The sequence below is a fragment of the Cupriavidus sp. BIS7 genome (genome assembly GCF_000292345.1).
GTDB lineage: Bacteria > Pseudomonadota > Gammaproteobacteria > Burkholderiales > Burkholderiaceae > Cupriavidus.
The window spans coordinates 173,015-230,685 of the sequence record NZ_ALOU01000009.1; the positions used below are offsets into that span (position 1 = coordinate 173,015).

Genomic DNA, 57,671 nt, shown 5'->3' on the forward strand with positions numbered 1-57,671 from the left:
CCGCGCCAGTCCTGACCCCGAATGCCAAGAGCACCGAGGCGTACTACTCGCCCGACGCGATTCGCGGCGCTGGCAAGTAGGTTTTCCGCTTGGCGTTGATCGCCACGCCCGGTCATCCGTCGGTAGGCGGCGGACCGGGCTGAAGCGCCGCGCGCAAGACGGACACCCCTCCCCCCAGGGGCAATCCTGGAGCAGAACTCAAACGACATGAAGACAACAATCCAACCAGACTCGCGTAGCGGCTGGGGCATCGTCATTGGCCTGGCTGTGGTGCTATGCATCAGCTTCGGCACCACGCTCAATGTGCTGAGCGTATTCACACCGCCAATCCAGCAGGCGTTTCAGTGCTCGAACGAGGCGGCGGCGCGCGTGGCAACGGTGTTCCTGCTCACCATGACACTTGCCATGCCGGCAGCCGGATGGCTGCTTGACCGCATGTCGCCCCGGCCCGTGATGACCGGCGGCGCCGCCCTGACGGTGCTTGGCTACCTGGCTGCCTCGCAAGCTGGCGACATCACGCAACTGACGGCCATGCTGGGCGTGGCCGGGGTCGGCGTTGGCGCTTCGACCTACGTGCCGGCAATCACGCTGACTTCGCGGTGGATTTCCCCAAGCCGGCAGGGTCTGGCCTTCGGCATTCTGCTTGCCGGCGCTGCACTGGGCGCCATCGTGTTTCCGCTGCCGATCACCTACCTCACACAATGGCTCGGCTGGCGCTATGCCATGCAGGCTATCGCAGCCCTCATTGCGCTCACCTGCGTGCCAATGCTGGCATGGATCGCCCGCCTGCCAGACTCCAGCCTGACGGCGCCGGGCGAGGTGGCGCCGATGCCGCTGCACGGTCATGAAATCGGCGAAGCGCTGCGCATGCCGCGATACTGGTTGTGGATCGTCATGTTGATGCTGATCACGTTGAGCAGCCTCGGGGTGTATATCGCACTGGTGCCATACCTGGTGTCCACTGGCTACTCCGCCGAACGTGCCGCGGCCATCTATATGGCGATCGGGGCTGCCACCCTCGCAGGCAATTTCCTGTTCGGCGCACTCAGCAACCGATGGGGCCCGAAGACAGTCCTGTTGATAGGCACCGCCTTGAGTGCCGTCGGAATCCTGTGCCTGCTGGCAGTACACCATCACGCGCTGGGCATGATTGCGATTGCACTGTTCTCCCTGATCTGGGGCAGCACATTCAATCTTGCGAACCAGCTCTCGCCGCTCCTGCTTGCGGAATCGATGGGCCAGCGCAACTTCGGTGGCCTGCTGGGCATCGGCAACCTGATTTCCGGCGTGGGGTCTGCATTCAGTCCGGAAGCGCTGGGCTATCTTGTGGATGCCACGCATACGTACACGATTGCCCTGGCAATCTGTGCTGCGCTGCTTGTCATTGCGCTTCTGCCAATCTCCTTGCTGCAGCAACATGATCCTGCCTGGGAGACTGCCCGATGATGCCATTCATTCCGTCGGCCAGGCACGCCGACTACGAGACGGGCGCCGTACCCATCGAGCACAGCGGGTGGCGGCCCGAACAGCGCCTGCCGACGTACAAGGTGCTTGGCGAGGACCTCGATACCGACATTGTCGTGATCGGTGCGGGACTGGCGGGCGCGTCGCTCTCGTTGCATCTCGCAGAGCGTGGCGTCAACGTCGTGACACTTGAAGCCCGGCAGCCGGGCAATGGCGCATCCGGACGCAACGCCGGACATGTTCAGACGTTCCTTGATAACCTGGAACCGCTGCGCGCCTGGGGCGATCACGGCAAGCGCTTCACTGAATTCTTCGTGGAGCATCGCAATATCGTGTTCGATCTGTGTGCCAGGCACGGCATCGATGGCGATGCCGTCAAATCGGGCATGGTAGAGGCCGCATTCCGGCCCCATGAGGCGCTCGCGCGAAAGGCCGCGTTGTGGAAGGCTTATGGCTATGACGTCGAAGTCATCACGGAGGCGCCCCTGCGGGAACTGCTCGGCACAGGGAAATACCGCTACGGTGTCCATTGGCGTGAGGGCGGCCGGGTCAATCCATACCTGTTCACGAACGGCATGATCGCTGCGGCCGTGCGGCACGGCGCCCGGGTGTTCGGTGACTCACCAGTCATGAGCTGTCGTCGCGAAGGGCAGAGATGGCGCGTAAGTACACCCCGCGGCAGCGTGCGCGCGCAGCGCATCGTCATTTGCACCAATGGGCACGCGGGCAATCTGTTCTTCCCGGAACTGGCGCGCACGCAATACCCGCTGGTTGCATGCGGGATGGCAAGCAAACCCTTGTCGCCGGCGCTTCTCGAGATCATCAATCCTGCCCGTGTCGCCATGACGCAGTATCCAACCGGGCTCTACCCCATGGTGATTGACGGACGCAATCGCCTGGTCACGGCAACCATTCCCCATCCCCGGCGCGCGCATGAGGCGAAAACATACTTCGCCTACTTCCTGCGCTACCTCCACCGTACCTATCCCCGTACACGCGACTTCAACATCGAACTGGGGGCGTACTGGACTGGCATCACGGCAAACTCATCGTCCGTTTACCACGAGGACTACCCAAAGCTGTACCAGGTTGACGACGGCGTGCTTGCACTGATGAACCTCGGGACATGGGGCAACGTCATGGGGCCGCAGCTTGGCCTGAGCCTCGCGCAGGCGCTCGCGACAGAGCGTCTCGACGACTGCATGCTGCCACTGCAGAAGCCGGAGCCGGTACGTTTCCAAAGACTCTTCGAACTCAAAACCCGCCACCTGATGATCCCTCTCGCGAGGGTCATCGATCGCATGCAACTTGCCTGAAAGGAGACACCCCATGACAACACAACACCTGAACCCGCCCGGTCTGCTCAGCTTTCCACCACTGAGCCAGGTGGTGGTGAGCACCGCCAACAAGCTCGCATTCGTCGCCGGCCAGACCGCGTGCAATGCCCAATTCGAAGTAATCGGAGGCAACGACTACCGCCTTCAAGCGATCCATGCGCTGAAGAATCTTCAGACCGCAGTAGAGGCTGCTGGCGCGACAGTACACAACGTCGTCAGCAGCACCGTCTACTTGCGGGATCTGACGCCTGTGGTGGCAGAGCAATTCATCGCGGCACTCTCGGTGGCGTTGGACGGAGAGCCCTTCCCATCTCATGCGTTCACGATGGTCGGGGTGCAGGCATTGGCCAGCCCGGACGTGCTGGTAGAGATTTCCGCGGTTGTGGCCCTTGACGCGTAAGCACGCCAAAAGCAGGCCCGGTATCCCCTTGCGGTCAGGATAGCGGGCACTGCAGTTCAATTCACAAGGAGGAAGGGACATCCCTTCCTCCTTTTATTGGACTGTTGTCAGAGCTGCCCTTCACTGAGCAGATCAAGCGGATCGCGCATTTCAACCATACCCAGATACCCGCCGTTATCGCGGATGGCGTCGTGCACACCGTAGCCAAGCAGGCGTTGCGCCCGTCTGGACAGCCGTCGCGCCCGTGCCGGCGGCACCGCGAGTACGTTGTTCTCCTCGGTTCGGAGCCAGCCAAGCGTATAGCTCATGTGAAAACCGCGCCGCCACTGGTCCGATGTCGCATTCGCGCCGCCGGCGTGCAAGGTGGAGCCCTGGTAAATGACAGCGGACCCTGCTCGCATCTCGGCAACCGCAATTTCCGATGCCTCCGGCTGACGCTCGCGCGGCCATTGATGGCTGCCGGGGACAACAAGGGTTGCACCATTTTCCCGGGTGAAGTCCACCAGGGCCACGACGGTAGCCAGTTGCACGACCGGGCGCGGACGGTTGAAGTGGATCCACACGTCCTCGTCGCGATGCATTGGCTGGGCATTCGCACCCGGGCCCCGGTCCATCATGTGCCCGAGGTTCAGTTGGTAATCCGCGCAGTTGGGCAGCAGGAAGCGATCACACAGCGCCAGAAGGACCGGATGGCACATCACCTTTTCGGCAAAGACATCGGATTTGCCGGCCAACCCGGTCAGATGACGAACATGCTTGCCAAAGAACGCGGCAACGCCTTCGTTCAGGTGTGCTTGCGCGGGGTTGGAAGCCGAAATCAATGGATCGATATCCCGATCCAGTTCGGCAAGCGTGGAGGAATCAAGCAATCCCTCAACAATGACGGCGCCATGCTGTTCGAGGGCGTTCCCGATAGTCTCAAGGGGTGTGTCCGCTCCATATCGTGCGATCTCTGCCATACGTGTGTCTCCTTTTCCGTTGTCAACAGTCGATGTGGCAACCCGCAAACGCAAATGCCACTAATACATCCTATGATGCATTAGTGGCATTGTTAGCCACGAGGTACGTTGGCGTCAAGCTATGATGCGGCGTGCAACAAAATGACAGAGCGCAAAAGATATGGGTGTCAAGAATGGGCCGGGCCTGATCCGGCCGGGCGGCCGGACGGAGCAGGTTCGCAAGGCTATTGCGGCAACCGTGCTCAACCTCATCGAGGCGGGCCACATCGATTTCGAGTTGCAGGAAGTGGCCAGGCTATCCAATGTTCATCGCACGACCATCCATCGCCGCTGGCCGGATCGCGCCTCACTGATTGCGGAGGCACTGAGCGAGCACACCTCGCGCATCGATGTTCAGTTCACTGGGGACTGGCGCGCCGACATCCGCCGCATGGCATTCACGCTGCGGGACTTCCTCAGTGATCCAGTCGAAATCGCCATGAACACGATCCTGGCATCGACCAACAATGCGGAGTTTCGGCAGATGATTGCATCGCATTGGAGCGGTGTACTGAAAGACTTCCAGACACCAATACTGCAGGCGCAGGCGCGTGGCGAGATAGATGCGCGGCACGACGCCGAGATCCTTGTGTCGATGATGGTCTCGCCCATCGTATCGGCCATCATTTTCCTGAAGCAAACGCCGGATGATCGCTATATCGAACGGCTGGCAGCACAGTTGATCAAGGCTTGCGGCTGAGCGTTCCCGGCTCGCGCGCTGTTATGGCTGGCAAGCTGGCACCACCGCTGTCGTCGCCAGATGTCGGCGCACCACAATGACGAGCAAGGCAATCATCACGGCGGGAAGAATGTTGAGGTACTGGTGAAGGTATGCGGAGAGGAGTGCCTGTGCTGGCGCCACCCACACGGCGGCAAGGACAAGCCATTCCATGCGTCCCAGCGCTGACACCCTGCCGTCGCGCATGAGCAGGACAAGCGGCAAGATGAGCCATGCCAGATCGTAGAACATGATGTAGGGCTGCATCAGCAACGTGGCGATGATGAGCGAGGCCGCCCGCAGTTCAAATCTGGCGCGCTGCGCCCACAGGAAAGCCATCGCAAGGGCCGCTGGTACTGCAACAATGCCGTGTAGCTGGTAAGAGGCATTGACGGACAAGCCGACGCTTCGGCCTAGCGCGAAGGTGGTTGGCATTCCCGGCCACATCATGCTGCCGCCCTGTTCTACCGCCAATTCGCTGAATTGGGGTAGAAACGTCGCAAATGCATGCCAGGCGTCCTGTCCGAGCACCACAACGCTAGCCCCGGCAAAGACGACGGTGCCAAGTGCGGAAACGCCGAAAACCTTCCATTGCCTGCCGCATATGAGTGCCAGGGGAAACAGGACGCCAAATTGCGGCTTGATCGCAAGCATGGCGATAAATACCCCTGCCAGCGCGGCGTCAACTTCGATCATTGCCAGCGCCGCTCCGGCAGCTGCAACCGTGAACAGGGAGTTTTGCCCGAGCCCGATGGCAATGGCGACCCCGGGGAAAGCCAGCAGCGGCGGCAGATATGCACGGTCAATCCCGCGACAGAAGCGGGCCAGCACGGCGTAATAGACCAGCAAGCCAAGGGCTGAGTACAGGAAGAGCGCTACCCCAAAAGGCAGCCGCCCGAATGGCAGGACTGCCAGCAGGAACGTCGGCGGATACGGCCAAGCCGAGTAGTCGCTGAGGCCCAACGCAACTTCCATGGGCAGCATCCACTGCGGCGAGAATACCGAGGCGGCCCCGTGCGCCATGGCCACCTTTGCGGCAGACCAGAATATTGCAAAGTCGATGCCAACCATCGGGGCTGACTGATCTCCCAGGAAGTAGAAGCGGGCAATCCATATTCCGAGGGCCAGGATCTGGACTGCGAGTGCCGCCAGGGCGTAAAACGTCGAGCGGCGCATGGCCGGGCGCTTTTCATGCATTGACGGCATGGGCTCCCTCCTGAATGGCTTTTCGCGGAGTCTACTTCCTCAAATGCCGCGCGGGCATCGCCCAATGAGAGGGGGTGTTTTCCCTGATAGTCCCTCGCCATTGTGAACTGTCGCTTGCGCTATACCGTTGCAAACGGCCGAACAGGGCCGGCAAGCACCATTCTGCAAGCCTGGCAACCGCTCAAAGCGACGCCCCGCCGCACATGACGATCTGCTGGCCAGTGATCGCGCCGCCGTGATCGCCTACCAGGAAGGCAGCCAGCGCGGCGACTTCTTCTGCCGTGACGAAGCGTCCGAGCGGGGGCAGCTTCGGAGGGGTATGCGCGCGCGCCGGATCGCGCAGGAACGGGGTATCGGTCGCGCCGGGGGCAATGACGTTGGCGGTGATGCCACGGGGGGCAAGTTCTGCCGCCCAGGAACGCACCATGCCTACCAGTGCAGCTTTGGTGGCGGCGTACTGGCTGCGATTTGGGGCGCCGTTGGCAGTCCGGCTCCCCACCAGCACGATGCGGCCGCCATCGCGCATCCTGTGCACCAGCTGGTTCGCCAGCACTTCAGCCGCCCTGACATGCACCTGCCACATCGCCGCACCGTCGTCGTGGCTCAGTTCGCCAAGCGGTGCGGTACGCATGAAACCTGCTGCGTGAATGACGGCGTCGACTTCGCCGATCGCCTTGCACACCTCCACCAGGCGCGCCTCGTCAGTGACGTCCGCCAGGACGATGTCGAGCCGCTCGCGGGCCTGCTCTGGCTGGCGGCGGCAGATGCCGGTCACGCGCCAGCCCTCGTCAAGCAGCCGCGCAACGATGGCCTGCCCGATGCCCGACGAAGCGCCCGTCACGACGGCGTGCCGCGCAGTCCTTGCCTTCTGTTCCGTCATGATGGGTGCCCCAGCTTCTCCAGACATCATTTGCCGGCTTCTGCCGCGACACCGGCCGCCTGGCCTTTCGGATCGGCCACCGGCACCGTTTGGACGCTGACCTCGGCGCGCGCCAGAAACGGCGCCAGTTGCTCGGCCGTTGCCGCGTCGTCGGTCAGCAGATGCCATGGCCGCTCCAGCGGCGTCCAGTGTTGCTGGCTGGCGTGTCCGACCTTGTCGGCGGTCACCAGCACGAATACTTCGGCAGCCTGCCGGATCGCGCATTCCTTCAGGTAGGCCTGCTCGGCGGACGCTTCGCACAGGCCATTGCCGGCCACGACACCATCGGCCCCCAGGAATGCCTTGTCGACGCTGATCCGGCTCAGCACCACCTGCGCCAGCGGGCCCAGCGTGCTCATGCTGGACGCGCGCACGTCCCCGCCAATGAGGGTGACCGGCACCTCCGTAGCTGCCAGCGCGCTCACGACAATCAGGTTGTTGGTCACCACATGTACAGCCTTGGCCGGCAACAGTCGCGCCAGCGCGGCCGTGGTGGTGCCGCCATCCAGGAAGATCGTGTCGCCATCGGCAATCCGCGCGAACGCGGCCCGGGCGATGGCATCCTTCTGCTCGCGTGCGCTGACCCGCCGCTCTTCGAGCGTCGCTTCGGGCTCATGCGCACCCACGGCGGCCGCACCGCCATATGTGCGCACGATGCGCCGGGTCGACGCCAGCGCGCGCAGATCCCGCCGCACGGTCGCCTCGGACATGCCGAAGTGCTCGCACAAGGTAGCCACATCGTTCATGCCACCAAGCACCGCCTTGAGCACTGCCTCACGTCGATTGTTCACTTTCATCTCGTGGCCTCATCTTCTGTCCGGGTTCCGTTGGGCATCACACCGGCACGGTATCAGGTCCATCCACCGCCAGCGCCCTACCCACGCACCCACGATTCATCGACAGTCACATACTTGATGCGCTGCCGGAACCAGGTATATGCAATATGCAGGGCGCCATCCGGGCCCTGCGTGATCGACGGGTAAGAATACTCGCGATTGCGCTGCTCGGCCGAATTGTTGGTCATGCAGTACCCGTCGCCGATTTCGAGCGCCCGACGGCGCCGCCAGGTCTTGCCGCCGTCCTCGGAAATCGCCAGCGAAAGCGGCGCTCGTGGCGCACCCCAGAATGCAGTGCCACGTGCGGAGGCGGCCTGGTCGCGAAGGTCGCCACTGTCCTCCGAGTCCTCGATATCGTCGTACAGCGACGCCCGGCGTGCCGTGGCGTGCGACGCATCGCTCTCGTTGAAGACCAGCGCCAGATGCCCGTTGCGCAGCGCCGTGAACTGGATCGATGAGTTGTTGTTCGGCAAGTCGGTGGGCTCCGGCGCACTCCAGGTCCGGCCGTCGCGTGACCGGCTCATGTAGATGTTGTCAGCCCAGCGGCTGCGATACAGCGCCAGCAGCGTGCCGTCGGCCAGCGTCTGCACGTTCATGTGCACGCAACCCACGCTCTGCGGTACCTCGTGCTCCTGCCACGTCAGCCCCGCATCGGTGGACACCATGACCGCGCTGATGTCGTCGTTGCCGACCCAACGCTCGCCCGGTGCGGTGCGGCACAGGAACACCGGGCACGCCCAGGCGCCGTCGGGCAACACTGCAATCGGCTGGCGCACGAACGTGCCCGCGCGGTCGAACAGCGTTTCCACCGGCCCCCAGTGGTGACCGCCGTCATGGGAAATGCGCCGGCGCACGATCGCCGTGTTCTGATGCCCGGACAACTGCGCCGTGTAGATCAGCCAGAGTGCGCCCTCGGGTGTGGTGAACAACACGGGATTCTGTTCGGAGCGCGATGCGTCATCCGACAGTTTCTGGGCGGGCGTCCAGCAATCACCACCGGCCGGCAAGCGCGACAGGTAGATGGAAACATCCGGAATCCCTTCCTGCGTGCCGCCAAACCAGACGCACAACAGATCGCCATTCGGCAGCGCGTGCAGGTTCGCCGCGTGGTTCTGGATGCATGGCGATGGCAGCATGGCCTCGCGGCGCTCCCCGTCGGCGTAGGGGGTGGCAACAGTGGGGTCGAAAACATTGACATCGGACGTCATGACAAAACTCCGGAAATCCTGGATTCAGTGCGCGGCTTTGCGCTGTGCGGCGCTTGCCGCCTGGGTATTGGTGGCGACGGCGGGCGACGGCTCGCTCTGCGCCTGATGCGGAAACAGCAGCTTGTCGATCACCAGCACGATGGCCGGCGTGAGCAGTGCCACGTACATGTTGTCGACACCGAACGGGTTATCGAGCAAATACCAGATGGTGGTGGCAACCGCGGCCGCCGCCAGCCCGATGACAGCACCGCGACGGCTGTCGAAGAACGGCAGGTAGATGCCGATCAGCGCGACCACCGAGACCGAGAGCCGCAGTGCGCGGGTGAAGAAGGAAAGCGCCAGGATCTGCGGCACGAACAACACGAAGATCAGCGGCAGGAAGCCCACCAGCAGCGAAATCCAGCGCGTGGCACGCAACTCCTGTTCAGGCGTCGGCTGATAGCGCGGCACGTAGAAGTCCTTTACCACCAGGGACGCAATGGCCAGCGCCACAGTGCAGACACTCACAAAGATCGAGGCCACCAGCGCTGTCGTCACCACACCGGCCAGCAGCGGTCCCATGTGTTCCAGAAACACCGGCAGCGCGTACAGGCTCTTGATATTTGGGTACAAGTACTTGGCCGCCACACCGATGAAGCCCAGCGCGATCGAGATGGGCACGCACAGCCCCGCGGCCATCAGCGATGCCCGGCGCGCAGCCGCTGGCGACCGGGTCGAGGAGATCGCCTGGATGATGAACTGGGTCGAGAAAATGGCGCCGGCCGAGCCGATGATCCACGCGCCGATCGTGCCGCCGCTGAGCGCGCCCTTCCACGTGAAATAGTGCTCGGGCATGTTGCGCATCATCGGACCGGGACCACCGGAGAGCTTCCACGCAACCGCCACCAGAATGCCGATACCCACCAGCTTGACGCCGCTGTGCAACAGGTTCAGGTAGGCCACGCTCTTGAGTCCGCCCCACGCAAAGTAGATGGTGCTAACGACGGCCGTGATGAGCGCGGCCGTGGGAAGGTCAATGCGCATGACCGTCGAAATGGCGGCCGCGCCGCTGACATAGTTGCCGACGTTCACCAGCAGCAGCGAGTAGATCATGATGGCGGACACCACGAGCTTGGCGGTGTGGCCATACTTCTTGGCGATGAACCCTGAGATCGTGAACTCACCCGAGGCATACAGGCGCTTCGCCATGAACAGCCCGAAGAACAGGAAGCCGATCGCGGCCGAGATGACCGACCAGGACGCCGCGATACCGACACTGAATGCCTCCTGCGATGTGCCGATGGTCGATTTCGCGCCGATGTATTCCGACATCAGCAACACCGCAACCACTACCGCCGGCATGGAGCGGCCCGCCACCATGAACTGCTCGGAGTTGCGACTGCGCAGCCTGACGCTGGCAATGCTGGTCACGACGATGTATACGACCACCATGCCGATGATGATGGCGGTATCCAGGTGTGAGAACGATGTCATCTGTGTCTCCTTTGGCGGCGGGGGTAGCCGCTCTGGCCCCCGGCTTTGTCGCCGGTTCGGGCCTGCGCACGCTGGTGCTTATGTGTAGAAACGATCGTTGCTGATATCTCGGGGGCTTGAACGCGCCGCGCTCAAGCCATCTGTGCCGGCGCCTCTCGCCCTTCAACCGATGTTTCCGCGCCGGCATTGCGGCGCGTAGCAAGCTCGCACGCCTGGCGGAACGCTTCGAGCATGCTGCGCTCATCCGCGATGCCAGTGCCCGCGATATCGAAGGCCGTGCCGTGATCCACCGAGGTGCGAATGACCGGCAAACCCACCGTCACGTTGACGCCAGCCTCCAGCCCCATCACCTTGACCGGGCCATGGCCCTGGTCGTGGTACATGGCCACCACCACATCGAAATCGCCACGGCCGGCGCGGAAGAACAGCGTGTCCGCTGGCAACGGCCCCTCGACGCGCCACCCGCGCGCCTGAACCACGGCGATGGCTGGCATGATCTTCTCTTCTTCCTCGCCATAGCCAAACAGGCCGTTTTCCCCTGCATGCGGATTGATGCCGCAGACGCCGATGCGCGGATTGGCGATGCCGGCGCGCTCCAGCGTGGCGTGCGCGCGTTCGATCGTGCGCTGCACCAGGCCCGGTTCGATGCGCCGGATGGCGTCCAGCAGGCCAATGTGTGTCGTCACGTGGATCACGCGCAGCTTTGGCGCCACCAGCATCATCGACACCTCGTCGACCCCGGTCAGGTGGGCCAGCATCTCGGTATGTCCCGGAAAAATGTGTCCGCCCGCGTGCAGCGCTTCCTTGTTGAGCGGCGCGGTGCAGATCGCGTCAAGTTCGCCGGCCGATGCCAATGCCACGGTGCGGGCGATGTACTGGTAAGCGGCATCGCCCGCGATGGGCGACAGCTTGCCGTACGGCAGGTCTGCGGGAATCAGTCCCAGGTCTATGCAGTCCACCACGCCCGGCTGGAACAAGGCCTGGGCTGGCCCTGCCACGGCGCGAACCTCCAGCGCAACTCCCGCGCGGCGGCCCGCATCGCGCAGGCGCTGCGCGTCCCCGATCACCAACGGACAGCAAGCGTCGTACACGTGCCGGTGCGTCAGTGCTTTCATGATGATTTCGGGTCCAACGCCGGCGGCGTCGCCCATGGTGATACCAATCACTGGCCGGTTGTTCATGGCAGGATTTCCTTGAGAGGTCATTGCACTTGGCAAGGTAGTTGTCAGGCGCCGCCAGGCTGCCACGAGCGCGTCAGGCGCGCCAAACGCGCCGGCTTTCGTGACCACAGGCATTGCGGCGCCTGCCAGATGCTTCGGGTTGGCCATCAGCAGCGGCAACCCCGGTTCCACTTCATCGACGATGCGCAGCGCGTCGACGTCAATCGTTGCCAACAGCGCGCGCGCGGTTTCGCCGCCCGTGGCAATCAACGCGCCCGCCTGCGGCAACGCCACTGCGAGCGCGGTTGCCAGCCCCTGACACAGGGCCGGGCCATCCGCCTGGTGCCGTGTCGACTGGCTCATCGTGACCAGCACGTCGCGGCCATCGCGCAACGCGTTGGCGACGGCATTCGCCACATCGGTCAGTTGTGCCGTATCCACACCCACTTCAACGGCATACAGTGCGGCACCAGCCGCAGCCTTCAAGCGCGCGGCCTGTTCATGGGAAACGCTCGACATGCTGCCGACCACCGCCAGCACGGGGCGACGCCCCGCTACCTGCGCCGGTATGGCGTCCGGTATGGCGCGCACGACGCCGGACATGCCCATCGCCGCGATGACGGCGGGCGCCAGACCCGCGGACCCTGCCCAGAACACCCGTGCCATGGTCGCCGATGCGACAGCAATGTCTCGCAGGTCAGCGTCTGTTTCCGCATCGCACACAACGGCATCGAACCGCTCGCGCTGGCATGCCGCAAGCTGGGCGGCCAGCGCATCGCGGCCAGCGCGAATGTCCGTCAGCGCGATCGACGCAACACGCAGACCAGCGCGGGACAGCATGTCGCACAGATCGGCGCGACCGGCGATGCCCTCGTTGCGCCAGGTTTCCGAAGCTTCCACGGGCTGCCCGTGCAGATACTGGCGGCCTGCGCGCGTCACGCGGCCCTGTGCAGGCAGTGCCGGCGCCACGATGGCCATGCCCGCCAGTGGCACCAGGCTCGCGATCTCGTCCCCGACATTGCCACGCAACGTGGAATCGAGCTTCTTGTAGAGGCGCGTTTCAGCGCCGGCATACGCGCGCCAGGCTGCCGCGTGCCGCACCGCCGCGCTCACGGCGCTGGCACGACGCGAATCCACATCGACGGCCAGCACATCCACCGGATGCAAGCGCGTGGGGGTCCGACCGCCCGGTTGGCCACCGAAGCACACCGCGCTGTGCAAACCCGCACGCGTGCCTGCCACCGCGCAGTCAGCCGCGCCGGACAGGTCGTCGGCGATGACCAGCAATGCGGGATGGCGTGCGTCTGGCGTGTTCACGGCAGCAAGCGACGGTAGATCGCTTTCATGTCATCCAGCGTCAACGGCTTGGGGTTGTTGCCAAGCAGTCGCTTGACCTTGGCAGCGCCCTCGGCCAGCCGGTCGAGATCGGCTTCGGTCACGCCGTAGCGGCGCAGATCCTGCGGGATCTGCAGTTGCCGCGTCCATAGCGACAGACGATCGATCAGTTTCTGGGCAGCTTCAGGCGCGCTCTCGCCCGCCGTGGCCAGATCGAGTGCGCGCGCAACAGTGGCCAGCCGCTCCTCGATGGCATCCTTGTTGAAAGCCATCACGTGCGGCAGCAGCATGGCGTTGGCCACGCCGTGCGTGACGTTGAACATGCCGCCCAGCGGATACGCCAAGGCGTGCACGGCGGCCGTTCCCGCCGCAGTCAGCGCCAGACCACCGTACATCGAGCCCAGCATCATCGCCTCGCGCGCCTTGACCGAATGGCCATTCTCGTACGCTTCGACGATGTTGGCGCCGATCAGCCGCATCGACTCCATTGCAAACATGTCGCTGACCGGATTGGCCTTGGTGGAGATATACGATTCCAGCGAATGGACGAACGCATCGACACCAGTGGCGGCGGTGATCGGGCGCGGCAGGTCCAGCGTCAGCGACGCATCAAGGATCACCACCTGAGGCAGCAGATGGCGGCTGACGATACCCACTTTCAGCGCCTCGTCGGGCAGCGTGACGATGGCATTCGGCGTAACTTCCGAACCGGTACCAGCAGTCGTCGGCACCAGGATCATCGGCGCGCCGGGATGCTTGATCAGGTCGATTCCAAGCCAGTTGCGCAGCGGCTCGTCATTGGTCAACCTCACCGAGAACAGCTTTGCCGCATCCAGCACACTGCCGCCACCAATCGACAGAATCGCATGCGGCGCGAACGGAGCGATCTGCTCGCGGAACACGGTTTCCACGTTCTCGATGCTGGGCTCCGGCTCCACGCCACGCACGATGCGCACCTCCACGTCGCGGGCGGCCAACGCCGCCACCACGCGGGCGATCACACCGTTTTCCTCCATCACCGGTTGCGTGATGAGGGCGATGCGCGAGACGGGGCGGTCCAGCAGCGAGAGTTTGTCAGCAAGCAGGTCAAGACTGCCTGCGCCGTGCACGATGTGCCGGACGGTCTGGAAATGGTAGGTACTGGTCATGACGGATACGGGGGACGATGACAACGCGGGGCCGATATGAAGCGGTCAGGCCGGCCGGTAGATGGACAGGGCCTGCGCAAGCTGTTCGCGGGCCTTGGCATCGAGCGGTCTGGCCGGAGCGCGCGCCGGGCCGGCCGGCATGCCGAGCATTTCGGCAGCAGTTTTCAGCACGACCGGCAAGGTGCCCAGCGCGAACGCATCGCGCAGTGCGCGCAACGATTCCTGCGCAGCGCGGGCGGCCGGGATGTTGCCAGCCTGGAACTGGTTCCAGATCGACATGACCACGGCGGGCACCGCGTTGGTAGTGGCCGCCACGGCGCCGTCGCCGCCAGCGATCAACGTCCACAGGATCATCGAATCCGTTCCCGTGAACACCGCAAAATCGTCGCGGCGCAGGTTGATCAATTGCAGCAGGCGGTCAAAGTCGCCGCCGCTGTCCTTGATGCCCCGAATGTTCGGAATATCGGCCAGCTTGCGCACGGTATCGATGGTCAGTGTGATGCCCGCCTTGGCCGGAATCGTGTAGAGCATCACCGGCAATGCAGTGCTTGCCGCAATCTGCTTGTAGTGGGTGAACAACTCGGCCTGGGTGGCACCGTTGAAGTAGGGCGTGATCACCGATACGGCGTCGACCCCCACGTCCTCCATCTTGCGATTGAGCGCCACCACATCGCGGGTAGCATAGGCGCCCGTCCCGGCGATAACCGGAACACGACCCTTCGCCTGATCCACCGTAATGCGTGCGATGCGCAGTTTTTCCTCTTCCGACAGCGAGATAAATTCGCCGTTGGTACCAAGAACAAACAGGCCATGCACGCCTGCATCGACGAGACGGTCAACCAGGGTACGGAGTCCGGTTTCGTCGACCGACTCATCCTCGGTCATCGGGGTGATCAGGGCGGGAATGATTCCCTTCAGCGATAGGGTCATGCGCGGTGTCTCCGGTTGCGCCACAAGGCGGGGTGCCCGAACCAGTCAGATTTGCTCACTCGGCATCGACCGATTCGATCACTAAATCCACATTTACGATCGTTTCGATCATATTAGGCGCCCGCGGATGGGTGATTCTGTAGATGTTTACCCTTGTTTTGATCGATTCGATCAGTTTGGCGAACCGAAATATGCACAATGAATAACAAAAAGGCCGCGCAAGCGGCGCGGCCTTTCACTTTGGGCTGGCTTGCGCCGCCTTGGCGCCAGCCAGCGATCGGCCCGGTCACTCCGGCTTGACGCCAGACTCGCGGATAACCCGCGCCCACAGCCGCGACTGCCCGTCGATCCACGAAGAGAACTCCTCGGGCGAATTGCCATAAGGTTCCAGCCCCTGCTGCCGCATCTTGGCAATCACATCCGGTTGCCGGAGTGCATCGGCAATCGCCGCATTGAGCTTCTGAACAACATCCCGTGGAGTGCCTGCGGGGGCAAAGACCGCTTGCGCAATCCAGGACTCGAATCCTGGGAAGCCACTCTCCGCGACGGTCGGCACCTGCGGCAATTCAGGCTGGCGTTTGGGCGAGGTCACAGCGATCGGCTTCAGACGCCCCGCCTTGATCAACTGAGCAACCGTCGCATAGCCGGTGAACAGCAGATCCACCTGACCACCTGCCGTATCACTGATTGCGGGACCACTCCCCTTGTACGGCACATGTGTCAGTGGCAGGTGGGTCGCGGACTTCAGCAATTCCGCGGTCAGGTGGGTACTGGTGCCATTGCCACTCGATGCAATCGACAACGGCTCCGGACGGGAGCGCTCCTGGGCCACCAGCTCCGCCAGCGTGTTGGCGCGCAATCGCGCAGGCGCCACCAACACATTGGGAAACTGCGCCAGGCTGATGACCGGCGTCAGGTCTTTGGTCGCGTAGGTAAGCTTCGGATACAGAGCCGGAGCAATGGTCACGACGCTGGCATCGGCAAGAAGCAACACACTGCCGTCCGGCGCCGCCTTGGCGACCATTCCGGCACCAAGTGTGCCACCAGCCCCGGGGCGGTTCTCGATGATGACGGTGCTCTTCAGCGTCTCGGACAGCCTGGGTTGAATCAATCGCGCCAGCACATCTGATCCCCCGCCCGGCCCGAATGGCACGACGATGCGGACGATCCGATCGGCACCACCTTGCGCGTGGGCAACGCCAAGGCCGGGGATCACGGCGGAAATCGCCATGGCAAAGATCGCGCGAGTTGCCTGGCGCCGATACGACGACGGATTAAACATCTGGGTCTCCTCCTTGCTGGTGCCGATCGATGCCATATGACCCATCCGCCGAAGCCATTTCCAGACTTGGGTGGAGATACATTTGATCGAATCAAGCATTTATGAATGATTGCTTCGGTCATTGTAGTCATCGACTACGCCGGAAAGTGCCAGTGGAAACCCGGATGCCAGCGATTGGCTGGCCGTCAGCCCGGCAGAATGCTCGATACGAGCAAAGTGCTTTAAGAGCTACCAGGCCAGCAACACCGCATCGGAGACGGGGAAAAGGACTATTACTGCGCGAGCATCAGGTCCAGGTTCTGAACCGCTGCGCCGGACGCACCTTTGCCAAGGTTATCGAACACCGCCGACAGCAGGACGTGCCCGTGCTCCGCGTTGGAAAACACGCTCAGTTGCATGTCGTTCGTACCGTTCAGCACTTGCGGGTCCAGGTACTTCAGCTCGCTCGACTCATGCAGCGGCGTGACATGTACGTGGGGCGCCCCGGCATAGTGGCGGGCGAGGCATGCGTGTAGCGTGGCGCCATCCACGTTGGGGGCCAGCAGCCGCAACGCCAGCGGCACCGTCAGCACAATGCCCTGGCGGAACGCACCATACGCGGGAACGAAGATGGGACGCTGCGCGAGCCCGGCGTGCTGCTGGATCTCCGGGGGATGCTTGTGCGCGAGTTCCAGGCCATAGACCTGGAATGCCGGCGCGCTGACGGCATCCTGCCCCTCATATTCCTCCACGCCGGCACGGCCGCGTCCGGAATAGCCGGACACCGCATGAATGCTGACCGGGTAGCTGGCCGGGATGAGGCCGGCCTGCACAAGAGGAGCCAGCAAGCCAATCGCACCAGTCGGATAGCAGCCGGGATTGGTGACCCGTCGCGCGTTCGCGATGCGCGCGGCCTGTCCCGGTGCCAATTCCGGAAAGCCATATGTCCAGTCCGGATGCGTGCGGTGTGCAGAACTTGCGTCGATCACCCTGACGGCGGGATTGACGATGGCGTTCACCGCCTCGCGTGCGGCCGCATCGGGCAAACAGAGGATGGCGATGTCGCAGGCATTGATGGCTTCCGCACGACGCCGTGGGTCCTTGCGTTCCGACGCGGCAAGCGTGAACAGGCTGAGGTCGGTCCGGCCGCGCAGCCGGTCGTGGATTTGCAACCCGGTGGTGCCTTGGTCGCCGTCGATGAAAACCAGGGGAGAGCTCATGCGAGGAATACTCCGGTGACTGAAGGGGTAACGCGTGTAAGGAGCCCCAATCTTCCATCGACCACTAGAATAGGAAAAGTTGAATTTCACAACCTTGATATTCAGTTTTCCTGAATCTGGAGCCGACATGCGAGAGATCAGCCTGGACCGCCTGCGTACGCTGGTCGCCATTGCCGACCATGGCTCATTCGCCGAGGCGGCGCGTGCATTGCACCTGGCGCCGCCCACGGTCAGCCTCCACATCGCTGAACTGGAACACCGCATCGGAGCGCCGCTCCTGTCGCGAAAACGCGGACAGGTAAGGCCGTCGGCAATCGGAGAGGTGCTGGTGGAGCGCGGGCGTCGGTTGCTGGCCGATGCGGAGCAGGCGCTGGACGATATACAACGACAGGTGGCGGGGCTTGAAGGGCGTGCCCGGCTCGGTGCATCGACCGGCGCGATCGCGCACCTGCTGCCGCAGGCGCTGGAGGTGCTGCGCCAGCAGCATCCCGCGATCGACATTCAGATTGCGGTCCTCACCTCGCAGGAAACACTGTCCCGACTGGCGGATGGCACGCTGGATATCGGACTGGTTGCACTGCCTCAGCCGCCAGTGGCCGGACTGGTGATAAAGCCCTGGCGCCGCGACCCCGTGATGGCCTTCGTGCCGGCGCATTGGCAGTGCCCGGCCCGCGTCACGCCGGAATGGCTTGCCGCCCAGCCTCTGATTCTCAATGACGCGACCACGCGCCTCTCACGTCAGACTGCGGAGTGGTTCGCGGCCGCGGGACACCATCCCGCGCCGCGCATTCAGCTCAACTACAACGATGCGATCAAGAGTCTGGTCGCGGCGGGTTACGGCGCGGCGCTGTTGCCCCACGAGGCCACCACGCCATTGCCGGACGAGCGCATCGTCATGCGTCCGCTGCGCCCAGCACTATGGCGCAGGCTCGGCATCGCGCATCGTGCGGGGTACGTTGAACGCCCCACCCAGCACGTACTGGATGTGCTGTGGGATCTGCGATTGGCGTAGCGCTTCCCTGCCTGCCCCGATTCATAGGGGCCCCACAGGCCGCGGCTCTCCATCCGTTCCGTGCGCCGACGCGGCCTGCGCACGCCACTTTGAAACACTGCAGCCAAAGTGGCCGCCAAACCAGCGGGAGAAAGTGCTGAGGGACGAGAAACCGAGCAGCATCGCCACCTCTGAAAGGGGCCGCCCACGATTCGCCACAAACCGGACGGCCTGTTCGGCACGGACTTCTTCAAGGATGCCGGAATAGCTCAGGCCATCGAGAGCCAGCCGACGCTGCACCGTACGAACATCCATGCCAAGATGCTCTGCGACCCGCTCTGCCGAGCAAGCGCAGGACGGCAACAGCACGAGCACCAACTCCCTGACCTTGTCCGCCACGCTGAGGTCGGCTTGCAAAAGCAACGTATCGAGGTATTGGCGGACCTGCCTTGCCATCACCGGGTCATAGGATGGCAGCGGCGCCTCCAGGTCGGAGGCCGGACAGATGATGCCGTCGAACTCCTGATTGAACAGCACCGGCATGCCGAACACACGCAGATGGGTAGCGGTGCTGGCCGGGGGCGAATGCCTGAAGCAAATGGCGCGCGGTTTCCATTTGGGTCCGAGGAACATCGTCAGCATGCGATGCAGCACGCCGGCAATCAGTTCGCTGGACTGGCGCAGCGAGCCGCCAAGCCCGATCAGTGCCTCCTGCCGAATGATCACCATTCCGTCCGCCTCTTCGATACGCATGGCCAGCGCCTCGTTGTGGAGACGCAGATAGCGGGCCACGGACTCCAGCACCCGGCGCAGCGTCGGCTCCTCCCGGACGGCAATGGCAAGCGGCCCCAGATTGGATAGCTCACGGGTTTCGGCCATGCGCAAACCGAAGTCCTCGACGCCCGCTGCGCTTGCGGAGGCCTCCAGCAGGCGGCCAACCGCTTCTGCGGAAATGCGGAGATCCGGATCCAGCAACGCCGTCCGGCTGATCCGGGCGGCGCGCAGCAGCGCGTGCGGGTCTAGCCCGACCGAACGCGCGATATCGACGTAGTTCGTGAGACTGGCACTGCGCAGCGAGTAGGCCATCGCGCCCTGATTCCTGTCGTAAATGGCAAATTCTATGTCGTAATTCGCAAAACGTATTCTGCCCGACTATCGATACTTCAGGTGTCGCGCTGCCCCGCTGCAAGCGCTCAAAGCTACCTTGGGAGACCCGCATGAGCTTTGACACTGCCGATACCGTCCGCCCTGTCGCCACCCCGGTCTGTGACCAGTTGCACGCCACTGGCAACTGGAACCCCGCCTGGAACGCCATCGCCGAACTCGACCCCGTCTGGACAGAAAAATTCATGGTGATGGGCATGCACTCGATGCTGTCGGGCGTTCTGGAGCCAAAGGTGCTGGAGTTCATCGCGATCGCCGTGGACGCGTCGTGCACCCACATGTACGCCCCCGGCACCCGCCGGCATATCCGCAAGGCGCTGGAGTTGGGCGCCACAAAGGAAGAACTCGCCGCTGTCCTGCAGGCCGTCAGTGTGCTCGGCATCCACACGAGCAGCCTCGGCGCCCCGATCCTTCTGGAGGAACTGGCTGACTTCGAACGCAAAAGGCGCGCCGCGGACGAAGTTGCCGCATAAGCACCCCTTCCCTCAACTTACTCAAGCGCTCATTCATGCGCCCACCCGGGCGCTCACCCAGGCGATAAACCATGCACTTTCTTGACGACTCCCTGCTCCCCGAGAACCAGGAAAAACTCGTGATCCAGGTCGCGCCCTATGGCCCACAGTGGCTGCCGGGCGATTCCGACGACATCCCGGTGTCCATGGACGACCAGGTCCAGAAGGCGGTGGACTGCTACAACGCCGGCGCCACCGTGCTGCACGTGCACGTGCGCGAGGCCGACGGCAAGGGCAGCAAGCGGCTGTCGATGTTCAATGAAATGCTGGCGCGGCTGCGTGAGGCGGTGCCCAGGATGGTGCTGCAGGTGGGCGGCTCGATCTCATTCGCACCGGAAGGCGATACGCAGGCCGCGAAGTGGCTCAACGACGATACGCGCCATATGCTGGCCGAGCTGGATCCGCGCCCGGACCAGGTCACCGTCGCCATCAACACCAGCCAGATGAATGTCATGGAGTTGATGACCGAGGCGGACGTGGCGGGCACCTCGCTCACCAATCCGATGTTGCAGGCCGCCTACCGGGACATGATCGTACCTTCGAATCCGTCGTGGCACGTCGAGCATATCCGTCGCCTGGTCGCCAACGGCATCCAGCCGCATTTCATGCTCGGAAACCTGACGCAACTGGAAACCGTGGAGCGGCTGATCCGCAAGGGCGCATATACGGGTCCGCTGATTCTGAACTACGTAGCCATCGGCGGCGGCGCTGCGGGCCTTCATCCTGCGGACATGATCGAGTTCGCGCGCCGCACCCCGGACGGCGCCGTGCTGACAGTCGAGACGCTGAACCGTAACGTGGCCCCGATGTGCACGATGGCGATCGCCATGGGATTGCACGTCCGGGTTGGCATCGAGGACACGCTTTTCGGCCCGGACGGCGAGCGCGCGACATCGGTACAGCAGGTTGAGCAGATGGTTCGGATTGCCCGTGAACTGAACCGTGAAGTCGCCAGCGGCGACGATGCCCACCGCATCTACCAGATCGGCAGCCACTGGAGCAGCACGGACGAGGCGCTGGAACGCCTGGGCATGGCGCCCAACCGCAGGCCCGCCCAGCGCGGCGTGCCACTGCGCAAGGCCGCCTGACAGGCGCCGACGGGGAACGGGTCCGCGACAACGCATCGCGGACCCTTCCGCATGCACGCCGGCAACGCAGGTAACGCCACAAGGCATGCACCGCAATGACGGAGACAAGAAATGTTCTGGAAGAAGAGCCCCAACCTGGTACTGACCAGCCTGCTGGTCATCCATCTGCTGGCGCATATCGACCGCAATATGCTGCTGGGCTTTTCGTCCCAGATCATTGCCGATCTATCCCTGAGCAATGCCCAGTACGGTTTCCTTGTCGGGGCGGTATGGGTACTCAGTTTTGGCGCCATGGCCCTTTTCATGGGCACGCTGGCTGACCGCTTCAGTCGCACACGCGTGATTGCGGCTGGCGTGCTGATCTGGAGCATCTGCACCTGGGCTTCCGGTCACGCTCAAAGTTTCGAGCACATGGTGCTGGCCAGGTTCTTCGTCGCCAGTGGTGAAGCCGCCCTGGTGCCCGCAGCGATTGGCCTGCTGGCGGAACTCTTCTCCGACAAACGGCGCAGCAGCGCAATGGGCGTCTTCTTCATGGGTATCCCGCTGGGCATCGGCTGCAGCTTCCTGCTTGCGGGCACATTCGGTGCGACGCATGGATGGCGAGGCACCTTCCAAACCCTCGGCATAGCCGGTGCGGTCATCGCATCGCTGGTGGCATTCCTGAAGGATGAACGCGGCAGCCGGGTAACGCACGAGCGCGGAACCCCCATCGTGCAGCAAGTAACCGGGATGCTCAGTTTCCTGCGCGAGCATCGCCCGCTGGTACTCATCCTCATCGGATTCGTGCTGGTGCACATGATTTTCGCTGGACTGTCATTCACGCAACTGTGGCTTGTCCGGGAGCGCGGCATGAATGCGGCAGGCGTCGCCAGCAACATCGGCATCCTGCAATTGATATTTGGGACGATCGGCTCGCTGACTGGCGGCGTGATGGGAGATCGGCTGGCACGCCGGCTGCCGGGATCGCATGCTTCGCTCATGCTCCTGCTCGTCCTGATCTGCGCTGTGCCGATGCTTGCCTACCGCTTCGCCGTCCCTGGTTCTGCCATCTTCCATATCGGCATGTGTGCGGGCTTCTTCCTGCCATTGGCGCTCTACGGCCCCGCGAATGCCGCGGTCATGCACCATGTTCCCGAACAGATGCGCTCGACGATCTCCGGCTTCCAGATGCTTTGCATCAACGTGTTCGCCATTGCCCTTGGAAACCTCGGCGTAGGCTGGGCGATCGATCTCCTTGGCAGTTACGGAGCTTCCACGCCCATCACGTATGTCGCGCTGGCCACAGACGTCCTGGGAATCAGTTCGGCCCTCTTCTTCGCCCTCGCCGCGCGCGCATCGAGCCAAAGACCACTCATGACGGGGAGCGTGCAAGGTACGCGGTAAGACAGTCGACGGAAATTCATTCTTGCGACGGCCAGCCAGAGCGACGCGCCGGTCCCGTTTCCTCGGGGCAGGAGGCGTCGGCCCGCACCCGCTCCTCATATGATCGAGTTCGGCCATAAGGCGACGCTGGGAGACAATGCTCCCGACGACCACCACTGGACCTATAGCGGACGCTGGTCCGTGCCTTCACTTGAGAGCTCGCACGCAGGCGTCGGGGCGGAAGAACCAAGCAACGGTCTTGCGCTTGGACGCACGTTCGGACATATCGGCTAATCGCGACGACCGATCGATATCTCAATGCGGTCGCGCGGGCACAGGCAAGCCGTAAAAGGGAAGGATCTGAGAAATGCAATCAATGCTTGTCACGCCAGCCGACACAGGCCCACAAAGACTGGCAATTGTCTTCAGCTCATCTACACCACAAGAAACGTCCGCGCCAGCCGCACCCAAAGCGCTGCACCAAGCGGCAACGCCGCATCATTGAAGTCATAGCCAGGGTTGTGAACCATGCAGCCGCCCGCGTCACCCTGGCCGTTGCCCAGCATCAGGTAGCAACCTGGAACCCTGCCAAGCATCCAGGCGAAATCCTCGCTGCCAGACAAGCCTCTGGATGCCTGTGTGACCACGTTCCCGGCGCCAACGAGTTCCACGCAAACGCGCTGTGCGAGTTGCGTCTCAGCTTCGGTATTGACAACGGGTGGAGTCAACTGCCGATAGTCGATCAGCGCTTCCACACCGTGCGCCTGTGCCGTCAGTGCCACGATCTCCCGAATACGCTGCTCCACCAGCGCACGCGTGTCCTCACGCGATGCCCGCACATTCAAGCCAAACTTCACGCATTCCGGGATTACGTTGTGCGTGGCACCGCCCTGAATGAATCCCACGGAGACGACGGCATAATCGTCCGGCGCCACGTTGCGTGCAACCACTGTCTGCAATGCAGTGATGATCGCCGCCGACGCCGAGATGGGGTCCCGCGCACGATGGGGCATGGCTCCATGCCCCCCGACACCCCTGATGGTGACATCGGCTACATCAGAAGACAGGCTAAGCGAACCAGTCAATACGTGAAACGTGCCGACCTGAATCCCAGGGATATTGTGCAGCGCGTATACCGCATCGCATGGGAAACGTTCGAACAGCCCGTCCTCGATCATTGCGCGGGCACCGCACAGGTTCTCCTCATCGGGCTGGAAGATCAGGTTCAGCGTACCGTCGAAGTCCGGTCCGTCGGCCAGCGCCTTGGCTGCGGCAAGCAGAATTGCCGTGTGGCCGTCGTGGCCACAAGCATGCATCCTGCCTTGTATCTGGCTGGCATAGGCCAGGCCCGTGGCCTCGACAATCGGCAGAGCGTCCATGTCGGCACGAATGCCAAGCCGACGCTTGCCGCTGCCACGCGTCAGTTGCCCCACCACTCCACTCTTCCCGATCCCGCGGTGCACCTCGTAGCCCCATTCCTCCAGCAATGAAGCCACGAGTTCACTGGTTGTGCCTACCTCGAAGCCAAGTTCGGGGTGCGCGTGGATCTGGCGACGGATGTCGACAAAGGCGTCGACATCTATCTCGGGTAGCAGGTGCCGCATAAGATGATGCGGCTTGAGAGTAGGCGCGCGAGTCATTGCGGGGGTTCTCCTTTTGACTTACCCAGGCTCAGTCCGCGCTGCCTTCGCGAATACTCAACACAGCGATCAACGTGACAACGCCTGATGCCAGCATGTACCAAGCCGGCGAAAGCGGGTTACCCGTGCGAGCGAGCAGCCAGGTGACGACGAACTGCGCGGTGCCGCCGAAGATGGTGACACCCACGCTGGAGATCACCGACATGCCGCTGACGCGCACCTTGACCGGCAGCGATTCCATGATTGCCAGGAACAGCGGCGTCGTTCCAAGATTGATGCCGGCCGTGATCAATACCGACAGGCCAATTACCAGCGGAACGCTCGGGTAAGCATTCATCAGCCAGAAAGCCGGGACGATCGCCAGCATACTGATGATCAGCGAGGCAAGCACCAGCGTCTTGCGGCGCTTCATGCGATCAGCCATACGCCCAGAGACAAGCGCCACCACGAACAGTGTCAATCCAGTTGCGCACCCCGAGAGGAACGACAGCGACGCCGGCATATGGAGCACGCGGATCATGTAGGTAGGCATGTAGAACACCACGAGGTACATCGTCACCGTGGAAGCCGGTACCGCGAGGATGCCCTTGAGGACCGTACCACCATGTCGGCGGAGCAGTTCGCCCATGGGGCTCGGGGCAGCGGCGTCGGCCTGATGCGTTTCTTCCAGGTTGGCGCGAATATACAGGCCAACAGGCGCTATCAGAAGGCCCACCAGGAACGGAAGGCGCCACCCCCAGGTCTCGAGTGCACCCGTAGGCATGAATCCATACAGTACCGCTCCCGTCAGCGCGCCAAACAGCGATGCAATCCCCTGGCTCGCCAACTGCCAACCTACCCGCCAGCCTCGTCCGTTTCGTGCTCCAGACTCCATCAGCATGACCGAAGCGGCCGCCATCTCACCGCCCAGGGAGAAGCCCTGCAATATCCGGCCGGCAAGAATTGTCAGCGAACCGAACACGCCGGCAGAGGCGTACGTCGGCGCCAGTGCGATCAGCAATGTTCCTAGCACCATCATGGTGATCGTGAGCGTCATTGCCGCCTTGCGGCCGCGACGATCCGCGTAGTTGCCTATCACCAACCCGCCGAGCGGGCGCATCGCAAAGCCGATGCCAAACGTGGCCACGGCCAGCAGAAGTGAACCGTAAGGGCTGTCCGACGGAAAGAAAAGCTTGCCGATCAGCAGCGCGAAAAAGCTGTAGACCGTGAAGTCATACATCTCGAGCGCATTGCCCAGCGAGCAGGCGGCAATCAACCTGAACTGACTTTGCTTGCGGGGCTGGGCGTCGGCAGTGGCAACGGTGGAACTGGGGGCGGTAAAGGAGGCGTCGTTCATCCAGGGTCTCTACGGGCAGGTGTTGTGGGGTTCACGCAGATCCATCTGCCCGGCTGAGGCCTGTGGAATCCGCGTTTCCTGACATCGTTGCAAGTGGCGCAGTTGGAGTATTCCAGCAAAGACAGAAGATTAGAAATCGTATATTTTTATCGCGATAACAAGATCGGATCGCCGGCACGGCGAGGTACCCATTGGTATTGGGGCAACCACCTACGATGAGCGGCGTGTCCGACCAAGTTCAAGGAGGAGGACGATGAAACTGCAACAATTGCGCGTGATGCTGGCTGTGGCCGAGCATGGCAGCATCCACGAGGCATCCCGAACACTGCATATATCGCAGCCAGCCTTGTCCAAGTCGATCGCAGACCTCGAGCGCGAACTCGGCGTCACGCTGCTGGCGCGCTCCGCGCGTGGCGTGAGCCTCACCGCATATGGTCGTGCAATCCTGAAACGGGCCCGGGTTGTCGAGCAGGAGTTGCGGTATGCCGTGGAAGACATCGAGTCGATTCGCGGCCACGCGGAAGCTGAACTGAATATCGGCTTCACACCGGTAGCGGCCAACGCACGCTTGACCGAGGCGATGTCTGCATTTCGTCAACGCTTTCCGCACGTGACCTTGCGTGCCTTCGAAATGCGGCCTCAGCAAATTCAGGAAGGCCTGCGCGAAGGCAGGCTCGACCTTGGTCTCGTATCGACCAACAGTGCGCCATGCACGACTGCACTTCAATGGGAACACATGTTCTCGGTGGGTATGAAGCTGGCGGTTCGAGCAGGCCACCCTCTTCGGCATGTACGACATATTCATGCACTGCTTGATGCCGACTGGCTCGTGCTCGATCCCGTTGATGACGTAAATAGCCCGCTCCCCACGTTGATGCGCATGCATCGGCTGGCAATGCCTCCGCGCATCGTGCACGTCGCGTCGAACCTGCTAGGCCTGCAGTTGGCGGCCGGGAGCAACCTTGTCAGCGTGTGGTCAGAACTCGCTTTCCCAGGCACCGGAGGCCCACTTCAGCTTGCCGGCGACGCGCTGGTACCGTTGCCCATCGAGGACGAGCTGCCGGCATTTCACGTCCATCTGGTGTACCGCTCGGCGGATCTGATGACGAACGTCTGCGCCGAGTTCGCTCGGGAGGTACGCCGATGTACCACCGGCGTAGACACGGCGGCGCCCCCGCCAGTCACTCCCGCATGGTTCCAGAGCCCGCAGGCGCCTGTGTCCGCGGCACGCGCTGCAAACACCCCGACGTTGGCCGGGTCATACATGGTTTAGGCGTGCCACCGCACGATATCATTGCAACACAACCCACCATAGGTAATGTGCCCATGTCAAACAAGCAAGCTCCCATATCGGACCCGATTCTGAGGCACTGGCGCGAAGCCGTGCCGGAAGATCGTCTGGCGCATTTGGTGAAGGACGCGACGCGGGCAATGGTGCGTGGCCTTCAGATGCGACTTGCCCAATACGAGGTTTCCTTCGGGCACTGGACTTACTTGCGCATTCTCTGGGAAACAGATGGATTGACACAGAAGCAGCTCAGCGACGAATCAGGCACGACCGCCCCGACCACCTTCAGTGCCGTGTCTGCAATGGAAAAATTGGGCTATGTCGTGCGGCGACAGACGGCAGACAACAAGAAAAACACCTATGTCCATCTGACCCCAAAGGGCAAGGCACTAAAGAAGAAGCTCGTTCCGCTGGCCGAGGAAGTCAACGAGATCGGTGTGGCCGGCCTGAAGCCAGCCGAGATCAATACGGCCCGGAAAGTCCTGCTGACCATCATCGAGAACATGGCAAAGGATGAGGCCAACACTGATAACCCGGCGCGCCGAATCCTCTCGACGCGGGAACTGGGTCACCTCATTGCGATGCGCGCTGAAGCACTGGAAGACGAGTAATCCCGTGTCGGGGCGGGAAATGGAAAAAGCGCCCTCCGCCACGTCAGACTACTTGCATTGACTGACCTGACCGGAGAGCGCTGCACACCGCAGACGGCCTGGTTGTTACGCAACCGGGCCGTTGGTCGACATCAGAAGATCACGCGCAGGCCCGCGGCTACGCCCACCATGCTCTTCTGCCCATTGGCCAGGCCACTCAATGTGGTCGCGTTGCCGTAACCGTAGGTGAGACCCGTCTGCAGAATGGAATCGTAGTTCAGCGCGCCGTTGTGCGAGTAGGCGCCGACCAGGTAGACATTGGTCCGTTTCGAGAACGAGTAATTTGCCATCAGGCTGACCTGGCTGAAATTCGGCAGACTGGTAGCGTTGACACTCGGCGACAGTGATGCTCCCTTGACCTGATCGTAGTAGTAGCCTGCAATCAGCCCCAGGGCCTGAGTGACGTCGTACTGAACGCCGGCCCAGTAGAAATTGTCGCGAATCGCCGTGCCACCATTTGCATATGTGGAATTACGCCAGCGATAACCACCCATGAATCGAACCGGCCCAGTCGAGTAGCTACCCGCAAGGAAGGCTCGCTTGTCTTCGCCAGAAGGTGCCGTCGCATTGAGTGCGACGTTGATCTGATCATAGCCGGCTCCCAGGCCGAACGACCCACCGTAGTAATAGGCACCAGCACCGAAGCCAGTATTGGCTCGCTGATTGCCTGGGACCTCGCCTTCCGGCACTGTTGAAACCTGCCCGCCCTGGAATCCGAAGCCCGTACCAAATGAGTAGTGCGCTAAAACGTGTGCCGGGCCGAACTCTCCGGAGTACTTGACGGTATTGTCCTCGCGGAAATTCCCGCCGCCTGCCGTGATCGCCGGCTCATACGCGACCCCGGTCTTGTAGGGCAGGAAGTTCACCATCGACTCGAAGAGGCTGTTGTACTGCCGACCGAACGAGACCTGGCCGATACCGCTCTTACGCAATCCGACCGCTGCCTGGCGCGAGAATAATTGCGAGGAAGTCGTCCCGACGATGGCCCCGCTATCCGGCGCAAACTGATTTTCGAGCCAGAAGAATGCCTGGACACCATTGCCGAGATCTTCCGTACCGCGAAGGCCAAAACGTGAACCGGACTGACCGCCCAGGCTCATCATATCGAAGCGACTGCCGTGACTGGTCGGCGTCGACATCCGGTTCACATACTGGATGGCCGTATCCACGACCCCATACAGCGTAACGCTCGTCTGCGCATGCGCTTGCGGACCGATCACACCCAACGATCCCAACACTGTCGCTGCAACAACCGCTTTTTTCATAGGTCTCCTTCCTCTCACTTGTCTACCAGGCCATGGCACTGTTCTTCTGGCTTGTCGTTGTGATGATCATCAGGCGCCGTACCGGCGCAACGCCCTCTCGTCATCACGTGGCCTCATCCTACAATTAGCCATCTAATCATTCAAGAGTAAGAAGCCATGCTGATGGATAGTGAATACCCTCGTGACTGGCAGCCAACAAGAAACCTGGAGGCGCAAGGTCAGCGATCGGACCCCGGTGAAATCGAACCCGGTGTAATAGCGGCGCCTCGGACTCCGGAATAGACTTACACGTGAGCCGCGGCCCTGGGCTCGCAGTTCACATCGCGCTCGTCAAGCTCACGCAGCCAGCACGCAAACTCGAGGCACACTCCATCGGGATCAAAGAAATAGACTGACCGCACGAACACATCGCTAGTCACTGTTTCGCTGATTTGCCTCGGCGAGTCGTCGTGGTTCATCACACGCGAAACCTTGACACCCTTCTCCACCAGACGCTCGACATAGGCATCGAACTTGTCGGCAGGCACGTTGAAGGCGATATGGTTCAGCGAGCCGTGTGCGGATAGAAGCGAACCCTGCCCCGGGAGTGCCGCCGGCGCTGCAATTCCTGGATGCGCCTCCGGCGCATTGGGAAACCAGAAAAATGCAATCGAGTCTCCATTGCCGATATCGAAGAAAAAGTGCTGGCCCATGCCAGCAGGCAGATCGATCGTCTTGATCAACGGCATTCCCAGCACATCTCGGTAAAACTCGACTGTCCTGGCCATGTCCCTGCAGACCAGGGCAATATGATTGACACCCCGAATGTCGAACTCAGTATTCGTCTTCCTCGCCATAGTGGCTCCTCCCAATCGAATCGTCGTGATCTTCGGCGGTGCGAGCATCGGCTCTTCCCGCCACGTGCACCGATACTTGCTCGTAGGCAATGAGCATGCGGACTGGTGCTCTCCGCACTCGCAAAAATATATAGATCTCTATTTATTTTCGCAATAGAATCCCCGGGCAATCAAGTCTCAGTGAGAACCCATGCCAGCCACCAAACTGCTCGCACTTTCGGGAAGCCAACGATCCGGTTCGTTCAACCAGCGCCTGCTCGATCGCGCCGCCGCTCTTGCACGCGATGCCGGGGCCGAGGTCACGAAAATCCACCTGTCTGACTTTCCGCTGCCGCTATACACGCCCCAGGTCGAAGCCGCGGGCTTTCCGGATGTCGCACGCGAATTCAAGGCACTCTTCAGGAGTCATCACGGCTTCCTGATCGCGTCGCCCGAGTACAACGGCTCCGTCACCGCTGCACTCAAGAATGCTATCGACTGGGTGTCGCGGCCGACCGATGGCGAAGCGCAGACAACGTTCAGCGCTTTCCGCGGAAAAATCGCGGGCGTCATGTCGGCATCTCCGAGCGCCTTCGGTGGTCTGCGGGGCCTTCAGCATCTGCGGCAGATCCTCGGCACCGTGCAGACGCTAGTCGTGACCGAACAGGTGGCACTCCCCTTCGCAGACAAGGCGTTTGATGGCGACGCACTGCTCGACGGTGCCGCCGCTCAGTTGCTGCCCGCTCTTGTCCAACGGGTTGTCCAACTGGCCCGGTTGACTGCCTGAGAGCCCGGCCCTGCACGTGCCAGAATGCCCTGTCGCGCGACGCGTTTTCCTGCCGCCGCGCGACGAGACGAAGAACAGGAAGAAGGTTCGGCTATTGCTCGATTGCCACCTTCGACCTGAGGACCAGTTCTCGCCAGATGTCCATGTCACGTTTCATCACTGGCGCGAACGCCGGCCCGTCGGTCCAATTGAGGATCAGATCCATTTGCTCCAGACGCCTGCGCTCGGCTGGCTGTTCGAAGACAACCCGAAGTGCCTGCGACAGTCGACCGGAAATTTCCCTTGGTACGCGCGCGGGCGCCATGAACGCGTACCAGCCGCCGGTGTAGCTGACTTCGCCGTGGCCCTGCTCGACAAACGTTGGCACATCCGGCAGGGAAGTCGCCCGTCGATCAGCTAGGACGGCAAGTGCCGTTAGCTGTCCCGACTGCAGGGAGCCCTTGACTGCAAACGCAGAAAACAGGCCTACTTCGATCTGACCGCCCAGCAGGTCAGTCAGCGCCGGCACCTCACCTTTGTAAGGTATGCCGGTCATGCCGAGGTCATTGTGCTGATTGAAGATTTCCATGACCACCTGCGGGCCAGTGGCACTGAAGCCGTAATTCCAACGTTTGCCCCGTGCCGCCCTTATGAATTCGTCGACGTTCCTGACCTTCTTGTCCGAACGAACCACAAGTACTGTCGCAGTCATGCCCAATCGCGCAAGTGGCGTGAAGTCCCGTAGTGGGTCATAGCCGACATTGCGGTAGTGGATGGGATTCTGGATCAGGGACGTCATTGCCAGGAGAAGCGTGTACCCATCAGGCGCGGAGTTCGCGACAAATGCCGAAGCAATCGATGTGTTGGCCCCAGGCTTGTTCTCCACGATCACCTGCTGCCCCAACTGCTCGCTCAGGCCCCGTGCGAACTCACGACCGATCGCATCACCAACTCCACCGGTTGCGGTGGGTACCACAAGCTTGATGGGCCGGTCTGGCCATGCAGCATCGTGCCCCAGTGCCACTGTTGGCCACTGGGACAATGCCGCAGCCCCAAGGCCACCGAGTAGAAGGCGTCGCCTTCCGTTTGTTGCGTTCATAACCATCCTGCCCCATTCCCTCTTGCCGATGCAGATATCAATGCATCGGTCACCATCTGCACTTCCAACTTTGCCGCAACAGTGAACCAGACCTTCCACTACAGACTTCCTGGAAGGTCCGAGAATCGAGGAGACCGAATGTCCCGCAACCGCAACCTGGGTGCATCAATACAACCGCCTTGCCAAGGGATCCGATGGTATAGACGGAGTTTGTCCCCTGCTTTGCAATGCGCGCCATTCCCGGTGAAGAAGAGTTCGGATCTCTACCCATTGACAGCAGATGAGGCTGCAGACATCACCCCTTCGCTCGTAACGCAAGCGACTACAGCGGCACGCGGGATTTCAGCCAAGGCACCAACTTCGCGGCATGCGCCAAAGCCCCGGCATTCTCGTGCTGGCCTTCATCTGGTTCGAAATAGTGAAGCTGTTCCGGGAAATTCTCGAACGTCTTGTCTTCACTCCCGAATGCTTCAAAGATCGGCCTGGAGTGCGCCTCCAGGTAGCAGTCGAGATCGCGGCCAGCGTGAACAAGGATCATTGGCACCTTGATCGAACGCGCGGTCTTGAGCAGGTTTGCATTGCTCGACAGCCCGGACCATGTGGACAGCCAGGCGTCCGGCGTCACGATCCGCCCGAAGCCGAGCAACTGGAAGTTCATGAGATCCGGGCGATCGCTGAGCAGGCTCCCATATCCTCGATTCCCCGGATCGAGCGAATTGTCGGTGTAGTTCAGGTTCGCCATGGTCCGGTAGACCGTCATCACAGGCTGAAACGCCGCTCGCTGCAGGACCGCGCGCTGGCGTGCGTAAGGCAGTGACTGGAAGCCCGGATCGGATGCCGTGAACTCGGCATCTCGCTGTTCAGCGATCATCGCGCGTGCCTGGGAATCGATGCGAGCCACGCGTGCCAATTGTGCTGCCCGATAGCGCTCCTGGAACTCCGGGCTGTAGCGCGACCACTCCGGCGCCGGCCTGAATCCATTGCACGGGTCATACATATCCAGGCTCGCGTCCGTGAGGAGCGGATTTTTCTCATCTACAACCGATGGATCAATCGCTTCATTCAGGACCAGGCCCTGGCCGGGGTGGGCCGCCGAGATCACCATGGCGTCGAACGTCGGCATCATCGCAGTCCGTAGTGCCGTCGGCCTGCCCGCCGGGGTGAACGCCAGGCGTTCCGCAGGCGTCAGTTGGGCCTGAGACTGATAAAAGCCACCGAGGGAGCCGCCACCGGAATTGCCCAGCCACACTACCTTTTCAACGCCGCGATGCTCCTTCAGCCACTGCACTTGCGCAGCGATGTCCAGAATGATCTGCTCGTGCACGCATGTCACGTCGTTACCCGTTGTCCGGACGCTGGCGCCGAGGCATGCGTACCCAGCACGAAGCAGTTGGGGAAACAGGTAGTGTTGACTGAAATCCACACGCGGATGCCCGGCGACAACTGCTACGCGTGGCCGGGGACTGTTTCTTGGCGTCCAGTACAAGCCCCGGCTTTGTGCACCATCGTTGGCATACGCCGTGATCTGTTCGCAGTTGGCAAAGCCTTCAACAGGTTCGCGAAACCTCACCCAGCTACCATTCCAGTAGGTTTTCGATATCAAGCGCATTTCATCGTCTCCAATTCTCCGCCTCGCAATAGCGGGCGCATGTTATGCACAGATGGGCGATACCGGAACCTGATGCCTCATCTCGACCTCCTGCCGGGTCTTGGCCGATGCAAGGATGGCCAGGCACACTTCCATTGTCGCCATGGACCAGCGGCCATCGTGGAGGGGGCGAACACCTTCGCGCAATGCCCGCCACAGTTCGTCGATGACTTCCCGCCGGGGTACATAAGGCGCCGGCAGCGCTTGCAACATGCGCGCCGCGTCACCGAAGACCTCCACACCAAAAGGCGTCAGCCTGAGATCTGCACGCTCGCAACTGACCACAATATGGCCGAAATGCTGGTGCGCTTCTGCGCGCCGGTGGGAATTTTTCTGATACAGGGCCCCGCCATAGGTCACCGAAGCCTTGCGCGCTGCCTCGCTCTCGCCAGACTGCGTGTGAGCGAGATTGCGGCGCGCCATTCCATAGTCTTCCCGCCTCTTGCGATGCCCCATTTCACCGACCCACCCCTGCAGTTCGTCTGTGTCGTAGTAGCCGTAGCCACTATACGTTGCCGAAGCAAAAGCGCCCTCTTCAAACTCCATCAGCGCGCTATACGCTCCTTCGGTCGGCCGAGCCGGATCCCACGCTCCGGTATGCGCGCGCACGGAACGCACCATGCCTCCGCACAGGAGTCGGACAATCTCGACCTGATGGGCCCCCTGGCTGAAAATCACGCCGCCACCCTTCGCGGTGTCGAGTTCCTCAGGGCGACGGGGCCGATAAAGGAAATCCGTGTAGTTTTGCGCCACGACCATCCGCGGTGCCCCCGTCAAGCCGCTCTCGATAATCCTGCGTGCCTGCAGGACGGGCGCATCAAAGCTGTGGCTATGGCCCACAATCAGATATGTTCCCGCCGCTTCCGCAGCCTCGACCATGGCCTGGCATTCCTCCATGGAAATTGCCATCGGCTTCTCGACCAGGACATGCTTGCCATGCCGGAGCGCCGTGCAAACGTGCTCCGCGTGCATCTGGTGTGGCGTAGCCACGTAGACGGCCTCCAGGGAATCGTCGGCACACAACGCCTCCACTGAATCGTATGCCGTGCCACCGAAGTCCCGAACGAACTGCGCACGGGCCTCAAGCCTGGGATCGGTTGCAGCCACAAGACTTAGTCGCTCGTCGTTCGTCAGCGTCGGCAGCATCAGGGCAAACGCGCGACCGAGCCCGATCACCCCCAGACGGATTCGGGTATCGGCCATATCAAAGGTCCAGGATGAGATTCGACTGCACGCCCCTGGATACGCAGACCATCATGTTCTGCAGCCGTTCATCATCCGTCAGGATCAGATCACGATGTTCCACCACCCCGCCCAGCCATCGGGTCTTGCACGAGCCACAGGTTCCGCTCTCACATGAACTGGGAACCTGCACATCGTGTTGTCGCAAGGCTTCGAGCAACGTCTGCTCCGCCGGGACGTCGATCGTTTTACCCGAACGAGCCAACGTAACCGCAAACGGCGCGTTCTGCCATTTCAATGACGATTCCGCGCCAAAACTCTCAAAGTGCACCGACCCACCCGGCCAGTGGCCACTCATGTCGCGCACGGCATCCATCAGCGCACGGGGACCACAACAATAGACATGGGTCCCACCGGGATTCTCAAGAATGGGCCATAGATCAAGATGCCGCTCCGGGTCACCGAAATCATGGTGGATCTTGACCCGGCCATGGAATTCGTGACCCTTCAGCTCATCCAGGAAGGCGGTCTCTTCAGGCGAACGCGTGCAATAGATCAGCTTGAAACGCTCCTGCCCGCTCGCCTGGAGATGGCGCATCATCGACAGGATCGGAGTGATGCCGATACCTCCCGCGATGAACAGAAATTGCCTGGCACGTGTATCGAGCGCGAAGTCGTTGCGTGGCAGCCGGACCCCAATTACGTCACCGACGTGCAGTTGGTCCGCCATGCTCACTGAGCCTCCGCGGCCCGCGTTGTCACGCATGACAGCGATAACGTAGTGATCCCGTTCCGCCGGGTCATTGCAGAGCGAGTACTTGCGTTGGGCACCGCTGGGCGTGGTCACATCGAGATGCGCACCAGCGGTAAAGGGCGGCAGCTCATGACCTTCCGGGTGACGAAACTCAAATACATGAACTGCCGCAGCAATCTTCTCAGCCCGCGTTACGGCAAGGTCCATTGTCAGCGTGTCTCCGCATGACATGTGCTTCTCCTCGTTGCACCACAAAAACAGGGATCGACTGCAGGCTAGTGCAGGCGCCACTTTCACTGTGACGCCCGACAATATTATTAGCTTTCTAATTTAATGATGCTAGGGTCTTTCCCTAGTACTGAGGTGCCCGGACCTCATCCGGTTGCGCGCACGATCGGAAAGACTACGCAGAATCCCTATGGACAATTGCCCCGACCTTCCCCTAGACTTTGATTAGCTCTCTAATTTTATTGACGACTTGCGCTGACCTTGAAAGATCTCGCGCATGACGCACTCACAAAGTCAAAGCATCATCAGGGGAACCATGCTGACTCACGACGAGAATGAACTGCTGTGCCGCGTTGAAGGCAACGCCCCGATGGGGCAACTCATGCGGCGCCACTGGCAACCAGTCTGCCTGATCGAGGAGGTATCCGAGCCAGATGGCAACCCGATTCGCGCACGGCTGTTCGGCGAGGATCTGGTGGTATTCCGTGATAGCGAAGGGCGTGTCGGCGTCATCGACGAATTCTGCCCGCACCGCCGCGCCTCACTTTTTTACGGACGCAATGAGGACTGCGGACTGCGCTGCCTCTATCACGGATGGAAGATCGATGTAGCCGGCAACGTGGTCGAAATGGCATCCGAGCCGGCCGCCAGCGAGATGTGCGACAAAGTGAAGCATCTTGCCTATCCCACGCACGAATGGGGAGGCATGGTCTGGGCATACATGGGACCGCAAGATGAAAAGCCGGAGTTCCATCCACCGGCCTGGGCACCCGCGAAGGATGTACGAGTGAGCATCGCCAAGGCCATCATCCCTTGCAATTGGGCGCAGGTGCTTGAGGGTGCCATCGATTCGGCACACAGTTCCAGCCTTCACTCCTCGGACATGGTCCCGGCACGTGTGCAAACCGGCGAAGCGACAGACAAGGCCTGGCTGCGTCCATCCACCGACCGCGCCCCCCGGATGCAGGTGGAGCGCACGAGCTACGGCTTCCGCTATGCCGCCCTGCGGCGCCCTATCAAGGATGCGGCCACACTTGACTATGTACGCACCACCGTCTTCGTCGCGCCAGCCACGGCACTAATCCCGCCGAACAACCTCTACAACGTCGCCAACGTCAACGTCCCGGTCGACGATACGCATACGGCCTTCTATTTCATCGCCTGGGGCCATCCCAGCCGGACACCGGAGACCGAAACCTGGCGCAAGTTCCTCCGCCAGACCATCGGCGTCGACATCGACGACACTTACAAGCCGCTGCGTCGGATGGACAACAACTTCAAGCAGGATCGCCAACTGATGAAGGCGGGGAATTTCACCGGAATCAGCGGGTTCCCCAACCAGGACATCGCGATGTGGGTATCGATGGGCGCGATTGCCGACCGCACCCACGAGCGTCTCGGTGCCAGCGATCTCGCCGTTGTCGAGTTCCGCAAGCGGATGCTCGAAGCCGTCAACGCATTCCAGCAGGGCGAGCCGGCAATCGGCACTGGTCCTGCCCGCATTCCTGACCTCGCCTGCTCATTCCAGGCCATCCTTCCCAAGACAACCGACTGGCGCACCTACCCGGCGCGCCACGTATGGGAACCCGAGACCGAACTCGATTCTTCATACAACGTACCCGCACAACGCTGAGGCAACCACTAATGAGCAAGTTGCAACTTTCGATTGCGATGGGCGACTACGATCGTACGCGCGCCCTGCTTACCGGCGACGTGCAGATCGATGGTGTCGATCCGGTCTGCATGACGCTTTCGCCTGAGGAGATGTTCTTCCGGGCCTTCCGTCATACCGAATTCGACATCAGCGAACTGTCGTTCTCCAGCTATCTCGTCAAGGCATCAAAGGGAGAGAGTCCCTACGTGGCGATTCCTGTCTTTCTCTCGCGCGCCTTTCGCCATACCTCGATCTACGTCCGCAAGGACCGTATCCGCAGACCGGAAGACCTGAAAGGCTGCCGGATTGGTGTACCGGAATACCAGCTCACGGCGATCGTCTGGGCACGCGCCATCCTGCAGGATGACTATGGGGTGCGGCCGGAAGACGTCACGTGGGTCCGTGGCGGCATCGACGAGCCTGGCCGCCCCGAGAAGATCAAGCTGGACCTGCCCTCCGATATTCGCCTTGAGAGCGCGCCAGATGGCGACACGATCTCTGACATGCTTGACCGGGGCGACATCGACGCCTTCATCGCACCCCGCCCTCCGGGACGTGCCGCCGCCCAAAATCCCGACATTGGCTGGCTGTTTCCGGATCCCACTGCAACGGCCAAGGACTACTACCGGCGCACCGGTGTATTCCCCATCATGCACGTAGTAGGCATCCGCCGAGAGCTTGCGGACCGGCACCCCTGGCTGCCTGCCGCCACGCTCAAGGCCTTCGAGCAGGCCAAGGCTATTGCGCTGGAAAAGCTGGCCGACACCTCCGCAACCAAGGTTACCCTGCCCTTCGTGGAGGAACAGCTCAAAGCTGCACGCGAATCGATGGGCCAGGACTATTGGTCCTATGGTGTTGCACCCAATCGGGCAACGCTGGAGACCTTTGTCCGGCACCACTACGCGCAGGGCCTCTCCAGGCGCCTCATGTCCGTGGACGAGCTCTTCCACCCGGGGACCTACGAAACGATGAAAATCTGACCAGCCCCGCACAACAAGGAGGATCACACTTTGACCGATACGCTCCGGCAACAAGACCTGCGCGCACACATCGAAAGCGATGTCGCACGCGCCCTGACCGAGGACAACTGGGCCGGCGACCTGACCGGCATGCTTGTTCCGCCCGAGCGCAGCGCACGCGCCACAATCATTTCGCGCGAGGATGCCAGACTTTGCGGCTCGGCGTGGGTGGAACGGGCGGTCATGCGGCTCGACCCGGAGGCCCGTGTGACGTGGGCAGCCGCAGACGGCGACCGCATCGCCGAAAATCAGTCCGTCTGTCTCATCGAAGGCAATGCGCGCGCCATACTGGCGGCAGAACGCACGGCGCTCAATTTCCTGCAACTGCTCTCGGGCATTGCCACCAGGACGGCCCGCTACGTGGAAGCCGTGGCGGGGACGTCCACGCGGATCTACGACACGCGCAAGACCCTGCCCGGTCTGCGCCATGCACAACGCTACGCCGTCAGGATGGGTGGTGGATACAACCACCGGTTCGGCCTGTCCGATGCCATCCTGATCAAGGAGAATCACATCGCCGCAGCGGGCGGCATAGGAGCAGCGATGCGCGATGCGCATCGGTACGCGGCTTCTGCCTCGTTCCTCCAAATCGAAGTCGAGACGCTTTCCGAGCTCAACGAGGCACTGCAGCATGGTGCAAGACTGATCCTGCTCGACAACATGCCGGTCCACGAGATGCGCGAGGCAGTGCGAATGGCGGCAGGACGTGCGGAACTTGAGATATCCGGGGGAGTCACGCTCGAAACGGTCAGGGGGATGGCCGAGGTCGGTATCCAGCGTATCTCCATTGGCAACCTGACCAAGCAAATCTTGCCTGTCGACTATTCAATGCGTATTTCCTGACGCCAGACTCTCATCACGGGGTTGGAAACAATTCAATCGGCGAATTGCCTCCCCCGTGTGGTCACGCCATGCCAAAATGACCGCCATCGCCGGGTACGGCATGATGCAAGCGACGTCTCGTTTCCTGGCTCCTTATCTGCCGCCCCACTCCCGTGTCTGCCGTGCATTCTCCACCTTCCAAGCACCAGCCTCCGCCTTTGCTGCCCACACACTTGAGACGGGCCCGGCTGATCGTGTCAACGAGGCAGGCAGAGCAGATTCGCCTGGTAGTCGTCCAGGCTCCGGCAGGCTTCGGCAAGACCGGAGCCATGCTGGACATGCATACGGCATGGGTGGCCGAAGGCATACGCACCGCCTGGATCCGGCTTGGCGCCGACGACAATGACTTCCCTGTCTTCCTGAAATCGCTCAACGCGGCGATCGACCAGCTCGGACAAGGCTGCGCCAATGCTGCGGGTGCGCAGGCGTCTGAATTGCCCCCCGATACACTGGCTGGCAGACTGGAGCAATTCACCGCCCCCTTCGCAATATTCCTCGACGACTTCGAGACCCTGGTCAACCCTGAGGCCTCTGAATTCATACGGGAGCTGCTTGCACAGATGCCAGCGCACGGCAAGCTGGTCATCGGATCACGTGTTGTACCTGCGCTGGGTCTCGGTCGGTTGCGCGCGCAGGGAGAACTCCTGGAGATCCGCACGGAAGAGCTCCGATTTACGCCTGAGGAAGCGGCCGCATATCTCAGGGAGCACGTCTGTCAAACGCTGGGCTCGGAAGACCTGCGCAAGTTGCACGCGCGCACGGAGGGATGGGTCGCCGCCATCCGACTCGGCGTGCTAGCCATGAATCGCTGCAGCCACGCTTCTCAGTTCATTGATGCATTTTCTGGCTCGGATGCCGCCGTTTCGGACTATCTGGCGGAGGATGTGCTGTCGCAACAGCCACCGCAGGTGCGCGACTTCCTGCTCCGCACCTCCGTGCTTCGGTCCTTTGACGCCAGCCTGTGCAATGCCGTGACGGGCCGGCGCGACAGCGCGCGGATGCTTGCCAGACTGGCTGACGAGAATCTGTTTCTCGTCCGGCTTGATGCCGCCGGCAACTTGTATCGCTATCACAGCCTCTTCGCGGATTTTCTCTTCGCGCGCCTGGCACTGGAGTACGACACCCACGAGATCGACAATCTGAACCGCCTGGCCAGCGACTGGTACACCGAACAGGGACGTCCGGTTCCGGCCATCGAGCATGCATTGCGCGCCGACACCAATCGCGCCCTTGACCTGCTGCAACAGCATGCGGAGCCGATCCTCTGGCAGGGACGGGTCCGCCTGCTGGCTCGCTGGTTCGATGCCCTGCCCGCGGAAAGCTTGTCGAACCGACCGCGGCTTCGCCTGGTGCATGCATGGGCTCTGACCTTCCTGCACCGCAGTGACCGGGCACTGAAGCTGCTGGAAGGAATGCGGGAGGCGGGTGAGCGCGACACAGAGATCGCAGCGCATATGCTCGCGCTGCACGCTTTCATCCTGGCGCTCACCGACAAGCTGGACAAGGCCTTCGAAGCCTGGCAAGCGTGTGCGCGCACGCTTTCGCCGGCGCACGCCTTCCCGTACGGCATACAGCTAAACTCGCACGCTTGCTGCCACATATATCTTGGCAACTTCGACCAGGCACGCCGGATGCTGGACAACAGCCGCCAGGTGCATGGTGCATTCGGCGGGGGCGCAAACATGCGTATCGCCGATTGTTTCGACGGCCTGATCGACCTGATTCAGGGACGCTTGCGCCAGGCACTCGCCCGATACCGTGGCGCACACAAGCCAGACGCAGGCACACAGGCGCCCCGCATCGACGGCCAGGAAATTGCGGGGGCATTCCTGGCCGAGGCATTGTATGAAGCCGGACAGTGCACCGAAGCGCAACGCCTGCTCACCGCGTACCTGCCACTGATCCGTGCCGCAGCGCATACCGACCCACTGATCGTCACGTTCGTGGTGCTTTGCCGATGCGCTCTGGCCGAGTCCCGCGATGAGGACGCCATGTTGTGGCTGCACGATTGCGAGCAGATCGGATACCGTACCGGCCAGCTCCGCATGGTTGCAGGCGTGCGGCTCGAGCGATCACGTATCGCCCTTCTGCGAGGCGACCATATCGGTGCCCGCTCAGAGTTGGCCGCGGCGGAAGCGCTTGACGCGTGGTCGTTCGGCAAGTCATTCATTCCCCATGCCAACGATGTCGACTCTCTCGACCTCGCGCGCTGGCGACTGGAAATTGCGTGCGGTGACCCGGCTGTGGCAGTACAGCAGCTCTCCGCTGCCATTGCCGAGGCTCAGAAGGCTTTGAGAGCCCGTCGCGCCCTGAAGTTGCGCATCCTGCTTGCGCTGGCTCTGTACGCGGGCGGCAAAGCCGAGAACGCGCGGCGCGAATGCCTGCAAGCCGTTGAGTTTGCGGCGGGCGAAGGCTTTGTCACCACCTTCACTGACGAAGGCGCACCAATGCTCCGATTGCTGGACGCTCTGGCTCAGAGCGCCGATTCTCCCGCGGTCGACTCGGTGACTGGCACATTCCTGCAGCAACTGAGGGACCGTCTGGCCAGGCTCTGTGGCAACGATGCCGCGCAATCGGACACGGCATCCTCTCAGACGATGGCCCCCGTTCCACTGGAAGAACTCACGCGAACCGAGCGCAAGGTCCTCGTCCTCCTTGCCGACGGTCTGAGCAACAAGGCGATGGCCGACAAGCTGTTCGTATCCGAGGCAACCATCAAGACCCACTTGCGTGGCATCAATGCCAAGCTGAATGCATCATCCCGCACACATGCCGTCGCACTGGCACGAAAGGCTGGACTGCTCACCTGACCGGGGTCGGCGTACATGCACACCGACCCCGGTCACGTCAGTCCATGTTCTCGCGCAGCCCCAGCGAACGGCTGATGATCTCCAGCATGATCTCCGAGGTACCCGCATAGATGCGCGACACGCGGGCGTCGCGGTACATACGGCTGATGCGATACTCCTCCATATAGCCAGCGCCGCCATGAAGCTGCAGGCACTCGTCGATCAAACGCCCCTCCAGCTCCGAGGTGAGCAGCTTTGCCGAGGCGGCAGACACCGCATCGAGATGGCCAGCGTTGTGCTCCATCACCAGCGTGTCAATCCATGTTTGCATCGCATCGAGTTCAGCATATTTGCGCGCCAGCACGAAACGCGTGTTCTGGAACGCTCCGATCGGCCGTCCAAACGCACGCCGTTGCTTTACGTAGTCGAGCGTGATATCGAGAGCCACCTGGGCATGGGCAAGAGACTGGCAGGCGCTCAGCAGGCGCTCTTCGGCAAGACCCTCTGCAAGATAGCTCAGACCCTTGACCGGATCCCCCAGCAGATTGGCATCCGGTACGAACACCTGGTCGAAGAACAGTTCGGCGGTGTCCTGGGCATCGAGGCCCAGCTTGTCCAGGCGACGACCGCGCTCGAAGCCTGGCATCCCGCGCTCCACGAGAAACAGGCCGAAAGCGCGTGGCTGGTCCGGATCAGTACGCGCTACAACGATTGTAGTGTCCGCATTGATGCCGTTCGAGATGTACGTTTTGGCCCCGTTCAACAGCCACCCGCCCGCGGTCCTCTGCGCGCGGGTCCGTATGCCTGCGAGGTCGGATCCGGTGCCCGGCTCGGTCATGGCAATGGCGAGAATGCGCTTCCCAGTCGCAGCTTCCGGCAGCAGACAAGCCTTCTGCTCGTCAGTGCCGAGGCGAGCGATGTAGGGAGCAACCAGACGCGAGTGCAGCGTGAGATACACGCCAATATCGCCATGCCGGATCATCTCTTCATACACGATCTGCTCATACCGGAAATCCCTCACCCCGGCGCCGCCGTACTGCTCATCTGCCCACATCAGCAGCAGGCCCTGCGCACCGGCCGCCTCGAAAATGGCGCGATCGCACCGCCCGGCACGACGCCACTCGTCCACGTGCGGTGCCACTTCGTTAGTCACGAAGCGAGCTACGGATTCGCGGAACAATTCATGCTCCGCTTCGAAGATTCGACGTCTTGTGCTCATGCGCGCTCCGGCTCGTGAAAGTGCACTGCGTTCGGCAGGCTTCCCTGGATTATCGCGAGACCGGGGCAGGTCTGCCTCGTTCGAAGTGATGAAAAGCGATGCCCTGCATTTCACGCCTGTGTCCCGTGCAACAAATCATCCCTTCGAATGAGGCGATGCTCGGGCATCGAGCCACATAATTTTCCGCACTCAGTGGTCATCATTGTTGTTCCTTGAGGTCCTTGAGGTCCTTGACGCTCACCATCGAAAATATGAATGCATCCGAAGCTCACGCATGCCTGATTGCGTGCCAGCAAAGCGTCGTGCTCTTCTACCATGCACTGGACAGAAGCGATTTTCCTTCTGCCATGGCGCAGATCTCGCCCAACTGCCTGTGGGAACGCGGCGGCGTGTTGCTGCGCGGCGCACGACAGATCGAAGACTCCTTGCGCAAGCGATCGGCAACGCAGGTGGCGCGCCATATCGTCAACAACTTCGCCCTGGTCAGGCAGGAAGCCCAGAGCGCCACTGCAATCTATACACTGGGGCTGCACCTCTATGACGATGGATCTCCCCCGGTTCTGCCGGTGCCAGGTTCCCTGCCTTTCCTTCTCGTTGACGTGACATGTGAACTGAAGCTGGAGCCCGACCATGGCTGGCGCATCGAAAAACTGGATATCCAGCGCACCTTCAGTTATTCCCGCGAGGTGATCCACCCTCTGGCAACGCCGAAACAGGATTAGCAAAGGCCTTCGCATGTACGCCGCGCGTGGTTGATCGCAGCGTGCAGCCGTTTCAGCCCTGACCGGATATTGGTCGCCGGCCGCTGGCCGCTGACAAACTACGCCTGTCTTGTCTCTTGCCTCCAGGGCCCTCCTCGGCGTGCAAGGGTTTAGGGCCGCTCGCGCGGCCCATTTTTTGCTGAGCCTACTGAGCTTTACTGCGGCGTGCGCATCGCCAGGCAAGTTCTGCCAAAGGCCTCACCTTGGCTTCCATGCTCGCCGCGTCGGCTGCCGCTGCGTTGCCGGCCGCCGCGCGGGCAGCAACGCCTTGCAGGATGGCCGCCATGCGAAACAGGTTGTAGGCAAGATAGAAGTCCCAATGCCGGATTGCGCCAATGCCGCGTGCGCGGCAGTAATCCTCGACGAAGGCATGCTCTTGCGGAATACCCATTGCGGTCAGATCGACACCCGCGACACCTCGCCACAGGTCAGGCGGAACGCACCACGACATGCAGAAGTATGAGAGATCTGCCAGTGGATGACCCAGCGTGGAAAGCTCCCAGTCAAGCAATGCAACGACCCGCGGTTCGGTCGGATGGATGATCAGGTTGTCCATGCGCAGGTCGCCGTGTACCAGGCAGGTCTCGTCTCCGTCAGGAATATGCGCCGGCAGCCATGCCATCAGCGCTTCCATTTCCTCGATGCGAGAACCCTCCGAACTGCGGTACTGACGACTCCAGCGATCAATCTGCCGCGCAAAGTAGTTGCCTTGCCGACCAAACGTTTCCAGGCCAACGGCGCGGTAGTCCACGTCGTGCAAAGCGACCAGAATGCGATTGACGTCGGCATAGATTGCCTTGCGCTCGGCCACTGAGAGCTCTGGCAGAGTCGGATTGATGAAGTTCCTGCCGCGAATGAACTCCATCATGAAGAACCGCGTGCCAAGCAGCGAAGCGTCATCGCACCAGGCCACCATGCGTGGCACCGGAACTCCCGTGCCGGCCAGTGCCTGCATCACGCGGTACTCCCGGTCGATGGCATGTGCCGAGGGCAGCAACTCGCCAGAAGGCTGCTTGCGCAGGACGAACGACTGCTTCGCTGTCTGCACCAGAAAGGTTGGATTCGACTGGCCGCCCGACAACCCGCGCACATGCAGACCAGTCGTATCCAACCCCGTCGCGCGCATCCAGACCGCCAGGCTGGCGATATGGATGCCGACACCGGCAATGGGGCTCGCTGTGGCTAGCGTTGTGTCGGAGGCCAATTGCGAAAAATTCATGGGGATTCTTCTGCCGAAAGATCAGAGGGAGGAAACCAGATGGCCGCCGTGGGCAGCCGGCACCGCGCCGGTCATGAAGGTCGAGAGTCGGGAACAGGCGTGCGCTTGCCGGGCAATCTTCAGTAGTTGCCAAATCGGACAACGGGATTATGGTTGGCAACGCGCCAGTCCGCCTCATTCGATGGGATGAAATGTGCTGCGCCCTGTCCGGTCTGCCGTTTCGGGACGGCCCGAATTCATCCCATCGAACGAGGCGGACTGCACACGGGTTCACCATACTTCCCCTGCAACTTCCGCCACGCTGAGTGACATCGGTGCGCGTGGCGCCGAAGATCGACCGAATTCGCAACATGGAGACAGAACACATGAGCGCCGAATCGCTCCAGCTTCAGTATTCGATGGATATCCCCCTGCTCCTGTCCAACCTTCTGCATGGGGCAGCCCGCCACCATCATGAATCGGGCATCGTCTCGGTCATTGACGGCATCACCCATCGCCATAGCTACGCCGATTGCGAGCTTCGCGCCCGCAAGGTTGCCCAGGTGCTGGGCGAACTGGGTGTGCAGGTCGGCGATCGTGTCGGGACGCTGGCCTGGAACGACCATCGCCACTACGAGCTGTACTTCGGCGTCAGCGGCATGGGTGCGATCTGCCACACGATCAATCCGCGCCTGTTCCTCGAACAGATTCTCCATATCATCAACGATGCGCAGGACCGCATCGTTGTATTCTCGCCAGACTTCCTCCCGCTGGTCACACAGATCGCCGACCAGTGCCCGAGCGTGATGCAATGGATCATGCTCGGCGAGCCGGCCGCCGGCATGCATATCGGCGGCAAGCAACCACTGAACTACGAAGCACTACTCGCCCGGCACGACGGCCGCTACGCATGGCCGGTCCTCGACGAGCGCAGTGCTGCTTTCCTTTGCTATACCTCGGGTACCACTGGCAACCCCAAGGGCGTCGTCTACTCGCACCGCGCCACCGTATTGCACGCCTACGCGTGCGCCCTTCCCGACTCACACAATGTATCGGCCTGTGAGGTCGTGATGCCGGTAGTTCCCATGTTCCACGCCAACGCCTGGGAAGCGCCGTTCTCGGTGACGCTGACCGGCGCGCGCCTGGTGCTACCCGGCGCCAGGCTCGATGGGGAGTCCCTGTACCGCCTGATCGAGGCCGAGGGCGTTACTTTCGCCATCGGAGTGCCGACCGTCTGGTTCTCGCTGCTGCGTCATATGCAGGACCGCGGGCTGCGCTTCAGCACCCTGCGCCGCCTGCTACTCGGCGGTGCGGCCACGCCTCCCGCCATGATCGAAGCCTACGCCGAATTGGGTGTCGAGCTATACCAGGGCTGGGGCATGACGGAAACGGCCGCGCTGACGACTTGCGCGCAGCCGCTTCAGTCTCAGGCGGCGTTGCCTCCCACTGAACGTCGCAAGGCCATTTTTGCCACTGCAGGTCGCATCGTCGCGGGCGCCGACATGCGCATCGTGGATGACAACGGGCAACCGCTGCCCTGGGATGGTTCTGCCGGACATCTCCAGGTGCGCGCTCCATGGGCCACCGCTCGCTACTTCAAGGCCACGGAAAGCGCACTGCAGGATGGCTGGCTGCCGACCGGCGATCTCGCCCAGATCAGTAGCGACGGATTCATGCGATTGACTGATCGCAGCAAGGACGTCATCAAGTCGGGCGGCGAGTGGATCTCGTCGGTCGAGATCGAGAACATCGCTGCCGGCGTGCCGGGCGTGCAGGCTGCTGCCTGCATTGCAGCCAGCCACCCCAAGTGGGGAGAGCGGCCGCTACTGATCGTCGAGTTGAAGCAGGGCAGCGAACTGACCGAACAGGAAGTCTTGCAGCACTTCGAAGGCAGGATCGCGAAGTGGAGCCGTCCGGATGCCGTCCTGTTCGTCGACAGCATTCCCCTGACGGCAACTGGGAAGCTGTTCAAGCTAAAGCTCCGCGAGCGCTACGGCAATTACCTGATGAACCGGCTTTGAACTCTCTCGGCATCGCAATCCCCTTCTTCACGAGACCAAGATGAACGACGCCTTCCTGTACGACGCCGTGCGCACGCCGCGGGGCAAGGGCCGCAACACCGGTGCATTGCACGAGATCACGCCGGTATCGCTTGCCGCGCAAACGCTCCAAGGGCTGCGGGACCGCAATGGATTCGATCCACGCGTGATCGAGGATCTCGGCCTTGGCGTGGTCATGCCGCTCGGCGAACAAGGTGCGGATCTGGCACGGACGGCGCTTCTTGCCGCAGGCTATGGCAACACCGTGCCCGGCTACCAACTCAACCGCTTCTGCGTCTCCGGTCTCGACACCGTGAACCAGGCCGCGGCCGCCATCATGGCGGGCCGTATCGAGGCTGCCATCGGTGGTGGCGTGGAATCGATGTCGCGAGTGCCAATCGGCTCCGATGGCGGCGCCATTTATACCGATCCGGCCGTCACGCGGCGCTATCCGTATATGCCGAATGGCGTGGCGGCCGATCTGATCGCGGCGCTGGAAGGCCTGACGCGTGAGGACGTGGATGCCTACGCGATGGAAAGCCAGCTTCGCGCCGCACATGCCCGTGCGAAAGGCTATTTCTCGAAGTCGCTGATCCCCGTGCGCAACACGCTCGGCGAGGTTGTCCTGGCGGAGGATGAAGCCATTCGACCCGGCACCGCCATGGATGATCTGGCGAAGCTGGCTCCGGCGTTCGCCGCGGCTGGCAAGCAGGGATTCAACACCATCGCATTGCGCCACTATCCTCACCTGGAGGACATCCCCCACGTTCACACCAGCGGCAATTCGAGTGCGATCGTCGACGGTGCCGCCGCGGTACTGGTCGGCAGTCGCGGCTTCGGGGAGCGCACCGGGCTCAGGCCGCGCGCGCGGATCCGTCATTTCGCGTCGGTTGCCAGCGATCCGATCATGAACCTCGGCGGCCCGGTACCCGTCACCCGCAAGCTGCTTGCGCATTGTGGGCTCGACATTGGGAACATCGACCTGTTCGAAGTCAACGAGGCATTCTCGGTTGTGCCACTTGCCTACCAACGCGCCTTCGATATCGATCCGGACAGACTGAACGTCAACGGCGGCGCGATTGCGCTGGGACACCCGCTCGGTGCGACCGGGGCGATCCTGCTCGGCACGCTGCTGGACGAACTCGAGCGCCGAGGCTTGCAACGCGGCATCGTCACACTCTGCGCTGCCGCGGGGCAGGCCACTGCCACCCTGATCGAACGGATCTGACGAATCGCTGTCCCTCTGACTCCCCACGAAAATGAACACCATTTCCCTTACCGTGGACGCGCAGGGCGTAGCCCTCGTCACCATCGACTGCCCTGGCCTGTCGGTCAACGTATACACGGACGAGTTCACGCAGCAGATGCGTGCTGCCATCGACCAGATCCACAAGGACCCGGCAATCGTGGGCGCGGTGATCACGTCGGGCAAGGATGGCTTCATGGCCGGTGCCGATCTCAAGGCCCTGAGTGCGGCCATCGACGCTGTCATTGGCGGCGGTCCCTTGGCGGCACCACGCTTCGATACCGAGAACCAGTTCATGCGCCGTATGGAGACCGGTGGCAAACCGTTCGCGGCCGCAGTACATGGCGCCGCGCTCGGCGGGGGCCTTGAGCTGTGCCTGGCGTGCCATTACCGGGCCATCTCCGACGACCCCGCCAGTATCATCGGGCTGCCCGAGGTCAAGGCCGGCCTGCTGCCCGCCGGCGGCGGCACACAGCGCCTGCCGCGCATGATCGGTATTGAAGCCGCGCTGCCGCTGCTGCTCGACGGCAATCCAGTGTCCGCCACCCGTGCGCTGGAACTCGGCATCGTTGACGCGGTCGTGCCGCGCGACAATCTCGTCGAGCATGCACGCCAATGGGTGCTTGCCAACCGCGATGCCAGCCAGCCGTGGGACCGCAAGGGATGGAGCATTCCAGGCGGCGCAGGGGCGCTGGCCGGACACGCCTCTCGCAGCTTCTACGCAGGCGTGGCACAGGTTCGCAGCCGCACTCAGGACAACTACCCCGCCCCGCTTGCCATCCTTTCGGCAGTCTATGAGGGAACGCAGTTGCCGTTCGATCGCGGTATGGCGGTCGAAGCCCGCTACTTTGCGCAGCTTGCATCCGACCCGGTGGCGCGTAACCTGATCCGCACTCAGTTCGTCAATCGCAAACGCCATGAAAGGCTCGCGCACCGGCCCTCCGGCGTGCCCGCGTCTCAGGTCTCCAGACTCGGCGTGCTTGGCGCTGGGATGATGGGCGTCGGCATCGCCTATGCGGCAGCTCACGCCGGGCTCCCCGTTGTGCTGCTTGACGCTTCACGGCAACAGGCCGATGACGGCAAGGCGCGAGCCGTGGACATTGCCAGGCGTGCGGGAGGAGAACAGGCCGCAGTGCGCTGCGAAGCCCTGATTTCAGCAACTGCCCGCTACGACGACCTGCGCGACTGCGACTTCGTAATCGAGGCAGTTTTCGAAACACGGGCGATCAAATCCGAAGTCCTGGGCCATGTCTCCGAAGTACTAGGGAAGAACGCCATCCTGGCCTCCAACACCTCGACACTGCCGATTACCGGCCTGGCAGACTATTCGGATCGGCCCGAGCACTTTATCGGCATGCATTTCTTCTCCCCGGTGGAACGTATGCCATTGCTGGAAATCATCATCGGCGCGCGGACTTCGCGGGAGACACAGGCGCGCGCAATGGATCTTGCCCGCCTGCTGCGCAAGACACCGATCGTGGTGAACGACAGCCCCGGCTTCTTCACCAGTCGTATCTTCTGCACTTATGTCGATGAAGCGATGGCCATGCTCTCGGAAGGCATCAGTCCGGCACTGATCGAGAACGCGGCCCGCATGGCTGGCATGGCGGCCAGTCCACTGGCCGTGCTCGACGAGGTGTCGCTAGATCTCCAGCAGCGTGTGGTCGACCAGGCCAGGGCCGACGGGTTGGACAATCGCTTTCTGCGCAACCATGCGCGCCCCGTGATCTCGCGCATGAATACACTCGCTCGGCTCGGGCGCAAGTCCGGGGGTGGGTTCTACGATTATCCGGCCGGCGGCCGCAAGCGGCTCTGGTCCGGCCTGTCCGATGTTTTTCCGTTGGCATCGGACCAACCCGACGTGGAGATCGTCAGACAGCGCCTGCTCTATATCCAGGCGCTGGAAAGCGTGCGATGCCTCGATGAAGGGGTGATCACCGCGCCAGCCGACGCCGATATCGGCGCCATCCTCGGGCTGGGGTTCCCGGCCTGGACGGGCGGGCCGCTGTCGATGATCGAGACTGTGGATGTGAGCGCCTTCCTACACAGTTGCGATGCGTTGGCTGCTGCTTATGGTCCGCGCTTCGCCCCCCCGGAATCGCTGCGTGAGCGCAGCACGGAACGGCAAGTGTTCTACAGGAACACGAACAACTGAGCCTGCGGGGCAGGCGACGCGGTGCCGAGGGAGTTCACTTTTCGGGCTATTGCCCGACACCAGACACTGAACAGGGGGCTGCCGTCATGGCGGCCGCCCCCTGTGCAGAAGATCCGCCAGACTCAATTGGTGTGCTGCCCGTCGGTGTACGGGTTGTACACGTCCCGCACTGAGGCACAAGTGGAGTATGGGCCATAAACGCCTTGCGTTGACCCATAGGCGAACTGCGCAGCTTTGCCACTACGTAGTGACATCGGTTGCGAATCGGGGTGGCTAACCATAGTGGTAACGGTGGAGGTGGGGGTAGCGATAGCCGCAGCCGAAATGGCCAAGGTGGCGAACACGACCGCACCGCACAAAATGCGTTTGGCGATCATTTTCAGACTCCTTCGTGAATAGACATCCTTCTTCTTGAAACCACGGCTCCCGTCCGCTCCGCAGCGGACCCCGGTACAGGAGAATTCAAGTCTAGTCGCTCGCAAAAACACCGGCAATCAAGTCATCGCCAGCACCACTGGTGCGAAATGAACGTCCAGAGCAAGCCGCCTTTGCCAAACAACGAACCTTCGAAGGCTGCTGAAGCCTGGACAAAGATGGAGATCATTGATGAAACCGAACCGACAAGGCGGCCCCCTGTTCGGGGTCCGCATACTCGAGATCGCGGGTATTGGCCCTGGCCCATTTTGCGGCATGCTGCTGGCCGACCTGGGTGCCGATGTAGTGGTTGTCGATCGCATCGAGCCCAACGCAGAAAACGTATAACTGGGCAAATTTGCGTTAATGCAGCGCGGCAAAAGGTCAATAGCGATCGATCTCAAAACGCCAGACGGCGTCGACACCTTGCTGTCGCTGGTTTCGCATTGCGACGCCCTGATTGAAGGCATGCGTCCCGGCGTGATGGAGCGGCTCGGCCTCGGGCCAGACGTTTGCCTGCAGCGTAATCCACGACTCGTCTACGGGCGCATGACAGGGTGGGGACAGCATGGCCCCCTTGCACATACCGCCGGTCATGACCTCAATTATCTCGCGCTTTCCGGTGCCCTTTGGTACGCCGGGCAGCCGGGCCAGCCCCCATTGCCGCCTCCCACATTGGTTGGCGATATCGGCGGCGGCGCCATGTATCTCGCGGTAGGTCTGCTCGCCGGAATCATGCATGCTCGTGCCACCGGAACTGGGCAGATCGTTGATGCGGCCATCGTCGACTGCAGCGCGCATATGACCACCCTTCTGCTGGCGCTTCAGGCCGCAGGGAAGATGCACACCGATCGCGGCGAGAGTTTGCTGGATGGCCCGCACTGGTACAACACCTACCGATGCGCAGATGGCGCGTTTATATCAGTTGGATCGCTCGAGCCAAAGTTCTATCGGGAACTGTGTCGCCGGCTCGGCTTGGAATCAGACCACGCTTTTGAAGACTGCTATACCGCCAGCGCATGGCCAGACCTACGCATACGGCTTGCGGCGCTCTTCGAAACGCGCACGCGCTCCGAATGGTGCGAACTCCTGGAAGGGACCGACGCATGCTTTGCACCAGTGCTAACCCCTAACGAAGCAGCCGAGCATCCACACATGCAGGCGCGTAATGTCTACAGGGTTGATGATGGCGTGCTTCAGCCAAATCCCGCGCCACGCTTCTCCGCCACTCCCCCCTCCAATCCCGGGCAGATACCGCAGCGCGGGGGGCATACAGATACCGTCCTTCGCGAATGGGAGGACCGCCAAGGCAAGCAGTAGTCAGTCTAGCCATTGCGCTCCACTCGAGATATGCGATTCGATGTACGCCCTTCAAGTGCATGCGCGAGGAATGCTTCAATCAAAGCGAACAGCACGAGCCAGGCAATGCAGCGCCGGTAACGCCGCGGCGCCTCACAAGCAACAGTTCGACATTGCGAATTCAACCGGTGGATACAACGGCTTGAACAAGTCGTTCGGACAGCCCTTGAAGCCGAGAAATTTGTGCGCCGTTCATTGTTTCACTCATTCCAGCGTGGGAATGACCGGTTTGCAATGAGCTTCAGTCGTCCGCAGCGTAGAGCGCGATTGGCAGAGAAGGGTCGAAAGCAGAAGCTTGACGCGTCAGCGAGGTCGGCGACCAACGAAATTCTTGGTTGGGCCATCAGCGGCCGCATGCAAGCGGCCGGTTTCGGGTTCACGAAGAGTGCCTGCCCATGATTGGCCTGCGAAGGTTGGTTCGTGAACAGGTTCTCAGGATGGTGCGCCAGGCAAGCCAGGGTAGTAGCTTCCAGCGGCCATGCCGCCATCCACGGAAAGTTCGCTGCCATGGCAATACGACGCCTCGTCACTGGCGAGGAACAGCGTGGCGCGGGCGACCTCGTCCGGATGGCCTACGCGCTGTAGAGGCACGTTCTGATAGCCCTTGTTGACTTCCTCCACGGATGCGCCGGTGGGGTTGGACATGACAGTATTCACGCCGCCCGGATGAATCGAGTTGACGCGCACACCGTGAAGACCCAACTCCAGTGCCGCGGCCTTGGTCAACCCGCGCACGCCCCACTTGCTCGACACATAAGCAGCGAGCGCATTGACACCGCGCAGCCCGTCGACGGAGGAAATGTTGACGATGGAACCGGCCTGCTGCCGCTTCATCACCGGTGCAACCGTACGGATGCCCAGGAACGTACCCACTAGGTTGATCGCGATGACGCGCTCGAAATCGCGTTTCGACAACTCGGTGATACCGCCAAACACAAGCACAGCAGCGTTGTTCACCAGCACGTCGATGCGGCCAAACGCCTCGACCGTCTCCGAAACCAGAGCTTCCCACGCACTCTGATCGCTGACGTCAAGCTTGCAAAAACGTGCGGCGCCCCCCAGTTCGCGAGCCAGCGCTTCGCCTTCGGCCTCCAACACGTCCGCAATGATGACATGCGCCCCTTCTTGCGCGAAGAGACGGCATGTCTGCGCACCCATACCGCGAGCGCCGCCGGTAACAATAGCCACCTTGTTGTGCAATCGATTCATGTTGTACCTACCCCCAGTAAGCCTGTCCGCCATCAAGCGGAATCGTCGCGCCCGTCAGGTACCCCGCCTCTGCGCTCACCAGGAACGCCACGGCTCGGCCGATGTCCTTCTCGCAGTCGCCGACGCGTCCGAGCGGAATCGTCTTGAAGAAGGCCGCGGCCTCTTCCGGGCGCTCTGAGACCCACCCGGCCATGCCAGGCGACATCGCATGCGGAGCGATGGCGTTGACCCGAATGCCCGTGCTGCCCCATTCACACGCGGCAGCACGTGTCAGCGCTCGTATGGCTTCCTTGACCGCCGCGTAGTGTCCGTAGCCCGATGCGTCCCATCGCACAGCAGCAGACGACACACAGTTCACTATCGATCCATCTCCGCACAGATGCGGATAGCAGGCGCGCATCATGCGCATTGTGGCCAGCGGCCCTGAGTCTATGCCCTGCATGAACGATTCATCCGTCACCTCCAGTAGACGCCCCAGGGGCACCACCTGGGCGTTGTTGACGAGTACCTGAACACCGCCGAAGTGCGCCACAACCTGCTCGACGCAATGCTCGATGTCATCCTTTAGCATCACATCGCACACGAACGGGTGCGCCTCGCCGCCGCGTCGGCGGATCTCAGCACATGTGTCGTCCAACTTGCCGGCAGTCCGCCCCACCACAGCAATGCTCGCCCCCTCGGCAGCGAGAGCGTAGGCAATGCCTTGCCCTACGCCCTGGCCCGCACCGGTGATCAACGCCACCTTCCCCTTCAGCCGGCTCATACCCGTCCCCCTTCCCTATCCCACGCGGATACGCTTTCGTTCGCCGATGCTCTGCTCATAACGCCCAGTCTCCTTGGATCGATTTACGCCACCATTTGCGTTCTCGCTAAGCTACTGTCGGTGCTTGCCCAAGAAATCGTCTGTTCAGACTACGAGGTGACGCCGTGCGGCGTTCGGCTATGTGGAGTGCGATGGCGAGATCCCATGGCGCGCATCCGGCGCCGGGAACTGGCGAATCTCAGACGATGGGCGTTACTGCGGGAAGGTCGGCTACAAGTGGTACTCCTGGCCGACGATGGTCGAATGGTGCCGATTCTTTGCCAGGATGCCGGACGGCACCTGGATATTGAAGTCCGTTGCAGGCTATCCCGACTGGACCGTCCGCCTTACGACCAAAGGCAATCACGAAAAGGCGGACTAGCCACAGCCGAGACTGGATGTCCCGTCTCACAGTAAGTTTCCGGATGAGCGTCGCAGCGAATCGACATGCGGAGGGATGAGACGAGCGGTGTCTGAAATGCGATCAGATGCAGCCGTGACTGGTCGCCGTCTTATAGCACTTTTTCCCGCCAGGGCCTTCTACGACACCCTTGCCGTTCATCGTCTTCGCCTCGCCTCCCTTGTTGGTCTGGGTCGTCCGCACACCATTCTGGTTTTCCTGGGATGTCCAGGCTGCGCCGGTGTTCCGGTTGTAACCTCCGGCCGTCTGCCCGTTACCGCACACGGTTTCACCACGGGCATTCTTCGTGCATTCCGCAGCAGACGCGTTCGCGGAGAGCAATACGCATACGAATATCACTAGAATCCTCATGACTTTCTCCTGCAGTTCCGGCGAGGTTCAGTCCAACGCGAATCGGATGCAAAAGAGTCTAGGTCTTTCTAGAGTGTTTTTCTTCCCCGGCTAGCACCTAGGCGCCTCGCCGGCCGCGTGCCACCGAGGGGAACGCTGCGAAGCAACGGCTTCTTACCGACGGCGTCATCGGCGAAATCACGGCAAGGCACCACAGGCTGAGTCGCTCAGCGTCGAGCAGTCTCAAAAAATATGACGGATGCCTGCGGCAACGCCGAGCATCGACGTCTGTCCGGCCGCTGGCGCATAGCTGTTGTTCAGAAAAAGGCTTGCCGCAAAGCCGGACGCTGCCGATTCAAGCATCAATCCGGCGTTCCGCGCGTAAGCCGTGGACAGATAGAGGTCCGTCCTCTTGCTCAGGCTATATCTCGTCATGAAAATCAGTTGCCATGGATTCGTCACGGTAGCGTTACCGTTCAGGCTCCGAATCTTTTCGTAGTCATACTCAAGCGTCAGCTCGACGGCTGGGGTCAATTGGTAATTCGCGCCCAACCAGTAGTAGTCATCGCGCAGGACTGTTGAGCCATTCTGATCCTTGTTTTGCCCCCAGCGATACCCACCCATTACCTTGGCTTTGTCATCGAACGTATAGCTTGCAGCAACCGCTGCGCGCTTATCGGTACCACTGCCCTGAGCGATTGACGGGTTGTACTGATCGTAAGCCACCGTGAAGCCGAACGCGCCGGGCATATAGATCAGGGCTGCACCATACCCAGTGTCATCGCGGAACCGCCCGGGCGTCTCGCCATTGCCGCCGACCATGACTTGCTGCGCAAACGGACTGGTAGGAGGCAAAGTCAGGCCGACGCCGAATGACCAATGGGCAAGCGCTGTCACTGGCCCTGCTGCGGCCGCGTACTGGACTGTATTGTTCTCCCGGAAGTTCGGACCAGCGATGACTGCGATCGGTTCATACTGAACGGCGTAGCTGGCAGGCATGAAATTGGCCAATCCCAGAAAGAGGGACGTGTACTGTCGTCCAAAGGTCAGTTGGCCGAAGCTATTGCTGCGCAGCCCGACGTAGGCCTGTCGATCAAATAGTGTGCCTGGCATTTCCAAGGCGCCGGTATCAGCCTGGAACCCGCTCTCCAGTACAAAGAGCGACTTCATCCCCCCACCCAGATCCTCCTCTCCCCGTAGACCCCAACGTGAGCCAGCTACGCCGCCAGTGTTCATACGGACAACGCTATGTCCTTGCCCTGAGTTGTAAAGATTCGTTGGCAACGGCACCGTGCCGACCCGATTGACATACTCGATGTTGGTGTCCACAACACCGTATAACGTAACGCTGGACTGCGCGGATGCCGGTACTGCGCCAAGCGCGAGTACTGCGGACATGACTGTACGAACTCTCACTTTCTTGTCTCCCAATGTAGTAGTTGTACTGCGTTGTTTGCGTTGTTAGCCCGAGCGGGGCGTGCTCGGGCAAGTTGATGTCAGCCGACGGTGCGCAAGTCTGGAGGCAAGCCTTCTGGCACGTGGCGACGCGCGCCCAGCATCGCGAGCGATTCGCTCACGACGTCGTCAAGCGCTTCGAGAGGGCCATCGTGCAGCACGGTGCGATCAGGGCGTACGACCGCGATCCAGTTGACAGGCGCGGCGCCCGGCACAAGCTGGTTCGACATGTCTTCCCACGAATGTCCGCCCTGCCCTTCGTGCGCCTCCTGAGGCCCCACGGCTTGTCCGCAATGACGCAGCTGCACGATGTTGCCGCCGGCCTGCCGCCAGGCCGCCAGAAGCCTCCGGCTGAGCAGTGGCGTGGGATCGCAGCCGAATCCCAACAGCACCAGCCGCGCACCAAGCGCTTCGTCGCTCGGCATGATGGGCGCGCCCGGGCCGCGGCGCACCAGCCCTTGCGGCAGCAGACCGCCGCGCACCAGTTTCGCGCGCGTCTTGCCTTGCTGGAAAAGGCCGTGCTTGAACCGCGCGGGCGGCTTGATCTTCAGGTCCTCGAAGAAGGCCCGTGCCCATGGCATGCGCTGCATCAGCGTCATCGCGCCATGGACACCAAGCGCAGTCAGCCGATTCTGCGGCATCACCAGCTTCCCCATCATCAGCGCGAGGTTGATGATTGAGCGGGCATGCGGACGCCGCTCGGCGTCGTAGCTGTCGAGAATGTTGGGCGTCGCCCTTTCCTGCACGACCCAGGTAAGTTTCCAGCACAGGTTTGCCACGTCGCGCAATCCGGCGACGAGTCCTTGCCCAACAAAGGGCGGCGTGATATGCGCAGCGTCGCCCACCAGGAAGGCACGTCCCTTGGAGAAGCGATCGACGATGCGTGCGTGGAAGCGGTAGACAGCCGTGCGTTCTATTGTGATGTCTTCCGGCTTGCACCACGGTGCGAGCAACTCACGGATCTTTTCCGGCGTTTCCATCTGCTCTCGCGTCTCGCCGGGCTGAAGCATGAATTCCCACCGTTGCCTGCCACCGGGAGCGACCATGTGCGGCGAGGGCCGGCGCGGGTCGCAATGAAATTCGATATGGTCAATCGGGTTCGGCACATTCAGGGCATCGATGATCAGCCAGTCCTGCGTGAAGGTCTTGCCCTCGAAGCCAAGACCTGCATGGCGTCGCACAAAGGAGTTGGAGCCGTCCGCACCGACGATGTAGCGAGCACGTACGCTGGCCGTATCACCACTGGCGAGGCGTATGGTGGCGCTCACCGCTTCCCCGTCGTCGTCAAAGCCGGTCAGCTCGGCGCCGAGCGCGAGGC

Annotated in this window: 47 protein-coding genes and 1 pseudogene (2 of these 48 running past the window's edge); 21 read left to right on the forward strand and 27 right to left on the reverse strand. The window is 61.9% G+C overall.

What is annotated here, in order from left to right:
• From B552_RS0103610 to B552_RS0103625, 4 genes are all read left to right on the forward strand, one after another.
• A protein-coding gene (locus B552_RS0103610; protein ID WP_237718158.1) for a DUF1329 domain-containing protein crosses the window boundary here: on the forward strand, positions 1-80 show its end. The gene continues 1,267 nt to the left of window position 1, outside the view; 80 of the gene's 1,347 nt are visible here — the last part of the coding sequence; the start codon falls outside the window, past its left edge; it ends in the stop codon at positions 78-80.
• A 127-nt stretch (positions 81-207) separates the two neighbouring features.
• Positions 208-1,446, forward strand: a complete 1,239-nt coding sequence (locus B552_RS0103615; protein WP_019447641.1) for an MFS transporter — start codon at positions 208-210, stop codon at positions 1,444-1,446.
• The gene (locus tag B552_RS0103620; RefSeq protein WP_019447642.1) at positions 1,443-2,780 is read left to right on the forward strand and encodes an FAD-dependent oxidoreductase; all 1,338 of its coding nucleotides are present in this window, start codon (positions 1,443-1,445) and stop codon (positions 2,778-2,780) included. The genes B552_RS0103615 and B552_RS0103620 overlap by 4 nt, the downstream gene beginning before the upstream one ends.
• A gap of 13 nt (positions 2,781-2,793) precedes the next feature.
• A complete protein-coding gene (locus B552_RS0103625; RefSeq protein WP_019447643.1) occupies positions 2,794-3,201 on the forward strand; it encodes a RidA family protein in 408 nt (135 codons plus the stop codon).
• A gap of 107 nt (positions 3,202-3,308) precedes the next feature.
• Here the strand turns inward: B552_RS0103625 and B552_RS0103630 are convergent, their stop codons facing one another.
• Positions 3,309-4,160: a phytanoyl-CoA dioxygenase family protein gene (locus tag B552_RS0103630; protein WP_019447644.1), complete on the reverse strand. Its 852-nt coding sequence runs from the start codon at positions 4,158-4,160 to the stop codon at positions 3,309-3,311.
• Positions 4,161-4,320: 160 nt separating this feature from the next.
• Between B552_RS0103630 and B552_RS28055 the strand changes: the two genes are divergently transcribed.
• Positions 4,321-4,899: a TetR-like C-terminal domain-containing protein gene (locus tag B552_RS28055; protein WP_019447645.1), complete on the forward strand. Its 579-nt coding sequence runs from the start codon at positions 4,321-4,323 to the stop codon at positions 4,897-4,899.
• 21 nt (positions 4,900-4,920) lie between these two features.
• Here the strand turns inward: B552_RS28055 and B552_RS0103640 are convergent, their stop codons facing one another.
• The 10 genes from B552_RS0103640 to argC form a co-directional block, all read right to left on the reverse strand.
• Positions 4,921-6,123, reverse strand: coding sequence for a glycosyltransferase family 87 protein (locus B552_RS0103640; RefSeq protein ID WP_026035285.1), 1,203 nt, complete (start codon positions 6,121-6,123; stop codon positions 4,921-4,923).
• Between the two features lie 181 nt (positions 6,124-6,304).
• Positions 6,305-7,003, reverse strand: a complete 699-nt coding sequence (locus B552_RS0103645; protein WP_019447647.1) for an SDR family oxidoreductase — start codon at positions 7,001-7,003, stop codon at positions 6,305-6,307.
• Positions 7,004-7,029: 26 nt separating this feature from the next.
• The gene (locus tag B552_RS0103650) at positions 7,030-7,839 is read right to left on the reverse strand and encodes a DeoR/GlpR family DNA-binding transcription regulator (RefSeq protein ID WP_019447648.1); all 810 of its coding nucleotides are present in this window, start codon (positions 7,837-7,839) and stop codon (positions 7,030-7,032) included.
• 77 nt (positions 7,840-7,916) lie between these two features.
• Entirely contained in the window at positions 7,917-9,086 is a 1,170-nt protein-coding gene (locus B552_RS0103655) for an exo-alpha-sialidase (RefSeq protein ID WP_019447649.1), read from the reverse strand.
• 24 nt (positions 9,087-9,110) lie between these two features.
• Positions 9,111-10,559: a sodium:solute symporter family protein gene (locus tag B552_RS0103660; RefSeq protein WP_019447650.1), complete on the reverse strand. Its 1,449-nt coding sequence runs from the start codon at positions 10,557-10,559 to the stop codon at positions 9,111-9,113.
• Positions 10,560-10,690: 131 nt separating this feature from the next.
• Positions 10,691-13,036, reverse strand: coding sequence for a 4-hydroxythreonine-4-phosphate dehydrogenase PdxA (gene pdxA, locus B552_RS28190; RefSeq protein WP_019447651.1), 2,346 nt, complete (start codon positions 13,034-13,036; stop codon positions 10,691-10,693).
• Complete coding sequence (locus tag B552_RS0103670) at positions 13,033-14,202, reverse strand: iron-containing alcohol dehydrogenase (RefSeq protein ID WP_019447652.1); 1,170 nt, start codon at positions 14,200-14,202, stop codon at positions 13,033-13,035. The genes pdxA and B552_RS0103670 overlap by 4 nt, the downstream gene beginning before the upstream one ends.
• A gap of 45 nt (positions 14,203-14,247) precedes the next feature.
• Positions 14,248-15,132 carry a 4-hydroxy-tetrahydrodipicolinate synthase gene (gene dapA / locus B552_RS0103675; RefSeq protein ID WP_019447653.1) on the reverse strand — a complete coding sequence of 295 codons (885 nt, stop codon included), beginning with the start codon at positions 15,130-15,132 and terminating at the stop codon, positions 14,248-14,250.
• Positions 15,133-15,418: 286 nt separating this feature from the next.
• Entirely contained in the window at positions 15,419-16,513 is a 1,095-nt protein-coding gene (locus tag B552_RS0103680) for a tripartite tricarboxylate transporter substrate binding protein (RefSeq protein ID WP_083860212.1), read from the reverse strand.
• A gap of 173 nt (positions 16,514-16,686) precedes the next feature.
• Positions 16,687-17,613, reverse strand: coding sequence for an N-acetyl-gamma-glutamyl-phosphate reductase (argC, locus tag B552_RS0103685; RefSeq protein ID WP_019447655.1), 927 nt, complete (start codon positions 17,611-17,613; stop codon positions 16,687-16,689).
• Positions 17,614-17,740: 127 nt separating this feature from the next.
• Between argC and B552_RS0103690 the strand changes: the two genes are divergently transcribed.
• Positions 17,741-18,625: a LysR family transcriptional regulator gene (locus B552_RS0103690; RefSeq protein WP_019447656.1), complete on the forward strand. Its 885-nt coding sequence runs from the start codon at positions 17,741-17,743 to the stop codon at positions 18,623-18,625.
• Between the two features lie 21 nt (positions 18,626-18,646).
• On the opposite strand, the gene B552_RS0103695 is transcribed toward B552_RS0103690, so the two are convergent.
• The gene (locus tag B552_RS0103695) at positions 18,647-19,690 is read right to left on the reverse strand and encodes an AraC family transcriptional regulator (protein ID WP_019447657.1); all 1,044 of its coding nucleotides are present in this window, start codon (positions 19,688-19,690) and stop codon (positions 18,647-18,649) included.
• A 131-nt stretch (positions 19,691-19,821) separates the two neighbouring features.
• Between B552_RS0103695 and B552_RS0103700 the strand changes: the two genes are divergently transcribed.
• From B552_RS0103700 to B552_RS0103710, 3 genes are all read left to right on the forward strand, one after another.
• The gene (locus B552_RS0103700; RefSeq protein ID WP_019447658.1) at positions 19,822-20,241 is read left to right on the forward strand and encodes a carboxymuconolactone decarboxylase family protein; all 420 of its coding nucleotides are present in this window, start codon (positions 19,822-19,824) and stop codon (positions 20,239-20,241) included.
• A 71-nt stretch (positions 20,242-20,312) separates the two neighbouring features.
• Positions 20,313-21,368: a 3-keto-5-aminohexanoate cleavage protein gene (locus B552_RS0103705; RefSeq protein WP_019447659.1), complete on the forward strand. Its 1,056-nt coding sequence runs from the start codon at positions 20,313-20,315 to the stop codon at positions 21,366-21,368.
• Positions 21,369-21,479: 111 nt separating this feature from the next.
• Positions 21,480-22,751: an MFS transporter gene (locus tag B552_RS0103710; RefSeq protein ID WP_019447660.1), complete on the forward strand. Its 1,272-nt coding sequence runs from the start codon at positions 21,480-21,482 to the stop codon at positions 22,749-22,751.
• A gap of 413 nt (positions 22,752-23,164) precedes the next feature.
• Here the strand turns inward: B552_RS0103710 and B552_RS0103720 are convergent, their stop codons facing one another.
• Both B552_RS0103720 and B552_RS0103725 read right to left on the reverse strand, forming a co-directional pair.
• Positions 23,165-24,370 carry a M20 aminoacylase family protein gene (locus B552_RS0103720; protein ID WP_026035287.1) on the reverse strand — a complete coding sequence of 402 codons (1,206 nt, stop codon included), beginning with the start codon at positions 24,368-24,370 and terminating at the stop codon, positions 23,165-23,167.
• A 31-nt stretch (positions 24,371-24,401) separates the two neighbouring features.
• On the reverse strand, positions 24,402-25,706 hold the full coding sequence (locus B552_RS0103725; RefSeq protein ID WP_019447663.1) for an MFS transporter: 1,305 nt from the start codon (positions 25,704-25,706) through the stop codon (positions 24,402-24,404).
• 253 nt (positions 25,707-25,959) lie between these two features.
• On the opposite strand from B552_RS0103725, the gene B552_RS0103730 reads away from it, so the two are divergent.
• A complete protein-coding gene (locus tag B552_RS0103730; RefSeq protein ID WP_019447664.1) occupies positions 25,960-26,979 on the forward strand; it encodes a LysR substrate-binding domain-containing protein in 1,020 nt (339 codons plus the stop codon).
• 53 nt (positions 26,980-27,032) lie between these two features.
• The gene (locus tag B552_RS0103735) at positions 27,033-27,605 is read left to right on the forward strand and encodes a MarR family transcriptional regulator (RefSeq protein WP_019447665.1); all 573 of its coding nucleotides are present in this window, start codon (positions 27,033-27,035) and stop codon (positions 27,603-27,605) included.
• 131 nt (positions 27,606-27,736) lie between these two features.
• On the opposite strand, the gene B552_RS0103740 is transcribed toward B552_RS0103735, so the two are convergent.
• Both B552_RS0103740 and B552_RS0103745 read right to left on the reverse strand, forming a co-directional pair.
• Positions 27,737-28,909, reverse strand: coding sequence for a porin (locus tag B552_RS0103740; protein ID WP_026035288.1), 1,173 nt, complete (start codon positions 28,907-28,909; stop codon positions 27,737-27,739).
• 284 nt (positions 28,910-29,193) lie between these two features.
• Positions 29,194-29,745 (reverse strand): VOC family protein, encoded by a 552-nt coding sequence (locus B552_RS0103745; RefSeq protein ID WP_026035289.1) that lies wholly within the window; start codon positions 29,743-29,745, stop codon positions 29,194-29,196.
• A 190-nt stretch (positions 29,746-29,935) separates the two neighbouring features.
• Between B552_RS0103745 and B552_RS0103750 the strand changes: the two genes are divergently transcribed.
• The gene (locus tag B552_RS0103750) at positions 29,936-30,511 is read left to right on the forward strand and encodes an NAD(P)H-dependent oxidoreductase (protein ID WP_019447669.1); all 576 of its coding nucleotides are present in this window, start codon (positions 29,936-29,938) and stop codon (positions 30,509-30,511) included.
• A 91-nt stretch (positions 30,512-30,602) separates the two neighbouring features.
• Here B552_RS0103750 and B552_RS0103755 read toward each other — a convergent pair whose 3' ends face one another.
• The 4 genes from B552_RS0103755 to B552_RS0103770 all read right to left on the reverse strand — a co-directional run bounded on the left by B552_RS0103755 (position 30,603) and on the right by B552_RS0103770 (position 35,380).
• A complete protein-coding gene (locus B552_RS0103755; RefSeq protein WP_237718154.1) occupies positions 30,603-31,589 on the reverse strand; it encodes a tripartite tricarboxylate transporter substrate binding protein in 987 nt (328 codons plus the stop codon).
• Between the two features lie 322 nt (positions 31,590-31,911).
• Positions 31,912-33,198 (reverse strand): hypothetical protein, encoded by a 1,287-nt coding sequence (locus tag B552_RS27095; protein WP_193352168.1) that lies wholly within the window; start codon positions 33,196-33,198, stop codon positions 31,912-31,914.
• A gap of 42 nt (positions 33,199-33,240) precedes the next feature.
• A complete protein-coding gene (locus tag B552_RS0103765; protein ID WP_019447672.1) occupies positions 33,241-34,440 on the reverse strand; it encodes a Gfo/Idh/MocA family oxidoreductase in 1,200 nt (399 codons plus the stop codon).
• A 1-nt stretch (position 34,441) separates the two neighbouring features.
• Positions 34,442-35,380: a PDR/VanB family oxidoreductase gene (locus B552_RS0103770; protein ID WP_157160167.1), complete on the reverse strand. Its 939-nt coding sequence runs from the start codon at positions 35,378-35,380 to the stop codon at positions 34,442-34,444.
• Between the two features lie 337 nt (positions 35,381-35,717).
• On the opposite strand from B552_RS0103770, the gene B552_RS0103775 reads away from it, so the two are divergent.
• The 4 genes from B552_RS0103775 (at position 35,718) to B552_RS0103790 (ending at position 41,766) form a co-directional block, all read left to right on the forward strand.
• Positions 35,718-37,034 carry a Rieske 2Fe-2S domain-containing protein gene (locus B552_RS0103775; RefSeq protein ID WP_019447674.1) on the forward strand — a complete coding sequence of 439 codons (1,317 nt, stop codon included), beginning with the start codon at positions 35,718-35,720 and terminating at the stop codon, positions 37,032-37,034.
• 11 nt (positions 37,035-37,045) lie between these two features.
• Positions 37,046-38,035: a 4,5-dihydroxyphthalate decarboxylase gene (locus B552_RS0103780; protein WP_019447675.1), complete on the forward strand. Its 990-nt coding sequence runs from the start codon at positions 37,046-37,048 to the stop codon at positions 38,033-38,035.
• Between the two features lie 30 nt (positions 38,036-38,065).
• Positions 38,066-38,917 (forward strand): carboxylating nicotinate-nucleotide diphosphorylase, encoded by an 852-nt coding sequence (nadC, locus tag B552_RS0103785; protein ID WP_019447676.1) that lies wholly within the window; start codon positions 38,066-38,068, stop codon positions 38,915-38,917.
• 308 nt (positions 38,918-39,225) lie between these two features.
• Positions 39,226-41,766, forward strand: a complete 2,541-nt coding sequence (locus tag B552_RS0103790) for a LuxR C-terminal-related transcriptional regulator (protein ID WP_019447677.1) — start codon at positions 39,226-39,228, stop codon at positions 41,764-41,766.
• A 37-nt stretch (positions 41,767-41,803) separates the two neighbouring features.
• Here the strand turns inward: B552_RS0103790 and B552_RS0103795 are convergent, their stop codons facing one another.
• Positions 41,804-42,964 (reverse strand): acyl-CoA dehydrogenase family protein, encoded by a 1,161-nt coding sequence (locus tag B552_RS0103795; RefSeq protein WP_026035292.1) that lies wholly within the window; start codon positions 42,962-42,964, stop codon positions 41,804-41,806.
• A 230-nt stretch (positions 42,965-43,194) separates the two neighbouring features.
• Here B552_RS0103795 and B552_RS0103800 point away from each other — a divergent pair, with 230 nt between their 5' ends.
• On the forward strand, positions 43,195-43,686 hold the full coding sequence (locus B552_RS0103800) for a hypothetical protein (RefSeq protein ID WP_019447679.1): 492 nt from the start codon (positions 43,195-43,197) through the stop codon (positions 43,684-43,686).
• A 184-nt stretch (positions 43,687-43,870) separates the two neighbouring features.
• Here the strand turns inward: B552_RS0103800 and B552_RS0103805 are convergent, their stop codons facing one another.
• Positions 43,871-44,851 (reverse strand): phosphotransferase family protein, encoded by a 981-nt coding sequence (locus tag B552_RS0103805; protein ID WP_237718159.1) that lies wholly within the window; start codon positions 44,849-44,851, stop codon positions 43,871-43,873.
• A gap of 458 nt (positions 44,852-45,309) precedes the next feature.
• Here B552_RS0103805 and B552_RS0103810 point away from each other — a divergent pair, with 458 nt between their 5' ends.
• The 4 genes and pseudogenes from B552_RS0103810 to B552_RS27105 all read left to right on the forward strand — a co-directional run bounded on the left by B552_RS0103810 (position 45,310) and on the right by B552_RS27105 (position 52,097).
• A complete protein-coding gene (locus B552_RS0103810) occupies positions 45,310-46,944 on the forward strand; it encodes a long-chain-fatty-acid--CoA ligase (protein WP_019447681.1) in 1,635 nt (544 codons plus the stop codon).
• A 40-nt stretch (positions 46,945-46,984) separates the two neighbouring features.
• Positions 46,985-48,190 carry an acetyl-CoA C-acetyltransferase gene (locus tag B552_RS0103815; protein ID WP_019447682.1) on the forward strand — a complete coding sequence of 402 codons (1,206 nt, stop codon included), beginning with the start codon at positions 46,985-46,987 and terminating at the stop codon, positions 48,188-48,190.
• Positions 48,191-48,221: 31 nt separating this feature from the next.
• Positions 48,222-50,363: a 3-hydroxyacyl-CoA dehydrogenase NAD-binding domain-containing protein gene (locus B552_RS0103820; protein ID WP_019447683.1), complete on the forward strand. Its 2,142-nt coding sequence runs from the start codon at positions 48,222-48,224 to the stop codon at positions 50,361-50,363.
• A 606-nt stretch (positions 50,364-50,969) separates the two neighbouring features.
• A pseudogene (locus tag B552_RS27105) lies at positions 50,970-52,097 on the forward strand (CaiB/BaiF CoA-transferase family protein).
• A 471-nt stretch (positions 52,098-52,568) separates the two neighbouring features.
• On the opposite strand, the gene B552_RS0103835 reads toward B552_RS27105, so the two are convergent.
• The 5 genes from B552_RS0103835 to B552_RS0103860 all read right to left on the reverse strand — a co-directional run.
• A complete protein-coding gene (locus tag B552_RS0103835; RefSeq protein ID WP_026035294.1) occupies positions 52,569-53,345 on the reverse strand; it encodes a glucose 1-dehydrogenase in 777 nt (258 codons plus the stop codon).
• Between the two features lie 7 nt (positions 53,346-53,352).
• Complete coding sequence (locus B552_RS0103840; RefSeq protein WP_019447689.1) at positions 53,353-54,108, reverse strand: SDR family oxidoreductase; 756 nt, start codon at positions 54,106-54,108, stop codon at positions 53,353-53,355.
• Positions 54,109-54,631: 523 nt separating this feature from the next.
• Entirely contained in the window at positions 54,632-54,919 is a 288-nt protein-coding gene (locus tag B552_RS0103850; RefSeq protein ID WP_019447691.1) for a hypothetical protein, read from the reverse strand.
• Positions 54,920-55,141: 222 nt separating this feature from the next.
• Positions 55,142-56,296, reverse strand: a complete 1,155-nt coding sequence (locus B552_RS0103855; RefSeq protein ID WP_051003520.1) for a porin — start codon at positions 56,294-56,296, stop codon at positions 55,142-55,144.
• A gap of 98 nt (positions 56,297-56,394) precedes the next feature.
• Positions 56,395-57,671, reverse strand: partial view of a bifunctional 3-(3-hydroxy-phenyl)propionate/3-hydroxycinnamic acid hydroxylase gene (locus B552_RS0103860; protein WP_019447693.1) — the 3' portion only. The gene runs 391 nt beyond the window's last position; 1,277 of the gene's 1,668 nt are visible here — the last part of the coding sequence; its start codon lies off the right edge, out of view; it ends in the stop codon at positions 56,395-56,397.

Excerpts from the sequence above, each read along its gene's own strand:
- B552_RS0103805 (WP_237718159.1), bottom strand. The coding sequence starts at position 44,851 with ATGCGCGCGACGGGGTTGGATACGACTGGTCTGCATGTGCGCGGGTTG.
- argC (WP_019447655.1), bottom strand. The coding sequence starts at position 17,613 with ATGAGCTCTCCCCTGGTTTTCATCGACGGCGACCAAGGCACCACCGGG.
- B552_RS0103850 (WP_019447691.1), bottom strand. The coding sequence starts at position 54,919 with ATGAGGATTCTAGTGATATTCGTATGCGTATTGCTCTCCGCGAACGCG.
- B552_RS0103755 (WP_237718154.1), bottom strand. The coding sequence starts at position 31,589 with ATGAACGCAACAAACGGAAGGCGACGCCTTCTACTCGGTGGCCTTGGG.
- B552_RS0103780 (WP_019447675.1), top strand. The coding sequence starts at position 37,046 with ATGAGCAAGTTGCAACTTTCGATTGCGATGGGCGACTACGATCGTACG.
- B552_RS0103615 (WP_019447641.1), top strand. The coding sequence starts at position 208 with ATGAAGACAACAATCCAACCAGACTCGCGTAGCGGCTGGGGCATCGTC.
- B552_RS0103750 (WP_019447669.1), top strand. The coding sequence starts at position 29,936 with ATGCCAGCCACCAAACTGCTCGCACTTTCGGGAAGCCAACGATCCGGT.
- B552_RS0103670 (WP_019447652.1), bottom strand. The coding sequence starts at position 14,202 with ATGACCAGTACCTACCATTTCCAGACCGTCCGGCACATCGTGCACGGC.
- B552_RS0103625 (WP_019447643.1), top strand. The coding sequence starts at position 2,794 with ATGACAACACAACACCTGAACCCGCCCGGTCTGCTCAGCTTTCCACCA.
- B552_RS0103720 (WP_026035287.1), bottom strand. The coding sequence starts at position 24,370 with ATGACTCGCGCGCCTACTCTCAAGCCGCATCATCTTATGCGGCACCTG.
- B552_RS0103745 (WP_026035289.1), bottom strand. The coding sequence starts at position 29,745 with ATGGCGAGGAAGACGAATACTGAGTTCGACATTCGGGGTGTCAATCAT.
- B552_RS0103650 (WP_019447648.1), bottom strand. The coding sequence starts at position 7,839 with ATGAAAGTGAACAATCGACGTGAGGCAGTGCTCAAGGCGGTGCTTGGT.
- dapA (WP_019447653.1), bottom strand. The coding sequence starts at position 15,132 with ATGACCCTATCGCTGAAGGGAATCATTCCCGCCCTGATCACCCCGATG.
- B552_RS0103820 (WP_019447683.1), top strand. The coding sequence starts at position 48,222 with ATGAACACCATTTCCCTTACCGTGGACGCGCAGGGCGTAGCCCTCGTC.
- B552_RS0103700 (WP_019447658.1), top strand. The coding sequence starts at position 19,822 with ATGAGCTTTGACACTGCCGATACCGTCCGCCCTGTCGCCACCCCGGTC.
- B552_RS0103645 (WP_019447647.1), bottom strand. The coding sequence starts at position 7,003 with ATGACGGAACAGAAGGCAAGGACTGCGCGGCACGCCGTCGTGACGGGC.
- B552_RS0103795 (WP_026035292.1), bottom strand. The coding sequence starts at position 42,964 with ATGAGCACAAGACGTCGAATCTTCGAAGCGGAGCATGAATTGTTCCGC.
- B552_RS0103695 (WP_019447657.1), bottom strand. The coding sequence starts at position 19,690 with ATGGCCTACTCGCTGCGCAGTGCCAGTCTCACGAACTACGTCGATATC.
- B552_RS0103835 (WP_026035294.1), bottom strand. The coding sequence starts at position 53,345 with ATGAATCGATTGCACAACAAGGTGGCTATTGTTACCGGCGGCGCTCGC.
- B552_RS0103640 (WP_026035285.1), bottom strand. The coding sequence starts at position 6,123 with ATGCCGTCAATGCATGAAAAGCGCCCGGCCATGCGCCGCTCGACGTTT.
- B552_RS0103735 (WP_019447665.1), top strand. The coding sequence starts at position 27,033 with ATGTCAAACAAGCAAGCTCCCATATCGGACCCGATTCTGAGGCACTGG.
- B552_RS0103740 (WP_026035288.1), bottom strand. The coding sequence starts at position 28,909 with ATGAAAAAAGCGGTTGTTGCAGCGACAGTGTTGGGATCGTTGGGTGTG.
- B552_RS0103705 (WP_019447659.1), top strand. The coding sequence starts at position 20,313 with ATGCACTTTCTTGACGACTCCCTGCTCCCCGAGAACCAGGAAAAACTC.
- B552_RS0103730 (WP_019447664.1), top strand. The coding sequence starts at position 25,960 with ATGAAACTGCAACAATTGCGCGTGATGCTGGCTGTGGCCGAGCATGGC.
- B552_RS0103815 (WP_019447682.1), top strand. The coding sequence starts at position 46,985 with ATGAACGACGCCTTCCTGTACGACGCCGTGCGCACGCCGCGGGGCAAG.
- B552_RS0103855 (WP_051003520.1), bottom strand. The coding sequence starts at position 56,296 with ATGTCCGCAGTACTCGCGCTTGGCGCAGTACCGGCATCCGCGCAGTCC.
- B552_RS28055 (WP_019447645.1), top strand. The coding sequence starts at position 4,321 with ATGGGTGTCAAGAATGGGCCGGGCCTGATCCGGCCGGGCGGCCGGACG.
- B552_RS0103680 (WP_083860212.1), bottom strand. The coding sequence starts at position 16,513 with ATGCTTGATTCGATCAAATGTATCTCCACCCAAGTCTGGAAATGGCTT.
- B552_RS0103655 (WP_019447649.1), bottom strand. The coding sequence starts at position 9,086 with ATGACGTCCGATGTCAATGTTTTCGACCCCACTGTTGCCACCCCCTAC.
- B552_RS0103630 (WP_019447644.1), bottom strand. The coding sequence starts at position 4,160 with ATGGCAGAGATCGCACGATATGGAGCGGACACACCCCTTGAGACTATC.
- B552_RS0103710 (WP_019447660.1), top strand. The coding sequence starts at position 21,480 with ATGTTCTGGAAGAAGAGCCCCAACCTGGTACTGACCAGCCTGCTGGTC.
- B552_RS0103765 (WP_019447672.1), bottom strand. The coding sequence starts at position 34,440 with ATGGCCGATACCCGAATCCGTCTGGGGGTGATCGGGCTCGGTCGCGCG.
- B552_RS0103620 (WP_019447642.1), top strand. The coding sequence starts at position 1,443 with ATGATGCCATTCATTCCGTCGGCCAGGCACGCCGACTACGAGACGGGC.
- B552_RS0103775 (WP_019447674.1), top strand. The coding sequence starts at position 35,718 with ATGCTGACTCACGACGAGAATGAACTGCTGTGCCGCGTTGAAGGCAAC.
- B552_RS0103790 (WP_019447677.1), top strand. The coding sequence starts at position 39,226 with ATGCTGGACATGCATACGGCATGGGTGGCCGAAGGCATACGCACCGCC.
- B552_RS27095 (WP_193352168.1), bottom strand. The coding sequence starts at position 33,198 with ATGCGCTTGATATCGAAAACCTACTGGAATGGTAGCTGGGTGAGGTTT.
- B552_RS0103840 (WP_019447689.1), bottom strand. The coding sequence starts at position 54,108 with ATGAGCCGGCTGAAGGGGAAGGTGGCGTTGATCACCGGTGCGGGCCAG.
- B552_RS0103690 (WP_019447656.1), top strand. The coding sequence starts at position 17,741 with ATGCGAGAGATCAGCCTGGACCGCCTGCGTACGCTGGTCGCCATTGCC.
- B552_RS0103725 (WP_019447663.1), bottom strand. The coding sequence starts at position 25,706 with ATGAACGACGCCTCCTTTACCGCCCCCAGTTCCACCGTTGCCACTGCC.
- B552_RS0103770 (WP_157160167.1), bottom strand. The coding sequence starts at position 35,380 with ATGGACCTTGCCGTAACGCGGGCTGAGAAGATTGCTGCGGCAGTTCAT.
- B552_RS0103660 (WP_019447650.1), bottom strand. The coding sequence starts at position 10,559 with ATGACATCGTTCTCACACCTGGATACCGCCATCATCATCGGCATGGTG.
- B552_RS0103810 (WP_019447681.1), top strand. The coding sequence starts at position 45,310 with ATGAGCGCCGAATCGCTCCAGCTTCAGTATTCGATGGATATCCCCCTG.